Annotated in this window: 51 protein-coding genes and 1 pseudogene (1 of these 52 running past the window's edge); 33 read left to right on the top strand and 19 right to left on the bottom strand. The window is 68.0% G+C overall.

Translation table 11 applies throughout. From position 1 onward, the window contains the following. From DIE02_RS26825 to DIE02_RS26805, 5 genes are all read left to right on the top strand, one after another. Positions 1-774, top strand: the 3' portion of a protein-coding gene (locus DIE02_RS26825; RefSeq protein WP_124488860.1) for an ABC transporter permease. 102 nt of this gene lie to the left of the window's left edge; only the last 774 of its 876 coding nucleotides appear in the window; its start codon lies off the left edge, out of view; the stop codon is at positions 772-774. A gap of 20 nt (positions 775-794) precedes the next feature. After that, a complete protein-coding gene (locus DIE02_RS26820; protein WP_124488859.1) occupies positions 795-1,589 on the top strand; it encodes an ABC transporter permease in 795 nt (264 codons plus the stop codon). 41 nt (positions 1,590-1,630) lie between these two features. Beyond that, positions 1,631-2,359 (top strand): NAD(P)H-dependent oxidoreductase, encoded by a 729-nt coding sequence (locus DIE02_RS26815; RefSeq protein ID WP_124488858.1) that lies wholly within the window; start codon positions 1,631-1,633, stop codon positions 2,357-2,359. A gap of 61 nt (positions 2,360-2,420) precedes the next feature. After that, complete coding sequence (locus DIE02_RS26810; RefSeq protein WP_124488857.1) at positions 2,421-3,059, top strand: MarC family protein; 639 nt, start codon at positions 2,421-2,423, stop codon at positions 3,057-3,059. Positions 3,060-3,114: 55 nt separating this feature from the next. Next, a complete protein-coding gene (locus DIE02_RS26805; RefSeq protein ID WP_124488856.1) occupies positions 3,115-4,719 on the top strand; it encodes a 5-guanidino-2-oxopentanoate decarboxylase in 1,605 nt (534 codons plus the stop codon). Between the two features lie 85 nt (positions 4,720-4,804). Here the strand turns inward: DIE02_RS26805 and DIE02_RS26800 are convergent, their stop codons facing one another. Continuing rightward, on the bottom strand, positions 4,805-5,461 hold the full coding sequence (locus tag DIE02_RS26800) for a TetR family transcriptional regulator C-terminal domain-containing protein (RefSeq protein ID WP_260426299.1): 657 nt from the start codon (positions 5,459-5,461) through the stop codon (positions 4,805-4,807). A 248-nt stretch (positions 5,462-5,709) separates the two neighbouring features. Here DIE02_RS26800 and DIE02_RS26795 point away from each other — a divergent pair, with 248 nt between their 5' ends. The 12 genes from DIE02_RS26795 (at position 5,710) to DIE02_RS26740 (ending at position 17,901) form a co-directional block, all read left to right on the top strand. Beyond that, complete coding sequence (locus tag DIE02_RS26795; protein WP_409333460.1) at positions 5,710-6,495, top strand: ABC transporter ATP-binding protein; 786 nt, start codon at positions 5,710-5,712, stop codon at positions 6,493-6,495. Positions 6,496-6,604: 109 nt separating this feature from the next. After that, positions 6,605-7,402: a transporter substrate-binding domain-containing protein gene (locus tag DIE02_RS26790; RefSeq protein WP_124488854.1), complete on the top strand. Its 798-nt coding sequence runs from the start codon at positions 6,605-6,607 to the stop codon at positions 7,400-7,402. Between the two features lie 49 nt (positions 7,403-7,451). Further along, positions 7,452-8,168, top strand: coding sequence for an ABC transporter permease (locus DIE02_RS26785; RefSeq protein WP_044843934.1), 717 nt, complete (start codon positions 7,452-7,454; stop codon positions 8,166-8,168). 49 nt (positions 8,169-8,217) lie between these two features. After that, on the top strand, positions 8,218-8,913 hold the full coding sequence (locus tag DIE02_RS26780) for an ABC transporter permease (RefSeq protein ID WP_044843935.1): 696 nt from the start codon (positions 8,218-8,220) through the stop codon (positions 8,911-8,913). Positions 8,914-8,965: 52 nt separating this feature from the next. After that, positions 8,966-10,159 carry a pyridoxal phosphate-dependent aminotransferase gene (locus DIE02_RS26775; protein WP_124488853.1) on the top strand — a complete coding sequence of 398 codons (1,194 nt, stop codon included), beginning with the start codon at positions 8,966-8,968 and terminating at the stop codon, positions 10,157-10,159. Between the two features lie 31 nt (positions 10,160-10,190). Continuing rightward, complete coding sequence (locus DIE02_RS26770; protein ID WP_124488852.1) at positions 10,191-11,201, top strand: succinylglutamate desuccinylase/aspartoacylase family protein; 1,011 nt, start codon at positions 10,191-10,193, stop codon at positions 11,199-11,201. 398 nt (positions 11,202-11,599) lie between these two features. Further along, positions 11,600-14,008, top strand: a complete 2,409-nt coding sequence (locus tag DIE02_RS26765; RefSeq protein WP_124488851.1) for an ATP-binding protein — start codon at positions 11,600-11,602, stop codon at positions 14,006-14,008. A 2-nt stretch (positions 14,009-14,010) separates the two neighbouring features. Next, on the top strand, positions 14,011-14,751 hold the full coding sequence (locus DIE02_RS26760) for a methyl-accepting chemotaxis protein (protein WP_124488850.1): 741 nt from the start codon (positions 14,011-14,013) through the stop codon (positions 14,749-14,751). After that, positions 14,748-15,332, top strand: a complete 585-nt coding sequence (locus tag DIE02_RS26755; protein ID WP_124488849.1) for a hypothetical protein — start codon at positions 14,748-14,750, stop codon at positions 15,330-15,332. The genes DIE02_RS26760 and DIE02_RS26755 overlap by 4 nt, the downstream gene beginning before the upstream one ends. Before the next feature lie 22 nt (positions 15,333-15,354). Further along, complete coding sequence (locus tag DIE02_RS26750) at positions 15,355-16,323, top strand: chemotaxis protein CheX (RefSeq protein ID WP_044843940.1); 969 nt, start codon at positions 15,355-15,357, stop codon at positions 16,321-16,323. Between the two features lie 36 nt (positions 16,324-16,359). Further along, positions 16,360-16,725, top strand: coding sequence for a response regulator (locus tag DIE02_RS26745; RefSeq protein WP_006765703.1), 366 nt, complete (start codon positions 16,360-16,362; stop codon positions 16,723-16,725). Positions 16,726-17,106: 381 nt separating this feature from the next. Continuing rightward, positions 17,107-17,901 carry an enoyl-CoA hydratase gene (locus DIE02_RS26740; RefSeq protein ID WP_124488848.1) on the top strand — a complete coding sequence of 265 codons (795 nt, stop codon included), beginning with the start codon at positions 17,107-17,109 and terminating at the stop codon, positions 17,899-17,901. Positions 17,902-18,103: 202 nt separating this feature from the next. Here DIE02_RS26740 and alr read toward each other — a convergent pair whose 3' ends face one another. Together alr and DIE02_RS26730 are read right to left on the bottom strand one after the other, a co-directional pair. Continuing rightward, on the bottom strand, positions 18,104-19,225 hold the full coding sequence (gene alr / locus DIE02_RS26735; protein WP_124488847.1) for an alanine racemase: 1,122 nt from the start codon (positions 19,223-19,225) through the stop codon (positions 18,104-18,106). Between the two features lie 347 nt (positions 19,226-19,572). Next, positions 19,573-20,526, bottom strand: a complete 954-nt coding sequence (locus DIE02_RS26730; RefSeq protein WP_124488846.1) for a LysR family transcriptional regulator — start codon at positions 20,524-20,526, stop codon at positions 19,573-19,575. A gap of 119 nt (positions 20,527-20,645) precedes the next feature. On the opposite strand from DIE02_RS26730, the gene DIE02_RS26725 reads away from it, so the two are divergent. The 9 genes from DIE02_RS26725 (at position 20,646) to DIE02_RS26685 (ending at position 31,864) form a co-directional block, all read left to right on the top strand. Next, the gene (locus DIE02_RS26725; RefSeq protein ID WP_124488845.1) at positions 20,646-24,188 is read left to right on the top strand and encodes an ABC transporter ATP-binding protein; all 3,543 of its coding nucleotides are present in this window, start codon (positions 20,646-20,648) and stop codon (positions 24,186-24,188) included. 355 nt (positions 24,189-24,543) lie between these two features. After that, positions 24,544-25,296: a glutamine ABC transporter substrate-binding protein GlnH gene (glnH, locus tag DIE02_RS26720; protein WP_044843946.1), complete on the top strand. Its 753-nt coding sequence runs from the start codon at positions 24,544-24,546 to the stop codon at positions 25,294-25,296. A gap of 66 nt (positions 25,297-25,362) precedes the next feature. Further along, positions 25,363-26,019 carry a glutamine ABC transporter permease GlnP gene (gene glnP / locus DIE02_RS26715; RefSeq protein WP_044843947.1) on the top strand — a complete coding sequence of 219 codons (657 nt, stop codon included), beginning with the start codon at positions 25,363-25,365 and terminating at the stop codon, positions 26,017-26,019. Then, positions 26,016-26,744: a glutamine ABC transporter ATP-binding protein GlnQ gene (glnQ, locus tag DIE02_RS26710; protein WP_014899691.1), complete on the top strand. Its 729-nt coding sequence runs from the start codon at positions 26,016-26,018 to the stop codon at positions 26,742-26,744. The genes glnP and glnQ overlap by 4 nt, the downstream gene beginning before the upstream one ends. Positions 26,745-26,764: 20 nt before the next feature. Continuing rightward, positions 26,765-27,814, top strand: coding sequence for a C45 family peptidase (locus DIE02_RS26705; RefSeq protein WP_124488843.1), 1,050 nt, complete (start codon positions 26,765-26,767; stop codon positions 27,812-27,814). A gap of 14 nt (positions 27,815-27,828) precedes the next feature. Beyond that, complete coding sequence (locus DIE02_RS26700; RefSeq protein ID WP_124488842.1) at positions 27,829-29,163, top strand: aspartate aminotransferase family protein; 1,335 nt, start codon at positions 27,829-27,831, stop codon at positions 29,161-29,163. Between the two features lie 25 nt (positions 29,164-29,188). Continuing rightward, a complete protein-coding gene (locus DIE02_RS26695; RefSeq protein ID WP_124488841.1) occupies positions 29,189-29,743 on the top strand; it encodes a carboxymuconolactone decarboxylase family protein in 555 nt (184 codons plus the stop codon). A gap of 209 nt (positions 29,744-29,952) precedes the next feature. Continuing rightward, the gene (gene lpxO / locus DIE02_RS26690; protein WP_124488840.1) at positions 29,953-30,852 is read left to right on the top strand and encodes a lipid A hydroxylase LpxO; all 900 of its coding nucleotides are present in this window, start codon (positions 29,953-29,955) and stop codon (positions 30,850-30,852) included. A gap of 169 nt (positions 30,853-31,021) precedes the next feature. Then, positions 31,022-31,864 carry an extensin gene (locus DIE02_RS26685; protein ID WP_124488839.1) on the top strand — a complete coding sequence of 281 codons (843 nt, stop codon included), beginning with the start codon at positions 31,022-31,024 and terminating at the stop codon, positions 31,862-31,864. A gap of 114 nt (positions 31,865-31,978) precedes the next feature. Here DIE02_RS26685 and ahpF read toward each other — a convergent pair whose 3' ends face one another. Further along, positions 31,979-33,577 (bottom strand): alkyl hydroperoxide reductase subunit F, encoded by a 1,599-nt coding sequence (gene ahpF, locus DIE02_RS26680; RefSeq protein WP_124488838.1) that lies wholly within the window; start codon positions 33,575-33,577, stop codon positions 31,979-31,981. Positions 33,578-33,705: 128 nt separating this feature from the next. Then, positions 33,706-34,269 (bottom strand): alkyl hydroperoxide reductase subunit C, encoded by a 564-nt coding sequence (ahpC, locus tag DIE02_RS26675; protein ID WP_006750178.1) that lies wholly within the window; start codon positions 34,267-34,269, stop codon positions 33,706-33,708. A gap of 320 nt (positions 34,270-34,589) precedes the next feature. On the opposite strand from ahpC, the gene DIE02_RS26670 reads away from it, so the two are divergent. Genes DIE02_RS26670 through DIE02_RS26660 form a run of 3 tightly spaced genes read left to right on the top strand, consistent with a single transcriptional unit; the run spans position 34,590 to position 37,573 of the window. Then, positions 34,590-35,555, top strand: coding sequence for an ABC transporter substrate-binding protein (locus tag DIE02_RS26670; protein ID WP_124488837.1), 966 nt, complete (start codon positions 34,590-34,592; stop codon positions 35,553-35,555). Position 35,556: 1 nt separating this feature from the next. Further along, on the top strand, positions 35,557-36,861 hold the full coding sequence (locus DIE02_RS26665) for a dicarboxylate/amino acid:cation symporter (protein ID WP_124488836.1): 1,305 nt from the start codon (positions 35,557-35,559) through the stop codon (positions 36,859-36,861). A 10-nt stretch (positions 36,862-36,871) separates the two neighbouring features. Next, on the top strand, positions 36,872-37,573 hold the full coding sequence (locus tag DIE02_RS26660) for an aspartate/glutamate racemase family protein (protein WP_124488835.1): 702 nt from the start codon (positions 36,872-36,874) through the stop codon (positions 37,571-37,573). 39 nt (positions 37,574-37,612) lie between these two features. On the opposite strand, the gene DIE02_RS26655 is transcribed toward DIE02_RS26660, so the two are convergent. The 4 genes from DIE02_RS26655 to DIE02_RS26640 form a co-directional block, all read right to left on the bottom strand. Further along, entirely contained in the window at positions 37,613-37,978 is a 366-nt protein-coding gene (locus DIE02_RS26655) for a type II toxin-antitoxin system VapC family toxin (protein ID WP_124488834.1), read from the bottom strand. Further along, positions 37,972-38,154 (bottom strand): hypothetical protein, encoded by a 183-nt coding sequence (locus tag DIE02_RS26650; protein WP_124488833.1) that lies wholly within the window; start codon positions 38,152-38,154, stop codon positions 37,972-37,974. Before DIE02_RS26650 ends, DIE02_RS26655 begins: the two co-directional genes overlap by 7 nt. Beyond that, positions 38,148-38,366: a ribbon-helix-helix protein, CopG family gene (locus DIE02_RS26645; RefSeq protein ID WP_044843958.1), complete on the bottom strand. Its 219-nt coding sequence runs from the start codon at positions 38,364-38,366 to the stop codon at positions 38,148-38,150. Before DIE02_RS26645 ends, DIE02_RS26650 begins: the two co-directional genes overlap by 7 nt. 111 nt (positions 38,367-38,477) lie before the next feature. Continuing rightward, entirely contained in the window at positions 38,478-39,371 is an 894-nt protein-coding gene (locus tag DIE02_RS26640) for a LysR substrate-binding domain-containing protein (protein WP_124488832.1), read from the bottom strand. A gap of 177 nt (positions 39,372-39,548) precedes the next feature. On the opposite strand from DIE02_RS26640, the gene DIE02_RS26635 reads away from it, so the two are divergent. The 3 genes from DIE02_RS26635 to DIE02_RS26625 are packed head-to-tail and all read left to right on the top strand — an operon-like array spanning position 39,549 to position 42,521. Next, complete coding sequence (locus DIE02_RS26635; RefSeq protein ID WP_124488831.1) at positions 39,549-40,715, top strand: branched-chain amino acid ABC transporter substrate-binding protein; 1,167 nt, start codon at positions 39,549-39,551, stop codon at positions 40,713-40,715. Positions 40,716-40,732: 17 nt separating this feature from the next. Beyond that, positions 40,733-41,272 carry an L-2-amino-thiazoline-4-carboxylic acid hydrolase gene (locus DIE02_RS26630; protein WP_044843961.1) on the top strand — a complete coding sequence of 180 codons (540 nt, stop codon included), beginning with the start codon at positions 40,733-40,735 and terminating at the stop codon, positions 41,270-41,272. Then, positions 41,265-42,521: a Zn-dependent hydrolase gene (locus tag DIE02_RS26625; RefSeq protein WP_124488830.1), complete on the top strand. Its 1,257-nt coding sequence runs from the start codon at positions 41,265-41,267 to the stop codon at positions 42,519-42,521. The genes DIE02_RS26630 and DIE02_RS26625 overlap by 8 nt, the downstream gene beginning before the upstream one ends. Before the next feature lie 21 nt (positions 42,522-42,542). Here DIE02_RS26625 and DIE02_RS26620 read toward each other — a convergent pair whose 3' ends face one another. The 10 genes from DIE02_RS26620 to DIE02_RS26575 all read right to left on the bottom strand — a co-directional run bounded on the left by DIE02_RS26620 (position 42,543) and on the right by DIE02_RS26575 (position 56,745). Beyond that, entirely contained in the window at positions 42,543-43,379 is an 837-nt protein-coding gene (locus tag DIE02_RS26620) for a cytochrome c (protein ID WP_124488829.1), read from the bottom strand. Positions 43,380-43,659: 280 nt separating this feature from the next. Next, positions 43,660-44,967 (bottom strand): hypothetical protein, encoded by a 1,308-nt coding sequence (locus DIE02_RS26615; RefSeq protein ID WP_124488880.1) that lies wholly within the window; start codon positions 44,965-44,967, stop codon positions 43,660-43,662. After that, positions 44,967-46,790, bottom strand: a complete 1,824-nt coding sequence (gene glmS / locus DIE02_RS26610) for a glutamine--fructose-6-phosphate transaminase (isomerizing) (RefSeq protein WP_124488828.1) — start codon at positions 46,788-46,790, stop codon at positions 44,967-44,969. Before glmS ends, DIE02_RS26615 begins: the two co-directional genes overlap by 1 nt. Before the next feature lie 129 nt (positions 46,791-46,919). Next, positions 46,920-47,408 carry a hypothetical protein gene (locus DIE02_RS26605; RefSeq protein ID WP_044843966.1) on the bottom strand — a complete coding sequence of 163 codons (489 nt, stop codon included), beginning with the start codon at positions 47,406-47,408 and terminating at the stop codon, positions 46,920-46,922. Next, entirely contained in the window at positions 47,386-48,657 is a 1,272-nt protein-coding gene (gene pgaC, locus DIE02_RS26600; RefSeq protein ID WP_124488827.1) for a poly-beta-1,6-N-acetyl-D-glucosamine synthase, read from the bottom strand. Before pgaC ends, DIE02_RS26605 begins: the two co-directional genes overlap by 23 nt. Beyond that, entirely contained in the window at positions 48,654-50,747 is a 2,094-nt protein-coding gene (gene pgaB / locus DIE02_RS26595) for a poly-beta-1,6-N-acetyl-D-glucosamine N-deacetylase PgaB (protein ID WP_124488826.1), read from the bottom strand. Before pgaB ends, pgaC begins: the two co-directional genes overlap by 4 nt. 15 nt (positions 50,748-50,762) lie before the next feature. Then, complete coding sequence (pgaA, locus tag DIE02_RS26590) at positions 50,763-53,696, bottom strand: poly-beta-1,6 N-acetyl-D-glucosamine export porin PgaA (RefSeq protein WP_124488825.1); 2,934 nt, start codon at positions 53,694-53,696, stop codon at positions 50,763-50,765. A 104-nt stretch (positions 53,697-53,800) separates the two neighbouring features. After that, positions 53,801-54,559 (bottom strand): hypothetical protein, encoded by a 759-nt coding sequence (locus DIE02_RS26585; protein ID WP_124488824.1) that lies wholly within the window; start codon positions 54,557-54,559, stop codon positions 53,801-53,803. 72 nt (positions 54,560-54,631) lie between these two features. Then, entirely contained in the window at positions 54,632-55,060 is a 429-nt protein-coding gene (locus DIE02_RS26580; protein WP_044843971.1) for a hypothetical protein, read from the bottom strand. A 689-nt stretch (positions 55,061-55,749) separates the two neighbouring features. Then, a complete protein-coding gene (locus tag DIE02_RS26575) occupies positions 55,750-56,745 on the bottom strand; it encodes a LysR substrate-binding domain-containing protein (RefSeq protein ID WP_044843972.1) in 996 nt (331 codons plus the stop codon). Positions 56,746-57,483: 738 nt separating this feature from the next. Here DIE02_RS26575 and DIE02_RS26570 point away from each other — a divergent pair. Next, a pseudogene (locus DIE02_RS26570) lies at positions 57,484-57,671 on the top strand (circularly permuted type 2 ATP-grasp protein); the annotation flags it as partial.

Here is a 57,671-nt window from a genome sequence, read left to right as displayed (position 1 = left end):
GTGCTGTACGTGTATCCGCTCGTACGCGTGCTGTGGCTCGGCTTCACGGTGCCGGAGCCGGGCCTGCACAACTATGCGCGGCTGCTCGGCAATCATGGCGTGCATCGCGTGCTGTGGACCACGCTGCGCGTGTGCGCGGTCACCACTGTGTGTTCGGTCGCGCTCGGCTATGCGATTGCGTATGCGATGGCGCACGTCGGCCCGCGGCAACGGATGGCGCTGATGTTCGGGCTGCTCGTGCCGTTCTGGGCGTCGGTGCTGGTGCGCGCGTTCTCGTGGCTGTTCCTGCTCGGCGAGCAGGGGCTCGTTAACACGCTGCTGCTGCGCATCGGGCTGATCGACGCGCCGCTGCCGCTGATGCGCAACGAGGTCGGCGTCGTGATCGGGATGATCCACTTCATGATTCCGTACGCGGTGCTGCCGCTGTACGCGAACATGAAGGGCATCGATCCGCAGCTCGCACGTGCCTCGCAGGGGCTCGGCGCGGGCGCGTTCGTCACGTTCCGCAAGGTGTATTTCCCGCAGACGCGACCGGGCATCGTCGGCGCGGCGATCCTCGTGTTCATCTTCTCGCTCGGCTTCTACGTGACGCCGGTGATACTCGGCGGCGGCCGCACCGTGATGATCGCCGAATACATCAGCACGCAGATCCTGCAGCTCGTGAACTGGGGCAGCGGGGCGGCGCTGGCGTCGCTGCTGCTGGCGTCGATCCTGGCCGCGCTCGCGCTGCTCGCGCGTTTCGTCGACCTGCGCGAGCTGTTCGGCGCGCGCTGACCTGAACGGAGGAGGTTCCGATGAACACCCGAATGACCGCAGGACGCGCGCTCGTGGTCGGTATCGCGTGGGCCGCGATCCTGTTCCTGATGCTGCCGCTGCTCGTGTCGGTGCCCGTCTCGCTGACGCCGAGCGACTACCTGTCGATGCCGGACGGCGCGCTGTCGCTGCGGCACTACCGCGTGCTGCTCGACGACGACGGCTGGGTGTCGAGCTTTCTGCAAAGCGGGCTGATCGCGCTGGTGTCGTCGGCGATCTCGGTCGCGCTCGGCACGCTGTGCGCGATCGGGCTGTGGAAAGTCGCGTCGCGGCGCGGCGAGTTCGTGCGCGGCGTGATCCTGTTCCCGCTGATCGTGCCGCCGATCGTGTCGGCGCTCGCGTTCTACCGGCTGTGGGGCGAACTCGGGATGCTCGACAGCTATCCCGCCGCGATCCTGTCGCACGTCGTGCTGTCGGTGCCTTACGTCGTGGTGGCGGTTTCGGCATCGCTCGCGACCGTCGGGCTGCGCATCGAGCAGGCATCGCGCAGCCTCGGTGCGAACGTCGCGCAGACGCTGCGCTACGTGATCCTGCCGTCGATCCGGCCGGGCGTGCTGTCGGCCGCGGTGTTCGCGTTCATCCTGTCGTGGGACGAGCTCGTCGTCACGCTGTTCATCTCGAGCCGGAACGTCTATACGCTGCCGCGCCGCATGTGGGACGGGATGCGCGAGAACGTCGATCCGGCGATCGCGTCGGTATCCACGCTTTTGCTCGTCGCGACCTGCGTCGCGATCGGCCTGTCGCTGCTGCGCAAGCGTGCGGCCGGATCCGTCTGAATCCAGCAGTTCAACGTTACGTCGCGGAGAAAACTCGCACCATGAAAGTCCTGATCGTTCACGCCCATCCCGAACCTCAGTCGTTCACGACGTCGATGCTGCACCGCGCGGTGAGCACGCTCGAAGCGCAGGGGCATACCGTGACAGTGTCCGACCTGTACGCGATGCAGTGGAATCCGGTCGCGAGCGCGGCCGATTTCGGCGTGCGCAAGAACCCCGACTATCTCGTCTACGCGCTGGAGCAGCGCGAGAACGTCGCCGCGCACGCGATCGCGCCCGACATTGCCGCGGAACTCGACAAGCTAACGGCGTGCGACCTGCTGATCCTGAGCTTTCCGCTGTTCTGGTGCTCGGTGCCGGCGATCATGAAAGGCTGGATCGACCGCGTGCTCGTGTCAGGCAAGGTGTACGGCGGCGTGCGCTTCTACGATCGCGGCGGGATGCGCGGCAAGCGCGCGCTGCTCGCCTATACGTGCGGCGGCCGCGACTACATGTTCGGTGCGGACGGCGTGCACGGCGAAATGGACCTGATGCTGCGCCACGTGTTGCGCGGCACGCTCGGCTACGCGGGCTTCGACGTGCTGCCGTCGTTCGTCGGCTATCACGTGCCGTACATCGGCGACGCGGAGCGCGCGGCCGTGCTCGAACGCTACGACGCCTATCTCGCAGAACTCGACCGGCACGAACCGATGGCGTTTCCGACGCTCGACGATTTCGACGGCGACATGCGGCCGCGCGAACGCGCGCCGCAGGACGCCACGCAGGATTGATCACGCCCGGCCGCGTCGCCACCGCGCCGCTTATCCACCCGACCGCATGTGAGTTCGAGCGATGACCCTGACGTCGAGCGACGTGCTGCTGTTCCTGACCGGGCTCCTGACGCTGTTCTGTCCGCCCGTCGCGATCCCGATGTATGCGGCCGTCACCGGGCATTTTCCCGACGTGACACAGCGGCAGATCGCGCTCAGGCTGTTCGCGTGGATCGCGGCGCTGATGATCGGCGCGGTGTGGGGCGGCCAGTTCCTGTTGCGCATGCTCGGCCTCACGCTCGGTGCGCTGACGCTGACGGGCGGCCTCGTGCTGTGCCTGTGGTCGATCCCGATGATGCGCGGCACGGCGAACGACGAGCGCAGCGGCGGCGACACGCGGCTCGAATATGCGCAATGGCGCAGCTACATCGCGGTGCCGCTGATCTTCCCGCTGTCGGTCGGCAGCGCGGTGATGTCGCTCGTGATCACGACCGCGACGCGCTTTCATACGCCGGCCGACCTGCTGGCGCTGAGCGCGGCGTGCGTGCTGCACGCGGGCGTGATCGGGCTCACGTATGCGTGCTCGGCGTCGTGGTGCCGGCGGCTCGGCGAGATCGGCAGGACGCTGGTCGAGCGGCTGTCGGGCATCGTGCTGACCGCGATCGCGTTCCAGATGCTCGCGCAGGGCGTGCGCGAACTGTTGCCGGGGCTCGCGCATTGACGGCCTCACGGGGCCGCGCGCGATCCACCTCCTTACCCTGAACGATGGAAATCACATGAAAACAGTAGGCATGTACCTGGTCGACCTGCTCGCCGCCTACGGCGTCGACACGGTGTTCGGCATTCCCGGCGTGCATACGATCGAGCTGTACCGCGGGCTCGCCGGCAGCGCGCTGCGCCACGTGAGTGCGCGCCACGAGCAGGGCCTCGGCTTCATGGCGGACGGCTATGCGCGCGCGACCGGCAAGCCCGGCGTGTGTTTCGTGATCACCGGCCCCGGCATGACGAACATCGCGACGTCGATGGCGCAGGCGTATGCGGATTCGATTCCGATGCTGGTGATTTCGAGCGTCAACGCGTCCGGCGACATCGGCTCCGGCAACGGCCATCTGCACGAACTGCCGGACCAGCATGCGTTCGCGCAGAACATCGCCGCGTTCAGCTACACGGTGCCGCGCGCCGACGCGCTGCCGCAGGCGATCGCGCGCGCGTTCGCGGTGTTCTCGGGCGGCCGGCCGCGCCCCGTGCATCTGCAGATTCCGCTCGACGTGCTCGCGGCGCCGGCCGATGCATTGCCGCCGGTGCCGGCCGCGCCGCCGCGCATCGCGCCCGGCCCCGCATCGGCCGACGGGATTGACGCATTGCGTGCGAAGGCTGCCGCCGCGCGCGCGCCGCTGATTCTCGCGGGCGGCGGCGCGCTCGACGCGGCCGCCGACGTGCGCTGGCTCGCGGAGACGCTCGACGCGCCGGTCGTGATGACGATCAACGGGCGCGGCGTGTTGCCGAGCGCGCATCCGCTCGGCGTGTCGTGGTCGGCGTCGAGCGACGCGGTGCGCGCGCTGATGCGCGACAGCGACCTGATCGTCGCGCTCGGCACCGAGCTCGGCCCGACCGATTACGACCTGTATGCGACGCGCAGCTTCTCGATGCCCGCGCCGCTCGTGCGGATCGACATCGATCCGCAGCAGCTGTGCCGCAACGCGGTGCCCGCGCTGCCGCTGCTCGGCGACGTCGGCGAAACGCTGCGCGCGCTGCGGCGCGTGTGGCCGGCCGATGCGCGGGCGCGTAGCGACGGCGGCGATGGCGTCGAGCGCGCGGCGGTGTGCCGTGCGGCCGCGCGGCAGGAACTCAACGACGAAATGCGGCGCGATCTCGCGCTGCTCGACAGTGTGCGCGACGCGCTGCCCGATGCGGCGCTCGTCGGCGATTCGACGCGGATCGTCTATGCGGGCAACGTCGGCTTCGCGGCGTCGCGTCCGCGCAGCTGGTTCAACGCGTCGGTCGGCTTCGGCTCGCTGGGCTACGGGCTGCCGGCCGCGGTCGGCGCGAGCCTCGGCGATGCGTCGCGGCCGGTGGTCTGCCTCGCCGGCGACGGCGGGTTCCAGTACACGCTCGCCGAACTCGGCACCGCGGTGCAGCATCGCGCGCGCGTGATCGTCGTACTGCTGAACAACGGCGGTTACGGAGAGATCAAGCGTGCGATGGTCGACGGCGGCGTCGAGCCGGTCGGCGTGGATCTGCATACGCCCGATTTCGTCGCGCTCGCGCGCGCGTATGGATGGGGTGCGCAGCGAGTCGAAGAGGGTGCGTCGCTGGCCGGTGCGCTCGGCGAAGCGGCCGCGCACGACGCGCCGTACCTGATCGAGATTCGCGCGGCCTGAAAATGCGAACGGCCTCGCGATGCGAGGCCGTCGTGCCGGTTGCGGCGCGAGTGCGGCGGCTTGCCGGCGACGCGCGTTGCGTGCGTTACGCGCGCTTGCGCGCCGTCTTCGGCGGCGGCAGGAACGAATCGACGACGCGCAGGCAGCTCGTCAGCGCGTCTTCCGCGGTGAACGACGTGGGGTCGCGCGCGAGTTCGAGCCAGAAGCCGTCGATCACCGCTGTCACCGTCAGCGCGGCGAGCTCGCTGTCGACGGTGCCGCCGCGCACTTCCGCGATCTGGTCGAACAGCTTCTTCAACGCCTGCCGGTAGCCGGCATACAGCTCCTTGTGCGCCTTGCGGATCACCGGATCACTGTGCGCGACGCTCCAGAAGCCGAGCCAGACCTTCACGTTCTTCGGCGCGAACACCGGCGCGGCGAAACACACCTTGATGATCGCGTCGAGCTTGTCCTCGGGGCCCGTCGCGTTCGCGGCGGCCGCGCGCGACACGTCGAGCAGGTCGGCCGCGAGCCGCTTGTAGGTCTGCGCCATCAGCTCGTCTTTCGACTGGAAGTGATGGTTGATCAGCCCGCGCGACACCTTCGCTTCCGCGCAGATGCGGTCGATCGTGGTTTCCGAATAGCTGTAGCGCGCGATGCAGCGCATCGTCGCGTCGATGATCGATTGCTGCCGCACCGCGGGTGTTTCTCGGATGCCGCGGCTGCGGGTCTGAACCGGTGCGCTGCCAGAAGTCTTTTTCACGGGGTGACCTTACGGAATCGTCATGGCACCGATTATAGGGGAGTGTCGGACGCTTGTTCAATTACAGCGATGGAACCCGCGAAAACCCTTGCTTCCGGATTATTGAAATCTGTTGAACCCTTGTTCAACAGAGCCTATACTCGACTCCACATGAGGTTGGTCGGCCATTCAACAAGACGCCGCGATCCCGCGCGGGACGGGCGTGAGAATTCGACACAGGAGACAGCATGTTGGCGCGGGCGGAGAGCGTGAAGACGGCGGTCGAGGAGCGCGTGCAGGTGACGGACCTGCACAAGCGGTTCGGCGAGCTGGAGGTGTTGAAGGGCGTGTCGCTGAGCGCGCGCGAGGGCGAAGTGATCTCGCTGATCGGCGCGAGCGGCTCGGGCAAGAGCACGCTGCTTCGCTGCATCAACCTGCTCGAGACGCCGACCCGCGGGCGCATCGTCGTCGACGGCGAGGAGATCGGGCTGAAGCTCGACCGCAAGGGCCGCACCGTGCCGACCGATCCGCGCCAGGTCGAACGCATTCGCACGCGGCTCGGCATGGTGTTCCAGAGCTTCAATCTGTGGGCGCACCGCACGGTGCTCGAGAACGTGATCGAGATGCCCGTGCACGTGCTGCGCGAACCGCGCGCCGAAGCGCTCGCGCGCGCCGAGCAGCTGCTCGAACGCGTCGGCCTCGCCGACAAGCGCAACGTCTATCCGGCGTTCCTGTCCGGCGGCCAGCAGCAGCGTGTCGCGATCGCGCGCGCGCTCGCGATGCGGCCGAAAGTGATGCTGTTCGACGAGCCGACTTCCGCGCTCGATCCCGAACGCGTCGGCGAAGTGCTGAAGGTGATCCGCGATCTCGCGTGCGAAGGCCGCACGATGATCCTCGTCACGCACGAGATGGCATTCGCGCGCGACGTGTCGAACAAGGTGCTGTTCCTGCACGAGGGACGCGTCGAGGAGAGCGGCGCGCCGGCCGAGATCTTCGATGCGCCGCAGAGCGAACGCTGCCGCCAGTTCGTCAACGCGCACCGGCAACGTCACTGAACCGATGGCACGGCCCGCGCGTGCCTGCCTGCGCGGCCGGCCGCACCGATGCCGGCCACGCCGATACCGGCCGTACCGATTTCGTATCTTTCCAGCCAGGAGTCCGACCATGAAGCGTGTCGTTCGCAGTCTGCTGTGCCTGTTGAGTCTCGTTCTCGCGGCGCTTGCGCCGTTCGGTTCCGCGCATGCGTCGCCGGGCGTGCTGCGCTTCGGCGTCGCCGCCGAGCCGTATCCGCCGTTCCTGATGAAAAGCCCGACCGGGCAGTGGAGCGGCTTCGAAGCCGACCTGATCCGCGCGGTGTGCGAGCAGATGAAGGCGAAGTGCGAGATCAAGGAAGTCGCGTGGGACGGCATCATCCCGGCGCTGCTCAGCGACAAGATCGACGTGATCTTCAACTCGATGTCGATCACGCCGGAACGCCAGAAGGTGATCGCGTTCTCGCGGCCGTACTACGAGACGCCGGGCACCTTCGTCGGCGCGAAGAACCAGAAGCTCACGCTGACGCCGGACGGCCTGAAGGGCAAGGTGATCGGCGTGCAGGGTTCGACCGCGAACGCCGAGTTCATCAAGATGGCGTACGGCAAGACGGCGACGGTGCGGCTCTACAACACGCAGGACGATTGCAACTCGGACCTCGTCGCGGGCCGCATCGACACGATGTATCTCGACCAGCTCGGCATTCTCGACTTCCTGAAGTCGAAGGACGGTGCGACGTTCGAGCTGAAAGGCCCCGGCAGCGTGAAGATGGATCCGGCGATCTTCGGCTACGGCGTCGGCGCGGGAATGCGCAAGGCCGATGCGCCGCTCAAGCAGCAGATGGACCAGGCGCTCGAGCAGCTGCATGCGTCGGGCAAGTACGCGCAGATCGCGAAGAAGTATTTCCCGATCGACCTCTGGCCGCACTGATCGCACGATTTCGCGCCGACGGGCGCCACGCACGGACGGAGGAGGCGGCATGGACGGTTGGGGATGGGTGAGCTACCTGGGCATGGACCCGGACGGCTGGGGCGTCGCGCTGCTGCAGGGCGCGGGCGTGACGCTCGAGATTTCGCTCGGCGCGTTCGTCGTCGGCATCGTGCTCGGGCTCCTGGGCGCGGTCGCGAAGCTGTCCGGCGTGCGCGCGTTCGAGCGGCTCGCACAGGGCTACACGACGCTGTGCCGCGCGGTGCCCGAGCTGCTGCTGATCCTGCTGCTCTACTACGCGGGCACCGACGCGATCAACCTGCTGATGACGGCGATCGGCGTCGGGCCGGTCGCGGTCAACGGCTTCGCGGCCGCGGTGATCGTGCTCGGCATCGTGCAGGGCGCGTATGCGGCCGAGATCATCCGCGGTGCGATCCTCGCGATCCCGTACGGGCAGATCGAAGCCGCGCGCGCGTTCGGCGCGCCGCCGGCGCTCGTGTTCCGCCGCGTGACGCTGCCCGCGATGGCACCGTATGCACTGGCCGGCTTCACGAACCTGTGGCTGATCCTCGTGAAGGACAGCGCGCTGATCAGCGTGGTCGGCTACAGCGAGCTGCTCTACACCGCGAAGCAGGCGGCCGGTTCGACGCGCGAGTACCTGCACTACTACCTGATGGTCGCGGCCGTGTATTTCGCGATCACGTCGCTGTCGGGCATGCTGTTTCGCGAGATCGAGCGGCGCTTCGGCCGCTGGATGCCGGCATCGTGACCCACGTCCCGCCTTTCCACGCATCTTTCGACCGAACCGGATCAATGTCATGGATCTGAGCGTACTGTCTTCCTACGGGTCGCTGCTGCTGCTCGGCGTGCTGACCACCGTCAAGCTGCTCGTCGTGTCGGCCGTATTCGGCTTCGGACTCGCGATCGCCGTCGCGTTCGCGCGGCTGTCGGGCAATGCAGTCGTCGCGCGCGTGAGCAAGGCGTTCACCGAAGTGATCCGCGGCACGCCGCTGCTCGTGCAGATCTACCTGATCTACTATGGCGTCGGCTCGCTGTTCGCCGGCTGGCCCGCGCTGCGCGACAGCGTGCTGTGGCCGTTCCTGCGCGACGGCTTCTGGTATGTCGCGTTCGCGCTGGTGATCAGCGTCGGCGCGTACGTCGGCGAAGTGCTGCGCGCCGGGCTGCGCGGTGTGCCGAAGGGCGAGATCGAGGCCGCGCGCGCGATGGGGATGCGCCCGTCGATGATCGCGCGGCGCGTGTGGCTGCCGCGCGCGATCCAGATCCTGCTGCCGACGCTCGCGGGCGAAACGGTGATGCTGCTGAAATCGACCGCGCTCGCGTCGACGGTCGCGGTGATGGACGTGCTCGGCGCCGCGAACTACATCCGCGCGCAGACCTTGCGGACCTACGAGCCGCTGCTGGCGATCGCGGTGATCTACGTCGTGCTCGCGTTCGCGATCGAGCGCGCGTTCGGCCGGCTCGAGCGGCGTGTGCCGGTGCGCATGCCGCGTTGAACGAACCCTTGATGGCGCGGCGGCCGGGCGGGCGCCGCGCGACGGAGAACACATGAACTATTCGAAGCTGGTCGAGCGCCTGCAGGGCAAGCGCACGACCGCCTGGGACATTCATTACGCGGCGCAGGCGGCCGTCGCGGCGGGCGAGCCGGCGATCGTGCTGAGCGTCGGCGATCCGGATTTCCCGACCCCCGACGTGATCGTCGAACGCGCGGTGACCGCGCTGCGCGGCGGCGATACGCACTACAGCGAAGTGCGTGGGCGCGCCGAGCTGCGCGCGGCGATCGCGCGCGAGCATGCGAAGGCGTGCGGGCAGGCGGTCGGCGCCGAGCACGTGATCGTGACGGCCGGCGCGCAGAACGCGCTGTTCGCGATGGCGCTGTGCCTGTGCGAGGCCGGCGACGAGGTGCTCGTGCCGGAGCCGATGTACCTCACGTACGAAGCCAGCGTGCGCGCGTCGGGCGCGACGCTCGTGCCGGTGCCGGTCGATGCGGCTCGCGGTTTTCATCTCGACGTCGACGCGCTCGCAGCGGCCGTGACGCCGCGTACGAAGGCGATCTTCTTCGCGACGCCGTGCAATCCGACCGGCGTCGTGATGCCGCGCGCCGATCTCGAACGGATCGCGCGGCTCGCATGCGAGCGCGACCTGTGGGTCGTGTCCGACGAGGTCTACGCGGAGCTGACGTTCGAGCGCGACATGGTCAGCATCGCGTCGCTCCCGGGGATGGCCGAGCGCACGGTGACGATCGGCAGCCTGTCGAAATCGCATGCGATGCCGGGCTGGCGGGTCGGCTGGGCGATCGGCCCGACCGAACTGATCGAGCATGCGGAACGGCTCGCGCTGTGCATGCTGTACGGACTGCCCGGCTTCGTCCAGCAGGCGGCCGTCACCGCGCTCGACAACAAGGCCGCGATCGTCGCCGACATGCGCGAGCTGTATCGGCGCCGCCGTGACCTCGCGTACGCGCGCCTGCGCGACGTGCCGGGGCTGCGCTGCCTGCTGCCGGAAGCCGGGATGTTCATGATGGTCGACGTGCGCGGCACGGGGCTGGATGCGCACGCTTTCACGTGGGGGCTGTTCCGCGCAAAGCAGGTCGCGCTGCTCGATGCGAGCGCGTTCGGCGAAACGGCGTCGGGTTTCGTGCGCTTCGGCTTCGTCGTCGACGATGCGAAGCTCACCGACGCGTGCGAGCGCATCGCGGCATTTGTCGCGAGCCTCGGCGGGAACGCGCGCGCGGCGTCGTGATGCATATCCGGAACCGGAAGGAGGAACGACGATGGTCGAAACGCTGACGTGGCAGGTGCCGGGCGACGGCGGCCAGCCGCTCGCGATCCGCGCGTGGCGGCTGTCGGGCGGCGACGGGCCGCGCGTACACCTGCAGGCCGGCGTGCATGCGGACGAGATCGCCGGCATGCTCGTGCTGCACCGGTTGCTGCCGCAACTTTGTGCGGCCCACGATCGCGGCGCGCTGCGCGGCACGGTGACGGTCGTGCCGCAGGCGAATCCGCTCGGGCTCGCGCAGTTCCGGCAAGGGCGGCTGCTCGGCCGCTTCCACGACGCGACGCACCGCAATTTCAACCGGCACTTTCACGAATCGGCTGCGGCGCGCCGGCCCGCGACGACGTTCGCCGCGTGGCAGCGCACGGTGTTCGACGCCGCGTGCGACGCCGACATCGTGCTCGATCTGCACACCGATTCCGAGGCGCTGCCGTACGTATACCTGCATCGCGATCTGTGGCCGGCCGGCCGCGATCTCGCGGCCGCGCTCGGCGTGGACGTCGCGATCCTGTGGGACGAGGACGACGACGGCGCGTTCGAAGGCGCGATTGCCGCGCACTGGGCGCGCAACGGCGGTTTGCGCGAGCGACTCGTCGCGACGATCGAACTACGCGGCCAATCCGACGTGTCCGACACGCTCGCCGAACGCGATGCCGACGGCATCCTTGCGTTCCTGCGCGGCCGCGGCGTGATCGCGGAACCGGCCGGCGTGCGCGACTGGCATGGCGACGCCGTGCCGATCGCGCACATGGAAACCGTGCTCGCGCCGGTGTCGGGCGTGCTCGTGTACGAACGCGAACTCGGCGCGACGGTCGAGGCCGGCGAGCGCATCGCGCGGATCGTCGCGCTGCCGGGCGTGCCCGGCAGCGAGCACGTGCTGGTGGCGCCGCAAGCCGGGCGCATCGTCACGCGCAATCGCGAGCGGCTGGTCGCGCAGGGCGACGTCGCGTTGAAGCTGACCGGGTCGCGGCCGTCGGCAGGCTGGTCGGGCGGTGCGCTCGATCCGTGAGCGGCAATGATGCGGTCGGCCGGTCCGGCTCGCGCATGATCTCCGTTATCGCGCGTGAATGACTGCGCGAGCGATTCGATTCACGGATAATGCGCAAACGTTTCACCGGTATTCGACCGGATTGAATTGCCGAATCGATAATCGAAGAATAAATTTCCGGATGTGATCATTCCGGGCTGCACGGCAAGCGTGCCAGAGCCTCGAGGCGCCGGGGTTAACGGCCCATTCACGGAAAACTTTAGGATTTTCCCGTCGCAATTAATCATTGCGATTTCCTCAACGGCCGATTGATTTTTAGTCATCGGACGGTCATACACCATCCCCGATAATTCGCCGCTCACATTCTTTCAATAGGCCAGAGCGCGATCGAAGCCGGATCGCTGCGGGGAGCTGTACTCATGACCATCCGTCATCGCATTACGCTGCTAGTCGTCCTGACGTTTTTCGCGTTGTCCGCGATCGGCGTGTACGCCGTGTACCAGACGCGCAAGAGCGCGTCCGAGGTGCGTCAGGTTACCCAGGGAATCGTGCCGAGCGCGCTCGCGTCGGCGGATCTCGTCGCCGACGTGAAGAACATCCAGATCGCGACGATGACGCTGGTGTACGCGCCCGACGCGAACACCGCCGCGCAGGCGCGCGACGAACTGAAGGCGAAGCAGGGTGCGCTGCGCGCCGCGCTCGACGCCCAGGCGAAATCGGCGGTCGGCCGCGCGCAGGAAGGCCTCGTCGCGCAGGCGAAGGACAGCGCCGCGAACTACTTCGCCGCGATCGACGACACCGTGAAGATGAAGACCGACGGCAAGCCCGAGATGGCGCAGGCGTACCTGTTCGCGAACGTCGCGCAGTATCGCGACGAACTCGAAAGCATCGTCGACACGCTGCGCGTCGAGAAGAACCGCCAGAAGGACGATGCGATCCGTGCGCTGAACGGCATGCTCGCGACGACGGCCACCGCGATCGCGGGGGTGGCGGGCACGGTGGTCGTGCTGCTGACCGCGCTCGGCTTCGTGCTGTATCGCCAGATCACGCGTCCGCTGATCGGGATGCAGACGGCGATGAGCGAGATCGCGACGAGCCAGGACTTCACGCGCCGCGTGCCGGTGGGCCGGATGGACGAGATCGGCCATTCGATCGTCGCGTTCAACGGGATGATCGAGAAGATCCAGGAGAACGCCGCGCAACTGAAGCAGAAGACGGCCGACATCCAGGCGATGCTGCAGAACATGCAGCAGGGGATCCTGACCGTCGTCGAAGGCGGGGTCGTGCATGCGGAGTATTCGGCTTACCTCGAAACCATCTTCGAAACGCACGACATCGCCGGCCGCGACCTGATGGCACTCGTATTCGACGATTCGGGCATCGGTTCCGACGCGCGCTCGCAGGTCGACGCGGCCGTGCATGCGTGCCTCGGCGAGGACAGCATGAACTTCGAGTTCAACGAGCACCTGCTCGTCAACGAAGTCGCGAAGCGGATGCGGGACGGCCGCGAGAAATGGCTCGACCTGAGCTGGTCGGCGATCACCGACGAGACCGACACGGTCGTGCGGCTGATGCTGTGCGTGCGCGACGTGACGGAGATCCGCGAGCTGACCGCGCAGGCCGGCGAGCAGCAGCGCCGCCTCGAGATGATCGGCGAGATCCTGTCGATCAGCCAGGACAAGTTCCACGACTTCGTGCACAGCGCGAAGGGTTTCCTCAGCGAGAACGAGCGGATGATCCGCCAGCACGAACGCGCGGATCACTCGATCGTCGCGGCGCTGTTTCGCAACATGCACACGATCAAGGGCAATGCGCGCACGTACAGCCTGCAGCACCTGACCAACATCGTGCACGAAGCGGAGCAGGCGTACGAATCGCTGCGCCGCGCCGACGGCGGCCCCGAGTGGAACCGCGATGCGCTGATGGACGACCTCGCCCGCGTGCGCGAGGCGGTCGACCGCTACGCGACGATCAACGCGGTCACGCTCGGCCGCCACGGCGAGGCGGCGCAGCATGGCGGCGCCGACTACCTGATGGTCGAGCGCGCGCATATCAGCGAGAGCCTGCGCATGCTCGACGGCGCCGACCCGGCGAACGCGGGCGACTGGCACGCGGCGCGCGATTCGGTGCGCCGCCTGTTGAGCCAGTTCGGCACGCAGGGCATTGGCGATGCGCTGGGCGGCGTGATCGAATCGCTGCCGTCGCTCGCGGCCGAACTCGGCAAGCCGGCGCCCGTCGTGCATATCGACAGCAACTGCCATCGCGTGCGCAGCGAGATCGGCGCGACGCTGACGAACGTGTTCATGCACCTGCTGCGCAACGCGATCGACCACGGCATCGAAACGTCCGACGAGCGTCGCGCGGCCGGCAAGGCGCCGGCCGGCAAGATCGACATCGCGGTCGACGTCGACGGCGAGGCACTGCGCTTCGTGCTCGCCGACGACGGCCGTGGCCTCGCGCTCGACCGGATTCGCGGGATCGCGCGCGAGCGCGGCTGGATCGACGCCGGCAACGAAGCCGGGTTGACCGACGAAGCCGTGGCCGAACTGATCTTCCGCCCGGGCTTCTCGACCGCGCGCGCGGTGACCGAGGTATCGGGGCGCGGCGTCGGGATGGACGCGGTGCGCAACTTCCTGAAGCGCGACGGCGGCGATATCGCGCTGCGCTTTACCGACGATCGCGTCGGCGCGTCGTATCGCGCGTTCGAGACGATCGTGTCGCTGCCGGCGCGTTTCGCGGCGGACGGTGCGGTCAACGGCGTGGCCAACGCTGCGGTGCGCGAAATCGGGCAGCCGGTGCACGCCGTGAACGTCGACGCAACGGAGTGATCGTGCAAGCGTGGATGATCCCGATCGGTGCCGCGCTGGCGGGCGGCCTCGTGGTCGCGGCGATCGCCGCGTTCGCGTGGCGCATCGCACGCGCGCGGCACGTTGCCGCGCTGACGCGCGAAGCGGACGCGTTGCGCGCCGCGCTCGGCGCGGCCGATGCGCGGGCCGACGAAGCCGCGGCCGCACATGCGGAAGCCGCACAGGCATGGACGCGCCGCGAAACGGAACTCGAGGAAACGCGGGCGCGCGAGGCGGCCGGCACCGGCGAGCAGCGCGACGCGCTGCAGGCGCTCGCGGCCGAGCGCGCCGCGCTGTCGCAGCACGCGGCGAAGCTCGCCGAAGAGGCCGCGCGCCTGCGCGGGCTGGCCGGCACGTTCGAGCGCTGGCACGAGCAGATGATCTCGCTGACCACGCAGAACCAGGACATGCGCACGAAGAACCAGGAGCTGTCGGCGATCGTCGCACATGTGTCGATCGTCTCGCTTAACGCATCGATCGAGGCCGCGCGCGCGGGCGCCGCGGGACGCGGCTTCTCGATCGTCGCGAGCGAGGTGCGCGGGCTTGCCGCGCGCTCGCAGCAACTGTCGAACAGCTATCGCGACAGCCTGAACCGCAACGATCTCGTGACGGCCGCGACGTTCCAGGACATCCAGGCCGGCGGCAAGATGATCACGGCGGCGCTCGCGACGGTCGAGACGCTGGCGGGGCAGCTGCATGCGCGGCTCGAAGGAGCGGCGGCGTGATCAGCGCGCAGGCCCGCGCCGGTTTCGAGCGGATCTTCTTCGATGCGGCGCGCACGCGGCTCGCGTCCGGCGGCGCGTGCGAGATCCGGCCGGCTGCCGACGACGCACATGGTGCGTCACATGACCCATCCCGCACGAATTCGCGCGCGATGCCGAAGATCGCGGAACACGTCGCAGTGCTGACGATCTCGGCGCTGCATTTCCGGCTGCTGCTCGCGCTGCGTTTTCGGGACGACGAACCGACGCGCCGCCATTTCGCTGCGGCGGCGCCCGGCGCGAGCGCGCAGCGGCCGCTGCCCGAAGCGTTCATGGAAGTCGCGAACCTGTGCTGCGGCGCGATCAACCAGGCGCTGACCGTGCCGTTCCCCGATCTCGGGATGTCGACGCCTTACCTGCTGAGCGGCGCGAGCATCGACTACCTGCAGGCGCTGAATCCCGGCCACGTGGCCGCGTACGACGTGACGCTCGACGGCGACGTGCGGATCGGCGCGACGCTGTGCGTGTGCGCGAACGCGCCGGTCGATTTCCACGTGTCGGAAGCGGCGAGCGTGGACACGGGCGGCGAGCTCGAACTGTTTTGACCGATTGCGAGGACTCCGCGACATGACCGTAGACCAACCCGTCAGCAAGGTGCTCGTGCTCGACGACAGCCGCGCGCATGCGGCGACGCTCAAGCGCTTCTGCGACGAGCACAACCTGGTCGGCCTGACCGTGCGGCGCAACCGGCTGCTGAAGGTGCTGCGCTCGAACATCGATCTCGGCGCGATCCTGCTCGCCGAGGACTACGGCGGCTCGCCGGACGAAAGCGCGATCGTCGCGACGCAGATCGATGCGCTGCGCCCCGAGCTGCCGATCATCCTGCGCCGCATGTCGAATGCAGGGGACGCGTCGCGCGACGGGCTGCCCGATGCGCTCGCACGCGTCGCGTGCGCGGCCTACGTCGCCGACGACCTGACGCCGCTCAAGCGCGCGATCGACGAGTACCTGTTCGGCCGCGACTACCCGAACGCACTGGTGCGCGGCATCGCGGAGATCACCGAGGCGCGGCTCGACAGCCTGTTCCCGGGCATGACGATCGAGCGCGACACGCCGTGCATCGTGCGCGACCAGATCATCTTCGGCGAGGTGTTCAGCCTGATCGCGCTGGAAAGCGCATGGTGCCGCGGCTACATGCTGCTGCAGACGAGCGAGCAGCCGCTGCTCGACATGATCGGCGGCACGCGCGACGACGGCCGGGCACCCGATTTCCGCGACGTGAACAGCGTGCTCGGCGAGCTGACCAACCTCGTGTGGGGCGCGTTCAAGAACCGCTATCTCGGCGACGCGGAGGCCCTTGCGCGCCATCCGGTGCAGGTGCCGCTCGTCGTCAATCACAAGCAGAAGTTCATTTCGTTCGGCGGCGACTGTCCGCAGCTCTGTTTCAAGTACCGGATGACCGACCCCGCATCGGGGCGGTCGGTGCGGCTCGACCAGCGTTTCGTGTTCAGCCTGAGCTGGTCGCCGGAGGATTTCCGCGAATCCGTGCAGGACGTGGGGCCAATGGTGGAAGCGGGCGAACTCGAACTGTTTTGAATGTTGAAGTCGGCAACGACGAAAGGGGAAGACGGCATGGCAAAGATTCTGGTGGTCGACGATTCGGGCACGGTGCGCGACGAAGTCGCGGGTTTCCTGCGCAATCACGGGCTCGACGTCGCGACGGCGGTGGACGGCAAGGACGGGCTCGCGAAGCTCAAGGCGACACCCGGCGTGCGTCTCGTGATCAGCGACGTGAACATGCCGAACATGGATGGCCTGACGATGGTCGAGAAGATCCGCGGCGAGCTGGCGAACACGTCGGTCAACGTGGTGATGCTGACGACCGAAAGCAGCCCGGCGATGAAGGAGCGCGGCAAGGCCGCCGGCGTGAAGGGCTGGATCGTGAAGCCGTTCAAGGGCGATGCGGTGCTCGACGCGCTGAAGAAGCTCGCGGGCTGAGCCGATATTCGGCGGGAGCGGGCCCGATACCGCTCGAGCGTTCAACGTTGCGGTCCGGAACGCGCGACCGCTGCGTCGCCGGTTGCAACGGGACGTTCGCAGGCGAGCATGCCGGGTACGCGCAGGGCGGAGCGATCTGCATTCCGGGCGGCGCGACGGGCGAAATTCGCGATGTGCGCTCCTGCACGCGGCCCTGACCACGCACGCGAGTGGCGCGCCGCCCGATTCCCGCGAACGTCTGCTGCGCCGGTGGTTCGTCCGCTTCGCTGGACGTCGCGCGCAAACTGGAGGACGATTCGTGATCATGTCGATCGCGAATCCGGACGCGTGTTGCCCGTGCCGCCGGTTCGCGTCCGATCGAACCCCATCGAGCGGAGCATCATGGAACCCATTCACGAGACAGCCGAGCCGATCCTGCTGCGCGAGGCCCACGACGGCGTCGTCACGCTGCGGCTGAACCGGCCGCAACAGTTCAACGCGTTGTCGGAGGCGATGCTGGCGAGCCTGCAGGACGCGTTCGATTCGCTGGCCGCCGATCCGCACGTGCGCTGTGTCGTGCTCGCCGCGCAGGGCAAGGCATTCTGCGCGGGCCACGACCTGCGGCAGATGCGCGGCAAGCCCGAACTCGATTATTACCGCACACTGTTCGCGCAATGCAGCCGCGTGATGCTCGCGATGCGCGCGCTGCGGGTGCCGGTGATCGCGCGCGTGCAGGGCATCGCGACGGCGGCCGGCTGCCAGCTCGTCGCCGCGTGCGACCTCGCCGTGGCGGCCGACACCGCGCGCTTCGCGGTGTCGGGCATCAATGTCGGGCTGTTCTGTTCGACGCCCGCCGTTGCGTTGAGCCGCAACGTGTCGGCGAAGCGCGCGTTCGACATGCTCGTCACCGGGCGTTTCATCGATGCGGCGACGGCCGCCGCGTGGGGGCTCGTCAACGAGGCCGTGCCCGAGGATGCGCTCGACGCGGCCGTCGCGCGCAAGGTCGCGGAGATAGTCGCGAAGAGCCCGGCGGCGGTGCGCTACGGCAAGCAGATGTTCTACCGGCAGCGAGAACTGCCGCTCGACGACGCATACGCTTTTGCGGGCGACGTGATGGCACGCAACATGATGGAAGAGGACGCCGGCGAGGGGATCGATGCGTTCCTGGAGAAGCGCAAGCCGACGTGGCGTGAGTAGTTCGTAGTTCGTAGTGTGTGGCGCCCGTGGACCGGTTGCGCGCTGCGTCCCGCCTGTGCTTCGCCGTCGTTACATGCGGCAAAAGCAGACCGCAAAAGCAGACCGCACAAAACAAGCGGACCGCCCGACGCGGCCCGCAAGCGGATTCCGAGCGTCCGGATGCGCAGCGACCCGCGAGCGTGCCGCCGCATCCGCGCCCCGGTTATCGCCCGTAGCTGCCCGTGCGCGGCGCCGGCTGCACCGTCGACGCGTCGGACGGCACGACCACGACCGGCACGCGGCGCGCGAGCGCGCACATCAGCTCGTAGCCGATCGTGCCGCTGGCTTCCGCGACGTCGTCGACCTTCACCTGATCGCCCCACAGCTCGACGCTCGAGCCGATGCCCGCGTCCGGGCACGGCGTCAGATCGACGGTCAGCATGTCCATCGACACGCGGCCGACGACGCGCGTCATCACGCCGTCCACCGCGATCGGCGTGCCGGTCGGCGCGTGGCGCGGATAGCCGTCCGCATAGCCGCACGCGACGACGCCGATCCGCATCGGCTGGTCGGCGGTGAAGCGGCGGCCGTAGCCGACCGTTTCTTCCGGCGCGAGCGTCTGCACGCCGATGATCTTGCTGGTCAGCGTCATCGCGGCCATCAGCGGCGTGTCGGCGATGTGCCGCGACGCGCCGGTCGGCGACGCGCCATACAGGATCGTGCCAGGCCGAACCCAGTCGCGATGCGCGCGCGGATGCCACAGCACGGCCGCCGAATTCGATGTCGAGCGCTCGCCCGGAATCCCGGCGGTGGCCGCATCGAACTGCTCGAGCTGCCAGTCGACTTCGCCTTCGTCGGCGTTTGCGAAATGCATCATCAGCGTGATCTTGCCGATCGACGGCGCGGCCGCGGCGCGCTCCCACGCGGCACGGAATGCGTGGGGCCGGTAGCCGAGCCGGTTCATCCCGGAGTTCATCTTCAGCTGGATGTCGATCGGTTGCCGAGGCTTCGCGGCGATCAGCAGGTCGAGCTGCGCGTCGCAGTGCACGGCCACCGTCAGCCGGTAACGATCGGCCAGTTCGACGTCGGCCGGCTCGAAGATGCCTTCGAGCAGCAGCACCGGCTTGTCCCAGCCGAGTTCCCGCACACGCACGGCTTCGTCGAGATCGAGCAGCGCGATGCCGTCGGCGGCCGCGAGGCCCGGGTAGATCCGCTCGATCCCGTGACCGTAGGCGTTGGCCTTGATCACGGCCCATACGCGCGATTGCGCGGCGGTGCGGCGGATGAAGTCGAGGTTGTGGCGGACGGCGTCGGGACGGATATGGGCGACGATGGGACGGGGCATGGACGGGCTCGGGTCGAAAGTCGTTCGGTACGCGCGCGGGGGCGCGGGTCAGCGGCCGGTGCGTTGCGCACCCAGCCAGTGTTGAGCGCTATCTTATTGGTGTTCGACCAGTTTTAATTAACGTATTTGTCGGCGATTTGGTGGAATTTTTTGTGCCGGACCCATGTCGACACGGCCTTCGCCAGCCTGCCTTGCCGAGTCTCCCCTCCAGAAAACCGGTGCGCGAACGGCGCGGCGCAGTGCCAAGCGCTGCGTGCCCCTGTCATTGATCGATGTGCTGTTCTTCGCGAAGCCGTGACGCCGCAACGGACTGCCGACACGCGCGCCAGCATCCGGATGCGGGCGCGCTACGCACCGCCCGCGTCGCGCGCGTGACTGTCGTTGGATGCGGGTGCAACGATCTTCGCGCGCTGGAGCGGCGGGGCATCGGCTTCGCGGCGCAGGAACGCGATCAACGGATCGAGCAGCCGGTGCCGTGCCGACGGATTGCGGCGCAGCACGAAGCGCCACGACGCATCGCGCTCGAGGCCCGGCACCAGCGGCACCAGGCGGCCGCTGCGCAGTTCGGGCTCGATCAGCGGCACACGGCCGAGCGCGATGCCCGCGCCGCCCACCGCCGCGCCGATCACCTGGCTGAAACTGCTGTAACGGACGATCTTCGTCTCGAAGTCGTCCGGCAGGCCGAAGTGCACGGCCCAGTTGCGCCAGTCGATCTCGGGGCTGTCCTCGTGCATCTCCTGCAGCAGCCGCGAGCGGCACACGTACCCGGATGCGTACGGGAACAGCTCGGGGCTGCACACCGGAAACACGGTTTCCCGCATCAGGATGTCGTCGTCGGCGCGCAGCCGGTGCGCGGGCACGTGCACGATCGCGAGATCGACGCCGCTGCGCGCGAAATCCGGTTCGTCGTCGACCACGATGGCATGCAGCGGCGTGTCGGGATGAAGCGACGAAAATTCCGCGAGACGGCGCGCGAGCCACATCGACGAAAACGGCGCGTTGGCGGACACCGTCAGCCGTTGCGCGGTGGTGCCGCGAATCTCGGCGCACGCGTCGGTCAGCTTCGACAGCGCATCGCTGACGGCCGGCAGCAGGCGGGCGCCCGCTTGCGTGAGGCCGATGCCGCCGAGCCCCGTGCTGCGTTCGAGCAGGCGGGTACCCAGCGATTCCTCGAGCGCGCGGATCTGGTGACTGATCGCGCTCGTCGACACGTTCAGCTCGGCCGCCGCGCGCGCGAACCCGCCGAGGCGGACGGCCGCCTCGAAAGCACGCAGCGCGCTGAGGGGAGGGAGGTGCGACATGCGGGGTATTGTAGTTGACTCAACACCCGTTGAAAAATCATCTTTTGCCGCGCGTCGGGGGTGCGGGTAGCCTTGGTCCGGTCAATCGAATCGCAACGAAAAACCGACCGGAGGGCTTCATGTATTTCGACCGACGACTATGGGCGATGATGGCGGGATTGCGCTGGCGGGTCGCCGCCGCGGTCGCGCTCGGGCTGCTCGCGATGGGTGTCGGCATCCTGCGGTTCGTGTTTCTCGGCCGTGTGCTCGCGCTCGTCTTTGCCGGCGCGCCGGCGCGCGATATCGCCGAAACCGTCGTTGCAACCGCGGCCTGCGTGCTGCTGCGCGCATGGCTCGACCATCGTCGCGCGGTGCTCGCGCAGCACACGGCCGGGCGCGTACAGTCCACGCTGCGCGCGCGGCTGTTCGACCGGATCGCGGCGCTCGGCCCCGCATGGTTCAGCGGCGAGCGCACGGGCGGCGTGATGCTGGCCGTCGTCGACGGCGTCGAACAGCTGCAGACCTTCTTCGGCGTCTACCTGCCGCAGCTCGTGATCGCCGCGTGCGCGCCGGTGATGATCTTCGCGGTGCTCGCATGGTGGGACGTGCCGACGGCCGCGATCCTGCTGGTTGCGGCGCTCGTCACGCTCGCGCTGCCGCAACTCGTGCATCGCGCCGACCGGCGCGCGGCGCTCGCCCGCTCGGCCGCGTTCAAGGCGTTCGGCGAGGAGTTTCTCGACGCGGTGCAGGGCCTGCCGACGCTGAAGGCGTTCGGGCAGAGCGGCGCGTTCGGCGCGAAGCTGGCGGCGAAGGCGCGCGCATTGTCCGACAGCACGTTCTGGGTGCTCGCGCTCGGGCTGCTGACGCGGCTCTTCACCGATCTCGGCACCGGCCTCGGCGCGGCGGCGGCGATCGCGGTCGGCGCATGGCGCGTGCGCCACGGCGACATGAGCCTCGAGGCGCTGCTGATCGTGCTGATGGCCGGCAGCGAAATCTTCCGGCCGCTGCGCGACCTGCGCGGCGTGCTGCACCAGGGGATGATCGGCCAGTCGGCGGCGAACGCGATTCACGCGCTGCTCGATGCGGGCAGCGACACGCCGGCCGCCGCGGCGCCGCGCGTGCCGCACCTGCGGCCGGAGATCGTGTTCGACGGCGTCAGCTTCGCGTATCCGGGGCGTCGCGCGGATGCGCATGCGGCGCTGGGCTTCACGGTGCGCGAAGGCGAGACGGTCGCGATCGTCGGCCCGAGCGGCGCGGGCAAGTCGACCATCGTGCGCCTGCTGCTGCGCCAGCACGATGCGCAGGGCGGCACGATCCGCATCGGCGGGCACGACGTGCGCACGCTCGACGCCGATCAGGTGCGCGAGATGATCGCGGTGGTCGCGCAGGACGCGACGCTGTTCGACGGCAGCGTCGCCGACAACCTGCGGCTCGGCCGTCCCGACGCGAGCGACGCGGACATGATCGCGGCCGCGCGAGCCGCCAACGCGCACGATTTCATCTCGGCGCTGCCCGACGGCTATGCGACGCGCATCGGCGAACGCGGGCTGATGCTGTCGGGCGGCCAGCGCCAGCGGATCGCGATCGCGCGCGCACTGTTGCGCGATGCGCCGATCCTGCTGCTCGACGAGGCGCTGTCGTCGGTCGATGCGGAGAACGAAGCGCTGATCCAGCAAGCGCTCGACCGGCTCACGCGCGGGCGCACGACGCTCGTGCTCGCGCACCGGCTGTCCAGCGTGATCGGCGCCGATCGCATCCTGGTGCTCGACCAGGGGCGGGTGGTCGACGCGGGCACGCACGCGGAACTGATCGCGCGCGACGGCCCGTATCGCCAGCTGATGGGGCCGCAGCTGGAGGCAGCCGCCGAAGCCGTCGGCACGGCCGCGATGGCCGGCGGCGCGGGCGCGCGTGCTGCATCGGGCCCGCAGGTCAGGCCGCTGAACGACGACGCGGCGACGATCGGCTGGCCCGAAACGTTGCGCGCGCTGCTGCGCTTCGTCGGTCCGTGGAAGGGCAAGGTCGTGTTGACCGTGCTGTTCGGGATCGGCCGCGTGCTCGCGTTCATCGGCGTCGGCGTGATCGGTGCGCGGGTGGTCGGCGGCGTGTCGGACGGACACGCGAACGGCGCGCTCGTCGCGGCGCTGCTGGTCGTCGCGCCGGTCGCGGCGGTGCTGCACTGGCTCGAATCGTGGCTCGCGCACGACATCGCGTACCGGCTGCTCGCCGAGATGCGCATCGCGCTGTTCGCGACGCTCGAACGGCTCGCGCCGGCCGGTTTGCTGCGGCGCCGTTCCGGCGATCTGGTCGCGCTCGCGACGCAGGACGTCGAGACCGTCGAATACTTCTATGCGCATACGCTCGCGCCGGCGTTCGTCGCGGTGCTGGTGCCGGCCGGCGTGCTGGTGCTGCTCGCGTCGGTCGCATGGCCGCTCGCGCTGGTGTTGCTGCCGTTCCTGCTGTGGGCCGGGCTGGCGCCCGTGCTGGCGCGGCGCGACGTCGACCGGCTCGGCACCGGCGCACGCGAGGCGCTCGGCCTGCTCGGCGCGCACCTGACCGAAACGATCCAGGGGCTCGCGGAACTGACCGCGTTCCAGGCACTCGCGCGCCGGCGTGCCGCGTTCGTCGCGCAAGCCGACGCGTACCGGCAGCAGCGCGCGAAGCTGCTCGACGATCTGTCGGCGCAGAGCGCCGCGCTCGAAGTCGCGAGCGGGCTCGGCGGGCTGGCCGTCGCGGCGCTCGGTGCGCTGCTGTGCGCGCGCGGCTGGTTCGCGCACGAAGCGTTGCCGCTGCTGGTGCTGGTCGCGGTGGCCGCGTTCATGCCGGTGGCCGAGATCGGCCAGGTCGCGCGGCAGCTGGCCGACACGATTGCATCGACGCGGCGCTTGCGCGCGCTCGAGAAGGAGCCGGTGACGGTCGTCGACGGCGCGCATGCGCTGTCCGGCGACGCGACCGTGCGGTTCGAGGACGCGGGCTTCACGTACCCGGGCCGCGGCGTGCCGGCGATCGATCGCGTGAGTTTCGAGGTGCCGCCCGGCAGCACGGTCGCGCTGGTGGGCGCATCGGGCGCCGGCAAGTCGACCGTCGCGAGCCTGCTGCTGCGCTTCTGGGATCCGCAGCACGGGCGCGTGACGCTCGGCGGCGTCGACCTGCGCGATCTGCGGCTCGACGATCTGCGCCGGCACATCGCGCTGGTTGCGCAGGATACCTATCTGTTCAACGACACGCTCGAGGCGAACATCCGCCTCGCAGCGCACGATGCATCGGACGAGGACGTCCGGCGCGCGATCGACCACGCGGCGCTGGGCGCATTCGTAGCGCGGCTGCCCGACGGGCTCGAGACGCGGGTCGGCGAGCGCGGCGTGCAGCTGTCCGGCGGACAGCGCCAGCGCGTCGCGATCGCCCGTGCGTTCCTGAAGGATGCGCCGGTGCTGATCCTCGACGAAGCGACGTCCCACCTCGACACGATCAGCGAGCAGCAGATCCGCGCGGCGCTGGAGGATCTGATGGCACAGCGGACGTCGATCATCATCGCGCACCGGCTGTCGACCGTGCGCAACGCGGACACGATCCTCGTGCTCGAGCACGGCAGGATCATCGAGGCGGGAACGCATGCGGCGCTGATCGCGCGGCAGGGTGCGTATGCGCGGCTGGTTTCGCATCAGGCGAGCGGGGTGGCGGCGTAACGGATGTCGCATTGAAGTCATGCCGGGCGGCGTTGCCGCTCGCGATTCATTCCGTTCGTTGAGCGGCGGCGGTTGCCGGCAAATACCGCTCGCCCGCCTCATCCCCGAGTCCAGGGCCCGCCGCGCGCTCCCGCCGTCATTCCCCCGCCTTTTCCTCTGACCAATCCCGCCCGTTCCGCGCGGGTTTGTCTCGATGCAATTACTTGTTGCGCGTTTTTTTGTTGTCGTAGTATCCGTGTTGACAACACTTGTTGCACTAAGGTCTAATTCAACATCGCATGTTGCGGTGCGGCTTGATGTCGTCGTTCCCCGGCCAGCCGGCCGGTTACATCGCTCAACCATGCGGAGAAAAGCCATGAGTCGCCGTTCCTTCCTGAAAGCCGTCGCGGTGGTCGCCGCGCTCGGCGCCAGCATCGCGCACGCGGATACCAAGACGCTCGTCGTCGGGACCGATACGTCGTTCATGCCGTTCGAGTTCAAGCAGGGCGACAAGTACGTCGGCTTCGATCTCGACCTGTGGGCGGAGATCGCGAAGGACCAGGGCTGGAAATACACGATCCAGCCGATGGATTTCGCGGGCCTGATCCCGGCGCTGCAGACGCAGAACATCGACGTCGCGCTGTCGGGGATGACCATCAAGGAAGAGCGCAAGAAGGCGATCGACTTCTCCGCGCCGTACTACGACAGCGGGCTCGCGGCGATGGTGCAGGCCGACAACACGTCGATCAAGTCGATCGACGACCTGAACGGCAAGGTGATCGCAGCGAAGACGGGCACCGCGACGATCGACTGGATCAAGGCGCACCTGAAGCCGAAGGAGATCCGCCAGTTCCCGAACATCGACCAGGCGTACCTCGCGCTCGAGGCCGGCCGCGTCGACGCGGCGATGCACGACACGCCGAACGTGCTGTTCTTCGTGAACAACGAAGGCAAGGGCAAGGTGAAGGTCGCGGGCCAGCCGGTGAGCGGCGACAAGTACGGGATCGGCTTCCCGAAGGGCAGCCCGCTCGTGCCGAAGGTCAACGCGTCGCTCGTGAAGATCAAGTCCGACGGCCGCTACGCGCAGATCTACAAGAAGTGGTTCGGCGCCGAGCCGCCGAAGCTGTGAGCGTGACGGCGCAACAGGGCGCGGCCGGGCGGCCGCGCCGGTCTTGAATCGAACGGGGAGCGACACGTGAATTTCGATTGGTCGGCGATCTGGGCGGCGTTGCCGGACCTGATGGACGGGGTCCGGTTGACGGTGTTCATCGCATTTTTCGGGCTGGTGGGCGGGTTCGTCGTCGGGATGATCGCGGGCATGTTCCGCGCATACGGACCGAAGGCGATGAACGTGCTCGCACAGGTTTATATTGAACTGATCCGCGGTACGCCGATCGTCGTGCAGGTGATGTTCCTGTACTTCGCGCTGCCGCTGCTCGCGCATATCCGCATCGACGGCCTGACGGCCGCGATCATCGCGATCACGGTGAATTCCGGCGCGTATCTCGCGGAAGTGGTGCGCGGCGCGCTGCTGTCGATCCCGAAGGGGCTGACGGAAGCGGGGCTCGCGATGGGCCTGTCGATGCCGCGCGTGCTGCTGAAGGTGGTCGGGCCGCTCGCGTTCCGCCGGCTGATTCCGCCGCTCGGCAACCAGTGCATCGTGAGCCTGAAGGACACGTCGCTGTTCATCGTGATCGGCGTCGGCGAACTGACGCGCAAGGGACAGGAAATCATTGCCGGCAATTTCCAGGCCGTCGAAATCTGGACCGCGGTGGCCATCATCTACCTGATGCTGACCGGCGCGATGACGCTGACGCTGCGGCTCGTCGAAAAGCGCATGAGGATCCTATGAGCATGATCGAATTCCAGAACGTGTCGAAGAGCTTCGGCCATGTGCCGGTGCTCAAGCATATCGACCTGAAGATCGACGCGGGCGAAGTCGTGGTCGTGATCGGTCCGTCGGGCTCGGGCAAGTCGACGATGTTGCGCTGTATCAACGCGCTCGAGAAAATCACCGGCGGCGAGCTGCTGGTCGACGGCCAGAGCGTGCGCGGCAACGCGTCGACGATTCGCAACATCCGGCTCGAGGCCGGCATGGTGTTCCAGCAGTTCAACCTGTTTCCGCAGATGACCGCGCTCGAGAACGTGATGTTCGGGCCGATCCAGGTGCGCGGCGCGTCGCGCGCCGACGCGCGCGACCAGGCGATGGCGCTGCTCGACAAGGTGGGCCTCGAATCGCGCGCGAATCATTACCCGTCGGAGCTGTCGGGCGGCCAGCAGCAGCGTGTCGCGATCGCGCGTGCGCTCGCGATCCGGCCGCGGCTGATGCTGTTCGACGAGCCGACGTCGGCGCTCGATCCGGAATTGCGCCACGAAGTGCTGAAAGTGATGCAGGATCTCGCAACCGAAGGGATGACGATGATCGTCGTCACGCACGAGATCGGCTTCGCGAAGCGGGTCGGCACGCGGCTCCTGTTCATGGATCAGGGCGGCATCGCCGAGGACGGCCATCCGGTCGACCTGATCGACCGGCCGCCGACACCGCGCCTGAAGGAATTCCTGAAACACGTGTCCTGAACGAAACCGAATTGCCCGACATGCCGCTTTCCCTTTCCCCCGTCATCGCCGGCACGCCATTCGACATCGGCGTGCGTCTCGGCGAGCTTGCCCGCCCCGTGTTCGATGCGTACATGCAGCAGAGCAGCGCATGGCAGGCCGTGCGCCGCTGGCGCGGCCATCCGTTCGTCGCCGCGCTGCGGCAGGCCGCGCTGGCCGCGTACCCCGACCTCGTCGCGGAACTGGACGGGATCGCGGCGGGCGTCGGCTGGCCGGCGGAGGACATCTTCCTGTGGAACTGCCGCGGCGAACTGATCCACAACGCGCCGGACGGCTGCACGACGCTCGCCGGGCGCGACGCGCACGGCACGCGCTGGATCGCGCACAACGAGGACGGCGATCCGTACCTGCGCGAGCGTTGCCTGCTGGTCGACGTGCAGCCGCAGGGCAAGCCGGGCTTCATCAGCTTCTATTACCCGGGCTCGCTTCCGGGCCACACGTTCGCCGCGAACCGCGCGGGCATCGCGCAGGCGATCAACAACCTGCGGATCCGCACGCCCGCGGCCGGCGTGCCGCGGATGATCCTCGCGCGTGCGGTGCTCGATGCGACGTCGCTCGACGCAGCCGCCGACGTGCTGCGCACCCATGCGCGCGCGAGCGGCTTTCACCACACGCTCGGCGCGACCGGCGATACGCGGCTCTTGAGCATCGAGGCGAGCGTCGCGCGCTGTTCGGTCGTCGACGTTTCGCAACTCAGCGGCCACGCGAATCATCTCGTGCATCCGGGCTGCGAGGCAGAAGCGCAGATCGTCACGCAATCGTCCGGCGATCGCCAGCGGCGCGTCGATGCGCTGACGCCGGCCATCGATGCGATCGACGAAGCCGCGCTGCTGCGCGTGCTCGGCGATCGCGCACCGGAAGGGCTGCCGATCTATCGCGACGATCCGGCCGATCCCGACGACGAAAACACGCTGGCGACCGCCGTGTTCGCGATTCGCGACACCGCGATCGACTTCACCGTTCATCAACACGGCACGCAGCGCTTCGCGACGCGCATCGTGCCGTCCGCGCACGCGCCCCGCGCGTCCTGACCATGAGGCAACGCATGACGACCGTTTTCCATCGCGCTCCGCGCGCCACCTTGCCCGTCGCCGTCGCAGGCGACGGCATCGAGATCATCGATTCGACCGGCAAACGCTATATCGACGCATGCGGCGGCGCGGCCGTGTCGTGCCTCGGGCACAGCAACCAGCGCGTGATCGATGCGATCAAGCGGCAGGCGCAGCAACTGCCGTATGCGCATACGTCGTTCTTCACGACCGAGGTGGCCGAGGAGCTGGCCGACCGGCTCGTCGAGGCCGCGCCGGCCGGCCTCGAACACGTGTATTTCGTGTCGGGCGGATCGGAGGCGGTCGAAGCCGCATTGAAGCTTGCGCGCCAGTATTTCGTCGAAAAGGGCGAGCCGCAACGCCGCCATTTCATCGCACGCCGCCAGAGCTATCACGGCAACACGCTCGGCGCACTCGCGATCGGCGGCAACGCATGGCGGCGCGAGCCGTTCCTGCCGCTGCTGATCGAAGCGCACCACGTGAGCCCGTGCTATGCGTATCGCGACCAGCAGGCGGGAGAAACCGACGAAGCGTATGCGCAGCGCCTGGCCGACGAACTGGAGCAGAAGATCGTCGAACTCGGCGCGGAAAACGTCGCGGCGTTCGTCGCGGAGACGGTGGTCGGCGCGACGGCCGGCGCGGTGCCGCCGGTGCGTACCTACCTGAAGAAGATCCGCGCGGTGTGCGACAAGTACGGCGTGCTGCTGATTCTCGATGAAATCATGTCGGGGATGGGGCGTACCGGTTACCTGTTCGCATGCGACGAAGACGGAGTCGCGCCCGACCTGCTGACGATCGCGAAAGGGCTCGGCGCGGGTTACCAGCCGATCGGCGCGACACTGGTGAGCGATCGCATCTACCGGACGATCGTCGACGGCTCGGGCTTTTTCCAGCACGGCCATACGTATCTCGGCCACGCAACCGCCTGTGCGGCCGCGCTCGAAGTGCAGCGCGTGATCGCCGAAGAGAAGCTGCTCGACAACGTGCAGGCGCGCGGCGAGCAACTGCGGGCGTCGCTGCGCGAGCAGTACGGTGCGCATCCGCATGTCGGCGACGTGCGCGGCCGCGGGCTGTTCGTCGGCGTCGAGCTCGTGCGCGATCGCGACAGCAAGGCGACGTTCGATCCCGCGCTGAAGCTGCATGCGGCGGTCAAGCGCGAGGCGATGCAGCGCGGCCTGATGGTGTATCCGATGGGCGGCACGATCGACGGCGTGCACGGCGATCACATCCTGGTCGCACCGCCGTTCGTCTGCACCGCGCAGCAGATCGACACGATCGTCGAGCGGCTGTCCGGCGCGATCGACGCGGCGCTCGCGTCGGCCGGCGCGTGAATCACGACCTCACCGAACCCTCGCCATGACTGACAGACTGCCTCCCTTCGATCCCGCATCGGCCACCGACGAGCAGAAGGCCGTGCTCGCGGACATTCTCAGCGGCCCGCGCGGCAACCTGAACGGGCCGTTCCTCGGCTGGATCGCGAGCCCTGAGCTTGCGCAGCACGCGCAGCGGCTCGGCGCGTTCTGCCGCTATCGCACGGGTTTGCCGCTGCGGCTGTCGGAACTCGCGATTCTCGTGACGGCCGCGCGCTGGCGCTCGCAGGCCGAGTGGCACATCCACCATCCGATCGCGCTCGATGCCGGCGTGCCGGCCGCGACGGCCGAAGCGATCCGCCGTGGCGTCGAGCCGGCATTCGAATCGGACGACGATGCGCTGATCCATGCGTTCGCGACCGAGCTGTACGACACGCGGCGCGTGAGCGACGCGACGTTCGCGCGCGCGCAGGCGCGATTCGGCCACGAGACCGTGGTGAACCTCGTCGCGCTGCTCGGCTATTACGCGCTCGTGGCGATGACGCTCAACACGTTCGGTATGCGCGCTGACGGACAAACTGAGTTACCGTTTCCGGAATAATCGCCGCATGCGCGCGGGTCGGCAGCATGCCGCGCGCGCATTCCGGTTGCGCCGAAAAGCCCGTCGGCACGGGCTTTTCGGCGTGCCGGGATGATTCGATCAGCATCCTCTGCGCGTCTTGCCGACGCACCTCGCACCGCCTGCGCTTCAGCGCAGGAAATTTTCCCCGTACCTAGAATTCCGTAAAACAACTTACGGGGGAAATATCGATGCGCTGGGTCCTGTTGATCGTGTTCATTGCGTGTGTCGTCCATACGCACCGGCGCGGCAAGGTTCGGCACAGGTTGTTCAGGCAACTATCCGATCACTCGACCTTCACCGCGCCGCTGAACTGCTTTTCCTACGCGTTCTCGTCGGTGCCGACCACGCCGTTTCTCGACACGCGGCACTTTCCGGAACTCGCCGTGCTGCAGCGCGAATGGCGGACCTTCCGCGAGGAGGCGCTCGCGTTGCGCGATGCCAGCCGGATCAAGGCGTCGGGCGAGTACAACGACATCGGCTTCAATTCGTTCTTTCGCAACGGCTGGAAGCGCTTCTATCTGAAGTGGTACGACGCGCCGCATCCGTCCGCGCAGGCGCTGTGTCCGCGCACGGTCGAGATTCTGTCGCGGATTCCGTCGATCAAGGCCGCGATGTTCGCGCAGTTGCCGCCGGGCGGCAAGCTCGGCCTGCATCGCGATCCATATGCGGGCTCGCTGCGCTACCACCTCGGGCTGGACACGCCGAACGACGACGCGTGCCGGATCGTCGTCGACGGCGAGTCGTATGCATGGCGCGACGGCGAGGCCGTGATGTTCGACGAGACCTATCTGCACTGGGCCGAGAATCGCACCGCGCACGATCGCGTGATCCTGTTCTGCGACATCGACCGCCCGATGAAATATCGTTGGGCGCAGCGCATCAACGATGCGTTCGGGCAACTGCTGATGCCCGCGGCCGCGTCGCCGAACGAAACGGGCGACCGCACGGGCGGGCTCAATCATGCATTCAAGTACCTGTATGCGATTCGCCGCGCCGGCAAGCGGCTGAAGGCGTGGAATCGCACCGTGTACTACGTCGTCAAGTGGGCGCTGTTCGGCGGGATCGCGGTCGCGATCTTCTGCATCTGATGGCGAAAGGCAGACGGTGCCGAACCGTCAGACGATAGGGCGCGCAGCATCATACGGCCTCCGCGCTCTTGGGGTCGACGTCAATGCAACCAATTGTATTCGTGCGGGATCATGCGCGAACGCACGCGTATCATGGCTTGTTCACGTCGATTTGGATCGGTGAGCAAGCATGACTCGTACCCGTAAGACATTGATGATCGCCGGCGGTCTGCTGGTTGCCGCGGCAGGCAGCGGCTACGTGATGCTCCTGCGTGCGGACCACCGCGCGATCGCGGAAGCCGGCATCGGCGATGCCGCAGCACCTGCCACCGCCGTGACCGCGGCGAACGACGGTCACACCGCACAAGGCACGATCGCGCCGCCCGCGCCCGTCGCCGTCCCGTCCGCGCATGTGGACCAGGCGGTGCCGCAACCAGCGGCGGTAGCGCCGCCTGCCGCGGCCGCTGCGCGTACGAATGCGGCACCGGCTTCCGCCGCCGTCGCGCCGGTCATCGCCGCACCGGCGAAACCGGCAAAACCGGCGAAACCCAGTGCGCCGCCACCGACCGTTCACGTCGTGACGGTCGAGCCGGAGGATGCGACCCCGTCGAAGGCCAAGCCCGCGCAACCGGTACAAGCGCCGGTACAAGCAGCGCAATCGGCCCAGCCGGCGCAATCGACGCAATCGGCGCCGCCGGCCCAGGCCGCGCAGGCAGCCCGGCCGAGCCAGCAGGCGGCGTATCAGCCTCCGCAGCACGCCGCGCGCAAGCGCGACGGGCTCGAGCGGCACGCGGCAGCACCGTCCGCCAGGAAATCCGAAACCCCGGAAACCGCTGCGCTCGTGCGTGAATCGGCGAAGCTTGATCCGTCGTTGCCGGCGCCGCAATACGTGGCGACGCCGAGCGGCGATCGGCAGCACACGTCGGCGGGGGCGAATTCGGTCGCTGCCGCGATGACCGACCAGCTGGTCAGGCAGTCGAGCAATATCAAGGCGCCTGCACCGGCGAACGCCGGGCCCGGCGCGACCCAGTGAGCAGGGCGCCGCAGCGCGCGCGCCGTGCTGCTCCGCACCGGATGAAAAAGAGCCCCGCACGCCGACCAGGGCATGCGGGGCCAAGAGAGACGAACCTGTGCGGTGCGTCGCGCGTTACGCGGCGATCGCTTCTTCGACCTGCTGCGCGTCGGCCGTAGCCGGCGTCGCGTCCTGCCGGATAAGGTGATCGAACGCGCCGAGCGATGCCTTCGCGCCTTCGCCCACCGCGATCACGATCTGCTTGAACGGCACCGTCGTCACGTCGCCGGCGGCAAACACGCCCGGCACCGACGTCGCACCGCGCGCATCGACGACGATCTCGCCGTGCTTCGACAGTTCGACCGTGCCCTTCAGCCATTCGGTGTTCGGCACGAGGCCGATCTGGACGAACACCCCTTCGAGATCGACGCGCTTCGTTTCGCCCGAACGCAGATCCTTGTAGACGAGCCCGTTCAGCTTGCTGCCGTCGCCGGTCAGCTCGGTCGTCTGCGCCTGCGTGACGATCGTCACGTTCGGCAGGCTGCGCAGCTTGCGCTGCAGCACTTCGTCCGCGCGCAGTTGCGCACCGAATTCGATCAGCGTGACGGCTTTCACGATGCCGGCCAGGTCGATCGCGGCCTCGACGCCCGAGTTGCCGCCGCCGACCACCGCGACGCGCTTGCCCTTGAACAGCGGGCCGTCGCAGTGCGGGCAGTACGCGACTCCGCGGTTGCGGTATTCGCGCTCGCCCGGCACGTTGATTTCGCGCCAGCGCGCGCCGGTCGCGAGGACGATCGTCTTCGCCTTCAGCACCGCGCCGTTCGCCAGGCGGATCTGATGCACGTCGCCCGGAATCAGCGCGTCGGCGCGCTGCACGTCCATGATGTCGACGTCGTACTGCTTCACGTGCTGCTCGAGCGCCGCGGCGAACTTCGGCCCTTCGGTTTCCTGCACCGACACGAAGTTCTCGATCGCCATCGTGTCGAGCACCTGGCCGCCGAAACGCTCGGCGACGACGCCCGTCGCGATGCCCTTGCGCGCCGAGTAGATTGCCGCGGCCGCACCGGCCGGGCCGCCGCCGACGATCAGCGTGTCGAATACCGGCTTGTTCTCGAGCGACTTCGCGGCGCGCTCGCCCGCGCCCGTGTCGAGCTTCGCGAGGATTTCCTTCACGCTGCTGCGGCCCTGGCCGAACGATTCGCCGTTCAGGAACATCGTGGGCACGGCCATGATCTGGCGTGCGTCGACTTCGTTCTGGAACAGCGCGCCGTCGATCGCGACGTGGCGGATGCGCGGGTTGATCAGCGACATCACGTTCAGCGCCTGCACGACCTCCGGGCAGTTCTGGCACGACAGCGAGAAATACGTCTCGAACGCGTAGTCGCCGTCGAGCGCGCGGATCTGTTCGATCACGTCGTCGTCGAGCTTGACCGGATGGCCGCCCGTCTGCAGCAGCGCGAGCACGAGCGACGTGAATTCATGGCCCATCGGGATGCCGGCGAAGCGGATGCCGGCCGGTTTGCCGGGTTCGCCGATCGAGAACGACGGCTTGCGCTCGGCATCGTCGCGGCGTTCGGTCACGGTCACGCGCGACGTCAGCGACGCAATCTCGTTCAGCAGCGCAAGCAGTTCCTGCGATTTCGCGCTGTCGTCGAGCGATGCGACGAGTTCGATCGGGCGCGTGATCTTTTCGAGGTACGCTTTCAGTTGGTTCTTGAGATTGGCGTCGAGCATGGCGTTTCGGATTCCGTATTGATTTGGCTGCTCGGGCACGTCGTGCCGGAGGAGGGTGCGGGCCGCGCAAGGCGGCGGCCCGGCTGGGTGCTCGTTGGGCGCCTCGAGCGAGGCGCGCCGGGCGACCCTTAGATCTTGCCGATCAGGTCGAGCGACGGGGTCAGCGTTTCCGCACCCGGCGTCCACTTGGCTGGGCACACTTCACCCGGGTGTGCCGCGATGTATTGCGCAGCCTGCACCTTGCGCAGCAGTTCGCCGGCGTCGCGGCCGATGCCGTTGTCGTGGATTTCGCACAGCTTGATCTCGCCTTCCGGATTGATCACGAACGTGCCGCGCAGCGCCATCCCTTCTTCCTCGATCAGCACGTCGAAGTTGCGCGACAGCGTGAGCGTCGGGTCGCCGATCATCGGGTACTTGATCTTGCCGATCGTGTCCGACGTGTCGTGCCAGGCCTTGTGCGTGAAGTGCGTATCGGTCGACACGCCGTAGATTTCGACACCCAGCTTCTGGAATTCCGCGTAGCGGTCGGCGAGGTCGCCCAGCTCGGTCGGGCAGACGAACGTGAAGTCGGCCGGGTAGAACACGACGACGGACCACTTGCCCTTGAAGTTCTCTTCGGTCACGGGCACGAAATCGCCGTTGTGGTATGCGGTTGCCTTGAACGGTTTGATTTGGGTGTTGATGATCGGCATCTTGCGGTTTCCTTTGCTTGGGTGTTGATGAAGTGTTGCCAGTATCCGGGTTCACCCTTGGATTGTGAAATTGCTTGTTTCAATCCGCGGCATCGGGAATTTCTATCTGCATCCGGCCCCGTCGCGGCGGCCCGTCCGGGCGTCCCGTGCCATTCGGGCCGGGCCTTCCGGCGGATTTCGGCCGGCCGGCGCTTCTGACACATTGGGCGTGCGGGAGGGCGCGGCGCCGGGAAAGGGTGCCGCGCCCCGCGCCAGGGTCCGGCGCCCGTTCTGCACGAACGGCCGCGCGGTCGTTCGATACTCCCCGTCCCACTGCCGCCATGAACCTCTTTTCCGGACGCGCCGCGTGCGCGCTGCTTGCCTGGTTCCGCGAGTTCGTCCCCGAGCGGCGATGCCTGCATCGGCTCTTGCGCCGTGCGGCCTGCGTACTCGTGACCGTGTCGTGCGCCACGCCGGCGCTGGCCCTCGATGAGTCCGCGCCGGCGGCGCCCGCAGCGGTGACGGCACCCGCCACCACGGCGACCGGGCTCGTGCAGATGCCCGACGGCCGGCTGCTCGCGCCGGAGTTCGCCCGCATCGTCACGCGCGGGACGCTCGTCGTCGCGGTACTCGGCGTCGATCAGCCGCCGTTCTTCATGTCGCGCAACGGCGCATTGGCGGGCGTCGACATCGACCTCGCCGACGAGCTCGCCAAAAAGCTCGGCGTGCCGGTGCAGTTCGACCGCGATGCGCGCACGTTCGACGACGTCGTGCATCTGCTCGCGACCGGGCAGGCCGACGTCGCGATCAGCAAGCTGTCGCGTACGTTGCCGCGGGCGCAGGTGGTGCGCTTCAGCACGCCGTACATCAGCCTGCGGCGCGCGCTGCTGATCAACCGCGTCGGCTTCGCCGAACTCGCGAAAGGGCGGCCGCTGCCCGAAGTCGTGCGCGACTATCGCGGCACGATCGGCGTCGTCGCGGGGTCGGCCTACGCCGAATACGCGCGCAACGATTTCCCGGCCGCGCGGGTGCGCACCTATCCGAGCTGGCCGGCGACGCTCGACGCGCTGAACGCCGGCGCGGTCACGGCCGTGTATCGCGACGAGCTCGCGATCAAGCTCGTGATGCAGGACGACCCGACCGCGCCGATCCGGCTGCGCGTCGCGACCTTCGACGACCTCACCGACGCGCTTGCCGTCGGCGTGCCGGTGTCCATGCCGACGCTGCTTGCGTTCGTCAATCAGTTCCTGGCCGAGCGCAACAAGCGGCTCGACGTGAAATCCCTGCTCGATGCGATGTGTCACTGACATGAACATGAACGAGAACATCAGGATCACACCGCGCATCGAGCGGCTGCATGCGCTCGCGATCCATCCGTTGACGGTCTTCGGCAGCCTCGCGCTCGGAATCGTGGCGGGCGTGTTGTGGCCGGCGGCCGCGCCGCAATTCGACTACGTGGGCCAGGTGTACGTCGGCCTGCTCAAGATGACGGCGCTGCCGTTCATGACGGCCGCGGTGATCTTCAGCCTGCAGCGGCTGCTGCGCGACGGCAACGCGTCGGATCTCGTGCTGCGCGTGATCACGATCTTCAGCTGCGTGTCTGTGTTCGTCGTCGCCGTCGGCGCGGTCGTGCTGGTCGCAATGCGGCCGGGCGAGCACCTGTCGACCGCGACGCTGAAGGCGTTCGGTGCGCTGGTCGGCAGCGACGGCGCGGCGAGCGATACCGTGATGACGCTGTACGGCAGCGATCCCGCGGAGAAGTCGTCGGGCCTCGCCGACATGCTGATCGCGCTGGTGCCCGGCAACTTCTTCGCGGCGCTCGCGAGCGGCGACACGCTGAAGGCGCTGGTGTTCTCGCTGTTCTTCGGGTTCGCGTCGGGGCGCGTGCCGGCCAGCATCTCGGCGGCGCTGAGCCAGACGCTGGAGACCGTCTATTGCACGTGCCAGAAGATCATGCACTGGCTCGCGTATCCGACGCCGATCGTGCTGTTCTGCGGCGGCGCCGCGCAGATCGGCACGTCGGGGTTCGGGCCGCTCGAGGCGATGGTCCGCTTCGTCGCCGCGTTCGCCGTCGTCGCGCTCGTGCTGATCGCGGCGGCGCTCGTCGTGATCTGGAAGCGCTCGGGCGCGACGCTGGGCGGGACGCTCGCCGGCTTGCGCACGCCGTTCGCGATGGCACTCGCCACGCGCAGCAGCGTGGCCTGCATGCCGAGCATGATCGAGTGTCTGGCCGACGGCTTCGGCTTTGCCCGCGCGCGCGTCGAGCTGGTCGTGCCGCTCGCCGTGTCGCTGCTGCGCGTCGGGCCGATGGTCTATTACGCGAGTGCGACGCTGTTCGTCGCGCAACTCTACGAACGGTCGCTCGGCCCCGGCGAGCTGTGCGTCGTGCTGGTCGCGTCGGTGCTGGCCGGGTTCGCGTCGACGGGCACGTCGGGCGTCGTGACGGTGTCGCTCGCCGGCATGGTGTGCGCGGCGCTGCACCTGCCGTTCGAGGCCGCGTTCGTGCTGTTCGTGGCGGTCGATCCGTTCTGCGAGATATTGCGGACGCTGTTGCTGGTGATCGGCAACTCGGCCGTCGTATCCGCGATCTGCGCGCGGCCGCCGCGCGCGTGAAGGAGACGTCATGGCACTCGTCGGCGTACTGGGCGGAATGGGGCCGCTGGCCACGGTCGACTTCATGCATCGCGTGATGCGCCTGACGCGCGCGCGTTGCGACCAGGAGCACCTGCCGATGGTCGTCGCGAACCTGACGCAGACGCCCGATCGTTCGCGCGCGATCATCGACGGCGGGCCCGATCCGCTGCCGGCGCTGCTCGATGGCGTCGCGCTGCTGAACCGCTGCGGTGTCGACGTGATTGCGATCCCGTGCAATTCGGCGCATCACTGGTATGCGCCGCTGCGCGAACGCAGCGCGGCGCCGATCCTGCATATCGTCGATGCGTCGGTGGCCGCGTTGCCGGCCGGCGTGCGGCGCGTCGCCGTGCTCGCCACGGGCGGCACGCTGGTGTCGGGCTTCTACCAGGCGGCGCTGCGTGCGCGCGGCTTCGAGCCCGTGATGCCGGACGCGGCCGCGCAGCGCGACATCGCCGCGTGCATCGCGGCGGTCAAGGCGGGCAAGATCGATGCGTCGGTGCGGTGCCTGTCGCGCGCGCTCGCGACGCTGGCGCGACGGGACGTGGGCGTCGCGGTGATGGGCTGCACGGAAATCCCGATCGCCGCGCGGGCGGTGCGCGATGCGCCGTTTGCATTGGTCGACAGCACGAACGAGCTGGCGCGCGCGACGGTCGCCTATTCGGCCGAGCGCGGATGGGGGCGGGCGGTGTGACGCGCGGATGTCCGCCACGCATGACGGACGCCGCTCGCGCTAGATCTGATACGGCGCGCGGACGCCCGGTTCGGTGACCGGAAAATCCTTCGTGTTGCGCGATACGAGCAACAGGCCGTTCACTTGCGCCGATGCCCAGACGATCGCATCGGGCAGACGAATGCGACGTTCCTTGCGAATCGTTACGGCGCGGTTCGCCACCATGCTGTCGAGCGGGATGATGTCGAACGACGAAAGCCATGCGCGAATTGCCGCATCGTCGCGGGCCGTCGCGCCGACCATGACCTCCATCCAGGTCACGATGCTGATCGCCCGGTAGTCGTAGCGGGCCAGCTCCGCGCGCGCGGACTCCGCGCCGCCGAGATAGTCGATCAGGATGTTGGTATCGAAGAGGGCTCTTACCATTCCGCGCGCAATGCCTCCTGCCAGGCGAGCCCGTCGAGCGCACGCGCTTTCCAGAGACCGAACACGGTGTGGGCATGGGGCAGCCGTTGCTGCACCTGCACGAGGCAGGCGTCGGCCGGAAGCGCGCGGCCCGCATACCCGGCCGCGCTTTGAGTGTCGATGTGTGCTTTTACCATTCCGAACGCAGTGCCTCCTGATAGGTGAGCCCGTCGACCGCGCGATCCTTCCACAGGCCGAATACGTGATCGGCATGCGCGCGCTTGTGTTGCGCGATATACGCGTCGATCGCGTCGCGAATGATCGCGGCGCGAGGGCGTTGCTCAGTCTCGACGATGGCGGCCAGTTCGTCGAGCTGGCCATTCGACAGATCGATCAGGATACGGCTCATCGCAACCTCCGATATATGATATGCATATCATATATATGCATGCGGACGTCCGCAAGTCACCGGCTTGCCCGGCAAGCGCGCCGTTGCGCCGGCAGGCGGCGCAACGGCGGCTCAGGCGGCGATCTTCCTCAGCCAGTCGGCGAGCCGTCTCGCCCCGTCCGGCATGTCCGCATCCTCGCGCGTGCACAGGTAGTAGTCGCGCCCGTCGTCGAGCGCGTGGTCGAACAGCTTCACGAGTTCGCCGCTGGCCAGTTCGCGCTCGACCAGCGGCGCGCGCAGCAGCGCCGCGCCGAGATCCGCGCGCGCCGCGCTCAGCGTCAGTTGCCCGTCCTCGAACATCGGACCTACCGCATGCGACACGTGCCGCACGCCGGCGCCCTGCAGCCAGTTGACCCAGGTGCTGCGATCCTCGTCGTGCACGAGCGGCGCCTGCGCGAGATCGGCCGGCGTGCGGAACGGCCCGTGGCGTTTCAGGAACGACGGGCTGCACATCGGCACCATCGCGCCCGGCAGCAGCCGCTCGCAGCGGTAGCTGGGCCAGTCGCCGGTGCCGAAGCGGATCGACAGGTCGGACGCGTCGCTTCGATAGTTGCGGTGATGCGCGTACAGCACGGTCACGTCGACGTCGGTGTTCTCGGCGAGGAACGCGTGCAGCCGCGGGATGAACCAGCCGATGCCGAGCAGCGGAATCAGGCTGATCGTGATCTGCCGCAGCGACGACCGGTCGCGCACGAAGCGCGTCGCGCTGCGCAGCACCGAGAACGCGGCGCTGATCGAGCGGTAGTAGTCGCGCCCCTCGTCGGTGAGCGCGAGCAGCCGGCCTTCGCGCACGGTCAGCGGCGTCTGGATGAACGCCTCGAGCAGCTGCAACTGGTGGCTGACCGCGGACGGCGTGATGTCGAGCTCGTGCGCGGCAGCGGTGACCGACCCGAGGCGCGCGAATGCCTCGAACGCGCGGACGGCGCGTAACGGCGGATCGTGCGGCAATTGTTCGATATTTTTCATGTGTCGAATTTTATAGAAAAATCAGGGTAAGCGACAACGTAAAAATATCCTTTATTTACAGTAGATTGCGCTATTGTGTCGGGAATGGCATAAGCATCCAACAATTGAATATTTGGGGTTAGAGTGTCGAATATTTAATATTTTTCATGTTTTGATTCGAGTCTCCGAGCCCCGCACATGAAAATCGCCTTTCTTCCCGCCAGCTTCGCATTCTCCGCGGCCGCGCTGATCGCCGCCGTTCCCGCCTTCGCGCAGTCCGCGCCGCAGACGATCCTGATCGGTCTCGCCGCGCCGCTCACCGGCCCGTCCGCTCGGATCGGCAAGGATCTGCAAAACGGCGCGCAACTCGCGATCGACGACGCGAACGCGAAACATCCGAGCATCGGCGGCAAGCCGGTCGTCTACAAGCTCGTCGCGGCCGACGATCAATCCGACCCGCGCACGGCCGTCGCGGTCGCGCAGCAGCTCGTCGACCAGCACGTGATCGGCGTCGTCGGCCACTGGAACACGGGTTGCAGCGTGCCGGCGTCGCGCGTCTACCGCGATGCGGGCATTGCGCAGATCGCGCCGGCGTCCACCGGTCACCAATACACGCAGCAGGGCTACGCGACGGCGTTCCGCATCATGGGTCACGACGATGCGGGCGGCAATTTCACCGGCGCCTACGCGGTGAAGACGCTGAAGGCGAAGCGCATCGCGGTGATCGACGATCGCACGTCGTTCGGTGCAGGCCTCGCCGACCAGTTCATCAAGGGCGTGCAGGCGAACGGCGGCACGATCGTCGATCGCCAGTACGTGAACGACAAGACGACCGACTTCAGCGGCGTGCTGACCGCGGTCAAGGGCAAGCGCGCGGATCTCGTGTTCTTCGGCGGGCTCGACGCGCAGGCTGCGCCGATCGCGCGCCGGATGCGCCAGCTCGGTGTGAACGCGCCGCTGCTCGGCGCCGGCGGCTTCGTGAGCCAGACCTTCCTGTCGCTCGCGGGCAAGGACGGCGACGGCGTGACGGCGCTCGAACCGGGCCTGCCGCTCGACCGGATGCCGGGCGGCAAGGCGTTCGACGCCCAGTACCGCGCACGCTTCAACGCGCCGATCGAGCTGCATGCGCCGTTCGCGTACGACGCGGCGGCCACGCTGATCGCGGCCGCGCAAAAGGCCGGCACGACGCAGCCGGCGAAGCTGGTCGCGGCCGTGCGCGCGATCGACCGGCCCGGCGTGACCGGCCGGGTCGCGTTCGACGGCGAAGGCAACCTGAAGGACCCGGCATTCACGATCTACCAGGTGCGCGGCGGCAAGTGGACCGTCGTCGACGTGCTCGGCGGCGCGCACCCGGCAACGAAATGACGACGGAGACGAACCCCATGACCGACACCACCCACGCATCCGCGGCGGCACCCGAGGACACGCGCCTCGGCATCCTCGCGCGGCGCCGCATCGAAGCGGAAATCATCAAGCCGATCTACGAGATCATGAAGCGCGAATTCGGCACCGAGCGCGCGCAGGCCGTGATCGCGGAGGCCGTGCGCGGCGCGGCCGTCGACGCGGGCCGCACGTTCGCCGCGCAGGAGCCCGACGGCACGAGCGTGCAGTCGTTCATCGCGCTGCAGGTGCTGTGGGAGAAGGACGATGCGCTCGACGTCGAGGTGCGCCGCGCGGACGACACGCACTACGACTACGACGTGCATCGCTGCAGCTACGCGGAGATGTATCACGCGATGGGGCTCGGCGAGATCGGCCACCTGCTGAGCTGCGCGCGCGACAGCTACTTCATCGAGGGTTACGACCCGCGCATCGCGCTGACGCGCACGAGCACGATCATGCAGGGCGGCAAGCGCTGCGATTTCCGCTATGCGCTGCAGGCGGCGCCGCGCGACGACACCCCGGAGGCCGGCAATGCGTGACGACCTCGCGACCGCACCGCGCGTCGACGGCGCGCGCCTGTGGGCATCGCTCGAACGCATGGCGCAGATCGGCGCGACGCCGAAGGGCGGCGTCTGCCGTCTCGCGCTGACCGACCTCGACCGCGAGTCGCGCGACCTGTTCGTGCAGTGGGCGCGCGATGCCGGCTGCACGGTGCGGGTGGACCGGATGGGCAACGTGTTCGCGCGCCGCGCGGGCCGCAATCCCGACGCCGCGCCGGTGATGACCGGCTCGCACGCCGATTCGCAGCCGACTGGCGGCCGTTACGACGGCATCTACGGCGTGCTCGGCGGCCTCGAGGTCGTGCGCGCGCTGAACGACGCGGGCATCGAGACCGAGCGCCCGATCGACGTCGTGATCTGGACCAACGAGGAAGGTTCGCGCTTCGCGCCGGCGATGATCTCGGCCGGCGTGTTCTCGGGCGTCTATTCGCTCGAATACGGGCTGTCGCGCACCGACGGCGCGGGCAGGACGATCGGCGAGGAACTCGCGCGGATCGGCTACGCGGGCGCCGAACCCGTCGGCGGCTATCCGGTGCATGCCGCGTACGAACTGCATATCGAGCAGGGTGCGATTCTCGAACGCGCGGGCAGGACGATCGGCGTCGTGACGGCCGGGCAGGGGCAGCGCTGGTACGAGGTGACGCTCACGGGCGTCGACGCGCACGCGGGCACGACGCCGATGGAATTCCGGCGCGACACGCTGGTGGGTGCCGCGCGAATGATCGAATTCGTCGATGCGCTCGGCCGCCGCCATGCGCCGCACGCGCGCGCGACGGTCGGGATGATCGAGGCGCGGCCGAATTCGCGCAACACGGTGCCGGGCGGCTGTTTCTTCACGGTCGAGTTTCGCCATCCGGACGATGCGGTGCTCGACGAACTCGACGCGGCGCTGCGTGCGGAACTGGCGCGCGTCGCGGCCGACGCCGGGCTCGGCGCGCAGATCGAGCAGATCTTCACGTACCCGCCGGTGCCGTTCGCGCCGCGCTGCATCGACGCGGTGCGCGATGCGGCGCAGGCGCTCGGGCTGTCGCACATGGACATCGTGTCCGGCGCGGGCCACGACGCGTGCTACGTCGCACGCGTCGCGCCGACCGGCATGATCTTCGTGCCGTGCGTCGACGGGCTGAGCCACAACGAAGCCGAGGCGATCACGCCGGAATGGTCGGCGGCGGGCGCCGACGTGCTGCTGCGCGCGGTGCTGCAAAGCGCGCAGGAACCGGGCGCGTGACGCGCACCTGACGGGCGCGGCTTACTTGCCGGCCTTGCGCCGCGCCATGTACGCGAGGTAGGCGACGATCTGGTCGAGTTCCCGGTCGCTCAACTGATCGGGCGGGAACGCCGGCATCGCGCGGCCCGGCCAGTCGCGCACCGCCGCCGGGTTGCGGATGTAGCGGCGCAGCGCGGCCGGCTGGAAGTAGTCGACCGGATTCATCGGTGCGTTCAGGTCGGGGCCGGCCTGGCTGCTGCCCGCGCCGTCGAGGCGGTGGCACGCGAGGCATTGCGTGGCGAACAGCCGCTGGCCCGCCCGGGCCGCATCGTTCGCCGGCAACGCCGGATCGACGGCGAGCGACGGCCAGCGCGCGAGCGGCGACGATTGGATCGTGATGCGCACGATCTGATATGGCCACTGCTCGCCGCGCACCGACGACGCGTCCGGCCCCAGCCACACGAGATAGAACGGCCCCGCGCTGACCTGTTTGCCCGGCAGCTTCGGCCACGGGTGCGCGGGGTCCTCGATCGCGAGCCACGCGACGGCGCCGGCCGGCGCACGGCGGCGCGCGAGATCCAGCGGCAGTTGCGCGGCGAAACCGTCGGCCGCGCGCGTTTCGAGCACGCCGTCCGCCGGCAGCGGCGTGTCGCCGAGCAGGGTGGCGAACGGTACCGCGCGGAACGTCATCGGCCGGCCGTACGCGATGTCGCGCGGCACGCGGATGTCCGTCGCGTCGGCGCGCGCGAGCAGCGCCTGGCGCGTCAGGACGCGAGGCGTGCCGTCGGTTTCGAGTTCGAGCGAGCCCTGGGCGGACGCGCGCGTCGCGATCAGGCACACCGTCACCAGCAACAGCGAAAACCACCGGCGCTTCAGCATTCGTTCTCCGTGGGGGCGTTCCGGCGGCGGCAGAAAGGCGAGCGCCGCGGCCGAGGGATGGAATCGGGCGACAGTCTATCCGGTACGGGCGGCGCTGGCGACTTCGGCGCGGGAGCGGGGGCGGCACGAGGAAGCGGGCCCGGCTGCCGCTGCAAGTCCGACTACCGGGCGACTACCGGGTGCGGCCGATACGCGCGGAGGGATCGCACTGCGCGATTGGGGTAAAGGCGCGAACGCCTCGATCGAGCGCGTCGGGCCGGATCGACGTGCCGGGTTGCCGTCAATGCGTCGAACACTGCGCGTCGCCCTTCGGCAACGGCGTTTCCCGCGTCGTGTCGAAATCCGCCTCGCGTGTCCCGGACGGCGTCAGCGACACGAAATGCATCGTCCCGCCGCGTGCCTGGAACCCGGCGACGCCGGTCGAGCCCCACGGAATCGGCGAACGCTGCACGCCGCTCACCGACATGCCCGTCGGCGAAAGCGCCAGGGTCAGCAGCCGCCCGTCGCGGGTCGGTACATAGGCATGCGTGCCGTCGACACCGATCCCGGCCTCGCGCACCGACGCCGGCAGGCAGTCGAGCGTGGCCAGACGACGGCCGTCCGGGTCGATCAGCATCGCGACGCCGCGATTGTCCGCCGTCGTCGTGACGACGACAAAGCGGTCGACCGCCGGCACATACGCGGACGAATAGACGTAGTACTGGATCGTGCCGTTCAGCGGCCCGAGCATGTCGAGTTTCGCCGTGACCGGATCGAACATCGCGTATTCGAGCGTCGCGTCCGTGCTGCCCTCGATGTATTTTTGCCAGACCAGCAGCGCGCGCCGCGGCGAACCCGCGACCACGGGCCACCATTCGCGGCGGTGCGGCGCGACCGGCACATGGTTCACCACGCGTCCTTCGGCATCGTAGGTTTTCACGTAGACGCCGTTGCCGGTGCCGAGGTTGTCGACGCCGCCGCCGTCGATCCAGTCGGCGGAATAGAACACGACGAAGCGTTCGCCCACCGCGGCGACGTGGCCCGAGTGGCCGCCTGCTTCGACGTCGTTCGGGTAGGGCTTGACCGGCTTCAGGTCGCGCCGATAGACGCCGTATCGCTGGCTGACCACCTGCGGCGTGTTCCAGCCGTCCTCGAACGTGACGAAGATGTCGCCGCGAGGGTTCTGCGCGATCGACACGGGCTCCTGCGCTTCCGGGCGGCTGATGAACGTATGGACGCGCAGCAGGCGCGGCTTGCCCGGCAGCCATTCGCCGACGTACACGTCATGCGGCCAGTCGCCGTTGCGCAGCGCGCCGCGCGGCACGATGCCCGAGCTGCTGAAGAACACCCAGCGCCGGCCGTCGCCGGCGTCGGCCACGCCGATCCCGTGCATGAAGCGCCGCGGGTCGCCGCGCTCCTGCGGCGACTGAGGTGACGCCGGCGCCTCCACGGTGACGGTGTGCACGACCGGCGCGCCGGCAAACGCGTGCGACGGCGCGGCGAACGCGCAGCACGCGCCGCAGAGCACGGTCGCGACGCGCCACGCGGCGGCGCGCCCGAACGCATGCGGGCGCGCGGTGGCGACTTGGGCCGCGACCGGCCGCCGCATCATTCGACGGTGACCGATTTCGCGAGATTGCGCGGCTTGTCGACGTCGGCGCCGCGCGCGCAGCCGACGTGATACGCGAGCAGCTGCAACGGGATCACGTTGACGATCGGCGACAGCGCGTCGCCCGATTCGCGCACGCGGATCAGGTGCGTGTCGCGGTCGGCGTCGATCTCGAGATGATGGCCGGCGAGCACGTACAGCCGTCCGCCGCGCGCGCGCACCTCGGCCATGTTGGACTTCAGCTTCTGGAACAGGCGGTCGTCCGGCGCGATCGTGACGACCGGCATCGCGCTCGTGACGAGCGCGAGCGGGCCATGCTTCAGTTCGCCGGCCGGATAGCCTTCCGCATGGATGTACGACACTTCCTTGAGCTTCAGCGCGCCTTCGAGCGCGATCGGATAGTGAATGCCGCGCCCGAGGAACAGCGCGTTCTCGGTGCGCGCGAACTTCGCGGCCCAGCCCATGATCTGCGTTTCCAGCGCGAGTGCGTGACCGATGCGCTCCGGCAGTTCGTGCAGCTGCTTCAGGTGCGTCGCGACCTGCGCGGCGTCGAGCCGGCCGCGCTGCTGCGCGAGCGCGAGCGTCAGCAGGAACAGCGCGACGAGCTGGGTCGTGAACGCCTTGGTCGACGCGACGCCGAGCTCGATGCCGGCGCGTGTCAGGAAGCTGAGCGGCGCGCTGCGCGCGATCGAACTCGTCGCCACGTTGCAGATTGCCATCGACATGTCCTGGCCCATCGCGCGCGCGCGCTCGATCGCGCCGATCGTGTCGGCGGTCTCGCCGGACTGCGAAATGCCGACGACGAGCGTGCGCGGATCGGGCACGGTATCGCGATAGCGGTATTCGCTCGCGATCTCGACCTGCGCCGGGATGCCCGCGATGCCCTCGAGCCAGTATTTCGCGGTCAGGCCCGCGTAGTAGCTGGTGCCGCAGCCGAGCAGCAGCACGCTTCGGGTCTTCGACAGCAGCGCACGCGTGCTGTCGCTGCCGCCGAACAGCGCGGGCGAGACCGTGTCGATGCCGTCGATCGTGGCGGCGATCGCCTTCGGCTGTTCGAAGATCTCCTTCTGCATGAAGTGCTGGTACGGGCCGAGGGCGGCGTCGTCGTCGCGCGCCTTGACGAGGCACAGCGGACGCTGTGCCTCGCTCCCGACCGAGTCGACCACGGCGATCCGCTCCGGCGTGATCAGCGCGACGTCACCGTCTTCCAGGTAGACGAAACGGTCGGTCAGGTCGCCGAGTGCCGCGCAATCGGACGCGAGATAGTTCTGGTCCGCGCCGATGCCGATCACGAGCGGCGAGCCCGCGCGCGCGGCGACGAGCCGCTGCGGCTCGCGCGCGCTCAGCACGGCGATCGCGTACGCGCCGTGCAGCCGCTTGACCGCGCGAATCACCGCGTCGAACAGGTCGTCGCGATACATGCTGTGGATCAGGTGGGCGATCACCTCGGTGTCGGTCTCGCCGCGAAACGTATAGCCGCGCTCCCGCAGTTCGGCGCGCAGCGCATCGTGGTTTTCGATGATGCCGTTGTGCACGACCGCGATCGTGTCGCCCGACATGATCGGGTGCGCGTTCATTTCCGACGGTGCGCCGTGCGTCGCCCAGCGCGTGTGCGCGATGCACGTCTGCGCTTCGAGACCGAGCGTCAGCACGCGGTCCTGCAAGTCTGCCACGCGCCGCAACGTGCGTTCGCTGCGCAGGCAGCCGTCACGCAGCACGGCGATGCCGCACGAATCGTAGCCGCGATATTCGAGCCGGCTCAGTGCATTGACCAGTTGCGGGACCTGATTGTTCAGGCCGCTTGCTCCGACGATTCCGCACATGATTCACCTCGTCTACAGGAAGTTTTCCGGCCGGCGCGCGACGCGCGCCAGGACGATTTCAGGAGCGCCGTCGCGTCATGCGGCGTGCGTGGCGCAGTGCGCAGTGCGTTGCGGCACGGCGCGGGTGACCTACTCGCGGGGCTGCGGTCCCGCATGCGCGATCCATTCGATGCCCGAGATCGAGCCGTTCGCGTCGTGCGACGCGACGAGAATGCGCGTCGTGCGCCGCGCGCCGCGCCGGCGGGCGCCCGCGAGCGCGGTCGGCGGCACCGAGCGCATCTTCACGCTGGCCGAGCGCCGCAGCATCTTCGACACGCGCAACCGGTACGCGAGCGGATGCACGACGCGTCCCGCGATCAGCCACGTGACGATCGTGCCGGCGATCAGCGCGATGCTCGTCACGTAGAACACGATCTGCTCGATCGGCATCTCGGCCTCGTTGAACGGCAGCAGGTAGCGGTACGTGTAGATGCAGATCGATGCCCATACTCCTCCGACCAGCGCGGGCCGCACGAGGCGGAACCATGCGACGAGCACGGGCCCGACGACGACGCCGCGCTCGGCGATCATTTCGCGCGGCGCGCGCAGGGAAAGGTCAATAATCGGCGCGTTCTTCATGTTGAATGCCTCGGTCGGGACTGACCCAGACGGCGCGCTTGCCGCGGCCCCGCAGTACGACGGCGGGCAGGGCGACGACGGTGGTGATCATGCTGATCAGCCAGAACGCGACGGGGTACCAGACGGTGTCAAGGAAATACATCAGGAGTTTTTCGTCGTAACGACGATCGATCATGCTGCCGATGATCAGCTGCAGGATGCAGGTCGCGACCAGCAGCATCCCGTGCCAGTGCGGCACCACGGACACATGCCAGTCGGGCGGAAGCGGGTAGACGACGTCGACGAGCGCGAGCAGCAGGATGAACGACATCGAGTAGGCCCACGTGATGCCGATCAGGTACTCGACGAACAGCGGCCACATCATCATCTGGGTCGGCCGCGCGAGCGTGCCCGCGTACTTGATCAGCACCTGGATGCCGCCTTTCGCCCAGCGCAATCGCTGCCGGTAGAGACCCTTCAGCGTCTCGGGCATCAGGATCCAGCTGAGCGCGTGCGGCTCGTACACGACGCGCCAGTCGCGGCACTGCAGCTTCCAGCTGATGTCGATGTCCTCGGTCAGCATGTCCGAGCTCCAGTAGCCGACGTCGGCGAGCGCGGTCTTGCGGAACATCGTGATCACGCCCGACACCGTGAAGATGCGGCCGTACACTTGCTGCGTGCGCTTGATCAGGCCGACGATCGACGAGAATTCGCCGACCTGCATGCGTCCCAGCAGCGACGTGCGCGTGCGGATGCGCGGGTTGCCGGTGACCGCGCCGACGCCCGGGTCGGTCAGGAAGTGCTCGAGCATCCAGCCGATCGCGTCATGCGCGAGCAGCGCATCGCCGTCGATGCAGAGCAGGTATTCCGCGTTCGATACCGCCGCCGCGGTGGTGAGCCCGACCGCCTTGCCTTCGTTGCGCGCGTGATGGATGACGAGCAGCCGCGGGATCTCGACGGCCAGCTCGTTGAGGATGTCGCCCGTGCGGTCCCGGCTGCCGTCGTTGACCGCGATGATGTCGTAGTTCGGGTAGTCCATCGCGTTGAGGTGGCGGATCACGCTGCGTGCGTTGGCGGCCTCGTTGTAGCACGGCACGACGATCGAGATCTTCGGGATGCCGCTCGCGGCGATCGTGCGCGTCGACAGCTCGCGGCCTTCCTCGAGCAGGAAATAATGGACGACGCCGCCGATCATCCACAGATACGACATGAAGAACGGATAGTAGAAGACGAAGTCCTGCAGGCGCTGGATGATGCCGTGGGTGGTCATGGCGTCTTGGTCCCCTGTGCATGCTGCATCTGCATCAGCGCGTTGATGGAGGTCGGATCGAGGCGCGACTTCAGCGACATCACGTCGCGCATCGCGTCGAGTTCCGGCTGGCCGTTCAGGAAGTTGTCCGGGTAGTAGCCGAAATTCACGGCGCCCTCGCTGCGCAGTCGTCGCATCTGCGCAAGCAGCGTGCCGGCCGGCACCTGCTTCTGCGCGCGCCAGTCGTACGACTGCAGTTCGAACACGGTACGCTGCAGCCCGCGCTGCTTGGCGCGGACGGCCCGCACGAGCTGATCCAGCCAGCCCTCGGGATCCTTCGCCTGCTCCATGTACGGCATCGCCATCAGCGCCACGTAGTCGTAGGTGGCGAGGAAATCGTCGTAGTTCTGCGCGTACCACGCTTCCGATTCGGGCTTGAGCACCGGCAGCGCGTAGATGTTGCGCGCGGTCAGCACGTCGCCCACGTTCTGATGGGCCAGCACGATCTGTTCGAGCTGGCGGGTCAGGTCGATCAGGTAGCGCGACTTCTGGCGCGTCCAGCGTTTCAACAGGTCGGGATTTTCGCGGATCTTGCCGACGTCGGCCGGCAGCCCCCACTGCGAATAGGTGCGCAGCGCATGCCGGCCCGCATCCTCGTAGTCGTCGAGCACGGCGTCGTCGCTGAACAGGATGCCGCTGAACGACGCGTGCTTGCTGAGATCCTCGTAGATCTGCTGGATCATCAGCCGCGCCTCCGGATCGAACGGGCTCAGCCGGAACACGCGCGTGCCGTTCTCGCGGGCCGGTGCGCCGCCGAATGCGCTGACGGCCTCGAGCCCGCGCTGCTTGTCCGGCGGCGGCCGGAACGCGAGCACCGGCATCCACGCGTACACCTGCACGTTGGAGCGCGTGTTGAGCTGCCACGCGGCGCGCGAGAACAGGTCGGCGCGCATCGGCAGGTGCCGGTTCGGGAAATACACCGCTTCGGCCACGCCCGTGCCTTTCGGATCGGCATACGCCTGCAGGTACACCGATTTCGGCTGCATCCGGTAGATGCGTTCGATCAGCTTGCCGAGATTCGCTTCCTGCCGCGCGGGATCCGGATCGTAGACCTGGTCGAGATCGACCTGCACGGTGCGCTCGGGCACGTCGACGTCGCCGCGGTTGGAGGCCGGCTCGCGCATCGAGCGTTCGAACCCGCCGATGTCGACGTCGTACATCATCAGGATCCGTCTCAGCCGGTCCAGCGGCACGTCCGGCGTATTCGGGCCGGCATCGAGGCTGAACTGGATGTCCATGCCGAGCGACGTCGATATCTGGCGCACGGGCTGGTTTTCCGCGCCGTATGGCCACACCATCGAGCGAGCAACGATGCCCGTGTGTTCGCGGATCTGGCGCACGCACGTCTGCAGGTCGTCGTGCACGCGTGCGTGGAATTCGGCGTCGGTTTCATAGCGTTTCTGGTCTTGCAGGTAGAGGTGCGACGTGGTCGCCGGCAACTCGTTGCCTTGCGGATTCGCGATCGCGCCGTGATGGAGGTTGTGGGTATGGCAGCCGAGCTCGACGAGGTCCGACTGGCCGAGCTTCTTCACCTCGTCCCACGACAGGAAGTAGTCGCGCGGCACCTGGACCTTGTCGCTGATGCGGATCGGCACATTCGGCGGTGCATCGATCCACGCGGTGACGATGCCCATCACGGCCGGATACTTGAAGCGCTCGAGCAGCGGCAGCACTTTCGTGTAGTGGCTGCGAAAGCCGTCGTCGAACGTGAGCAGCACGGAACGCGGCGGCAGCGGCTTGCCGCCGTGCCGGGACGCCTCGATCTGCTTGACCGTGATGGTGTGGTAGTTGTTGGTCTGCAGCCACGAGAAGATCGCGGTCAGCGTGCCGGTATCGACCGCGAACGGATCGACCAGCGCCGACGGGGGCTTGAACGACTCCATCAGGTTGTCGCGCACGTCATGCAGGCAGATGACGCGAAACGTCTTGCCGTCGGCCGGATCGGATGGCGGCAGCAGGTCGATCATCTTGGCGTTCGTCACGCCCGGGAACAGCGAACAGGCGGTGAACGTGCCGAGGCATCCGCACATGAAGGTCCGTCTGGTTTGCATTGCGCGATCTCCTTGCTAGAACGGCAGATTGAGCGACAGGAAGCCGGTTTCGGAGCGCTCGCGCTGGCCGTCGTACGCGTGGCTGCTGACCTCGACGCCATAGCTCAGCGTGATGTCGTGCTTGAACGTCCACGCGTGCTCGAGACGCGCGCTCCACAGCGGGCTGCTGCCGAAGCCGCGCTCGTTGTACACGCCGCCCGACGCCGAGACGCGCTGCTGCAGCGACATGTCGCCCTTCTTCCACAGCGTCAGCTGGTGCATGACGGTCGCCGCGGCCGCATAGTCGCGGCGCGGACTGAAGTAGGGCGCGTCGTTGCGCGTGTTGCTGTCGGTGCCGAGATCCAGCGAGACGTTGACGAGCTGCCTGGCGGACGTGTACACACGCTGCGTGGCGGTTGCCGTGATTTCCTGGTGCAGGTTCGAATCGCTGTAGCGGCTCACGCCGTAGCTCAGCTTCACCTCGCGGCGGTCGTTCTGGCGATACACGACCGACGCGTTCGCGGAGCGGCCCCAGATATGCGCGGCATACGCCTTCCACGGCAGCGAGTTGTCGTTGCTGTCGAGGCCGGCGCTGACCGTCCAGTAGTCGTTCAGCGCGTACGCGATCGATCCGCGGCCGCCGGTTCGGCCGTCCGAGCCGAACGAGCGCGTGACTTCGCCCTGCACGGTGAGCGGCCCGTGCCGGTAGTCGCCGCCGACGCCTGTGCGCGTGCGGCTGACGCTGCCGGAATCGGTTTGCGCGTGGCCGAAGAACGTATGCGAGAAGACGCGCCAGTTGTCGCCGAACGGTTGCGAATACACATAGCTGTCCGACGTGAAGCTGTTGTCGGCCAGTGCACTGTTGCCGTGCTCGAAGCTCAGGTCGGTCGTGAACACGGGGCTGCGGTATGCCTTGTAGTCGCGCTTGAAGCTGCGCACGGCGCCGCTGTCCGGGAACGTGTTGTCGAGGGTCTGGTCGACGTTCTTCGCGGTTGCGTAGTCGTCTGCCGTCAGCGCCGCGCGGCCGAGGCCGGCGAGCATCTCGACGCTGTCCGGGTGGTCGGTCAGCGATGCGCGATACATCGCGATCGCCTGGCGGGGATGCGACTGGCCGGATACCGCGTCGGCGTGCGCGGCACGGACTTCCGCGTTGAACGGCACCTCCTTCTCGAGCTGTTCCAGCGCGGCGATCCCCTCGTCGGTGTGACCCGTGAAGATCAGGTATTGCGCGCGCAGCCGGTAGTAGCGCAGATAGTCGCTTTCTTCCGGACCGACGTTGCGCACTTCGTTGACCGGCGGCAGGGACTTGCCCATGTCGTCGAGCACCTGCTTCGCGTCCGCCGCGCGTGCCTGGTCGACATACGACCAGAACAGCCCTTCGCGAAGTTCGATCGGACGCGTGCGTGCGCCGTACTGGAAGCCGCGGGTCGCACGGTCCGTAGGCGACGCGGTCGCCTGGTTCAGCGCACGCTGGTACACGCCGTTCGCCTTGGCCGGTTCGCTCAGGTACAGGTAGGCGTCGCCAACCGCCGCCAGCGCGTCGATCGAGATCTCCGCATTGGACGGGATCGTCTCGAACGTCGCGACGGCCGGCTTCATGTCGCCGCGTGCCGCGAGGGCGACCGTGCGGTCGCCCGCGAGCGCCGTCCTGACCGGCGCATAGTCGGGCGTGGCCGGCATCCGCTTGTCGAGGTCGTCGGCCGCGCGCAGCGCGTTGTCGATCCCGTCGAAGCGGTCCGGACTCGTCATCGAGCGCGACTTGTCGCGTCCGCCGCGCACCTGCTGGCGTATCGACAGCTCTTCCAGCTGCGCGACGTCGACGGCCGAGAACGCATCGGGCCGTGCCTTCGCTTCCTCGAGCGCCTGGATCGCGCCGCCGCTCGCCGCGAGGCCGAACACGTCGTTGCGCACGGTCGCGACATCGGCGGTACGGAGATTCGGTATCTGGGCATTCGGTGTCTGGACGTCGGGGCCTTGCGATCGCTGGATCGACTCGCCGGGTAGCTGGGCGCCGGGCGTCTGCGAATTCGGTGCCTGCGAGGACGGCGGCTGAGCGCCGGGCGTCTGGGTCACCGGCGCAGGCGAGGTCGGCATGGGGGTGCCGGATGCCTGCGCGGTTTGCGTCGGTGTCGTCGCTGTCGTCGCAGCATTCGGCGATGCGGCGGCAGCGGCCGGTGCGGGCTGGGTCGGCGCGTCCGATGCATGCGCGACCGGAGCCGATGTATTCGGCGGCGCGGTGTCGGGTGCCTGGGCAAGCGGGATTGAAGCATCCGACGATTGCGCGGCTGGAGCCGATGTGTTCGGCGGCGCGGTGTCGGGTGCCTGGGCAAGCGGGATTGAAGCATCCGACGATTGCGCGGCCGGAGCCGATGTGTTCGGCGGCACGGTGTCGGGTGCCTGGGCAAGCTGGATTGAAGCGTCCGACGATTGCGCGGCTGGCGCCGATGTGTTCGGCGGCGCGGTGTCGGGTGCCTGGGCAAGCGGGATTGAAGCGTCCGACGATTGCGCGGCTGGCGCTGACATATTCGGCGACGCGATGTCGGGCGCCTGGGCAAGCTGCTGCGTCTGCGCATCCGACGATCGCGCGTCCGGCGCCGGTTCACTCGGCTGCGCCGCGTCCGGCTCCACCACGACCGTGGTCGGCATCGCCTGCGGCTGCGGGTTCGCCGCCTGCGCGATCTGCATCGATGCGTCCGATGCCTGCGCGATCGGCGTCGGCGCATGCGGGGGCAGGGCGTCCGGGCCCTGGGCGAGCCGCATCGACGCCTCCGTCGGCTGCATGCCGGGCGGCAGCGCATCCGGCGCGCCGTGGGTGCCTGCGACTTCCCTCGCGCTGCCCGGTTCCGCGTCGCCTTCGGCGGCAAGACAGGAGCCGGACGCGATGAGCAGCAACAGCAAGGGCGCGTGCAGGAGGATCCGCCGGTTGGGCGGAGCGACGGTGGTGCATTGTTGTTGACGATTGTTAGCCACGATGTCTCCTCACTCTGAAACGATCACATCGGTTGCACGCCCGACGACGCGCGTCGCCGGTCGTCGTGCTGCCGGGCAGTGAGGCCCGGCAGCGTCCGGCCGCTTCACAGGCGGTTGCGGATCGCTTGTCCAAGCAGCGCGCGCGATTCGCTGTTCTTCGGGTCGATGGCGAGGGCCCGGCTCGCGTTGTGCTCGACGCAGGTCCATTCGTCGATCCGTGCGCACCAGCGCGCCCTGGCGAGGGCGCGGGCGCCTTCCATCTCGTCGCGCGTGACGCTGGTGGTCTGCATGTGCGTCGTGTCGGCGATATCCGATTGCGGTTGCCGTGTCGGCGTGGGCTCGGGGTGTTGTCTCGTGCGTGCCAGCGCCTGCGAACGCGACGTCCGGTGCGTGTCAGCGGGGCGTGCCGCGCGAGCGCTCGCCGATGCGGCGTGTGCACCGGCCGCGAGCGTCGTGGTCGGCACATGCGCGGGGCGCGGGTGTTTCGCGGCGGGGCGGGCGGTCGGTGGTGGCGGCACGGCCGGGGCGGTCGCGGCCGATCCTGCAGGCATCGCCGACGCAAACGGCGTACCCGGTGCGGAAGGCGTCACCGGCTCGGCCTGCCCGGCCGTCGACGCCGCGCGGGAGGCGTCGGCCGTCGCGGCCACGATGGCCTGGCGATACTTCCCGACGGTGGTGCCGATCAAGCCGGCGATGTCGTGCGTCACGGTTGCATGGCTGCCCCCCACGTCTCGCTCGACGTAGGCGAAGGCGCCGAAGATCGCGGCAAATGCAACGATGCTGAGCGCCGCATTCTTTCCCGGTCCCCAGGAGGGCTTCGGCTGACGGACGGGCGCGCCGTCCGGTCGCTCTGCACGAGTCATTCGATTCTCCTGTCGATGGATTGCAGTGCATGACGCGGGTGCGCGCCCTTGGCGCGCGGATTCGACTGACGTTCACCACCGCAACTGCGTGGTGAGTGCGCCGGTTTCGACCACCGCGAACTGGGTCGCTCCCTGATAGGTCCCTTCGACCCGGTAACTTGCATCGGGCACGCTGAACAGACAGCGCGAACCCGTCGCGTTGAATTCGACGAGGACGCGTCCATGCCGTCGCAGCCGCACCTGCACGTTCGACAGCGGTTGCCCGGTGGCGCCCGATACGAACGACACACCGAGGTTGTACGGCCGGCCATCGGGGGGAAGCGGCGCCGTACCGTCGATTCGCGCGTCGCCGCAGACGTACGAAATCACGTATCGCCCGGAGCCGGTATCGGACGAGGGTGTCGGGGCCTGGTTCGGAGTTTGGGCCGCGGCATGAATGCAGAGCGCGGATACGACAATGCCGAGGAGCCGGCGACCATGCTGTTCAAACGAGGAAGACATTGCAACCTCCATCCGGAATCGCTGGCAATGCACTTATTCCGATTTGAAAATTAGCGACGCTATTTCGTTTTGCGACAACGCTATTGATACACGATGGGTTTCGAACAAACAATCATGTGTGGCCCGAATGGGACAAGCTTTAAATGTCTTATTTAAATAGGATTGGCAATAATTCGACGAAATGGATCAGCTCTGAACAAAGGCGATATTGCCGAATATGAAATTTGCTCATCGGTAGCGATGACCATTTTGCAAATTTCCGACGTAAGTGGTACCGACGTTTGTACCGAAAAGTAACGACTGATAAAAGGAAGACTTTCCTCTTTCATCGAAGCATCACGGCGAATTTCGGAGTGCAGGTCAGGAAATCGAAAGAGGGGATATGGCCTTATCGATGAAAAATGCCATTGCATGAAAAGAGAAACTTTTAATTTGTTCTGTAACAGGTTATTTCTGTCGTATGAATCGGAAATTTATTCGGGGTCGATGTTTTCGATGTAAATTAAATGCGATTCGGCTCGCAAACGTTTGCCTGTTTTTGCGGGTTTAATCGAGGTACGGAACGCATATCGAAGACGGAGCAGGAGCGGAAAATGCTCCGCGATTGCGCACGTCGAATAACCGCGCGCCGGGCGGATTGCATCCGCGCGGCGCGCTGGCGAGTCGGGTGACGAGGGGCGGTGAGGGCGCTACCGGCTGCCGCCGGCGCTGCGGCGCGCGATGCGCATGGCCGGCGCGATCGACTCCTCGGCCGCCCGCGCGCCGTCGGCCGCGGTGCGCGGCCGGTTCATGATGTAGGTCCACAGCTGCTCGGCCGCGAGCCCGCGCTTGCGCGCGGACCGGTACAGGCGAATCTCGAGTTCGGTGATCCAGTCCGCCGAGCCCGCGCGGACGAGCGAGCCCTCCGCGAGCTCCTTCGCCACGCAGCTTTCGGGCAGCCAGCCGATCCCGTGCCCGGCCACGACCATCCCCTTCAGCGCCTCGGACATGTGCGTCTCGAAGCACCGGTGCAGCGCGTACGGTTCGGCCGCGTTCAGCAGCAGCATTTCGACCACGTTCCCGAGGAACGCGCCCGACGAATACGCGAGCAGCGGCAGCGGCGCGTCCGGCGTGCCCGGCAGTTCGAATACCGGTTTGCCGCGCGCGTCGGGCGTCGATACCGGCAGGATCCGTTCGACGCCGAGCGTGACGAACGGGAAGTGGTTCGGATCGAGCACGATCGGCAGTTGCGGATGGTGATAGCCGAGCAGCAGGTCGCATTCACCTTCGACGAGCTGCTGCACGCCTTCGGGCACGTTCACCGCGTTGACGCGTGCGGTCACGTGGCCGACTTCGCCGTTCAGCTGCTTGAGCCATTCGGGGAACAGCGTGAACACGAGCGTATGCGCGACCGCGAAGCGCACCACCTGGTCGCTTGCCGCGAACTGGTCATAGCCGTTCACGAGGTTGCGTGCCGCATACATGCTGCGCAGGATGTCCGCGGCCAGCCCGCGGAACATCTGCCCGGCCGGCGTCAGCGCGATCGGGTTGATGCTGCGGTCGACCAGCTTCGCGTCCATCCACGTTTCGAGCGCGGCGATGCGCCGGCTGAACGCCGACTGCGTGAGGTGCCGATGACGCGCGGCCCGGGAAAAGCTCTTGGTATCCGCAAGGCTCAGGAAATCTTCCAGCCACTTTGCTTCCATGTTGATCTTCGCTGTTTATAGTCGGCGCCGGGAGGAGCGGCACCATTTCACTGAACCGGTTTGGTAGCGTACCGCGCCTCGCGCATGGGGGCCGATGTTTTTTTTCGATCGGTGTCAGTCGAAATATGCATGGGCGTTGTCGGCGGGATTACGGCTGCATAAGTTCGAGGTGCCGGACCCGGCTAACCGGTTAGTTCACCGCGTCGAACTGCCCGACCTGCCGCAGACGGTACTTCCCCCAGGGCCGGCCTCGTGCCGGCCCGCCTTTCCGTCATTCCGCCCGGTAACCGAAGGATGCGGCGCCATTCCCGTCCGCGGTGCAGGACGGGCCGCCGCGACGGGCCGCCGCCGCCGCCGCGCGGTTCGCTGCGATGCGGCAAGACCGGCCGAGGAGGTGGCGGGACGCGGTCGAGTGCACGGCGGCGGGAAGCCGTGCCGGTACGGGCTCGGAGCTGCTGCCGGCGGGCAGCGCGGCAACGGGCAGGCGTGCGGGCAGGGGGAGGTATTGGTGCAGTGCAGCTTGCACAGTCGTGACACGCAGGGGAACTATGTTTCACAGACGCGGCGCAGCAGCGGCCGTGCACGGGCACGGCACGCCGCTGGCGCGTCCCGCTCCGTGCGTCGCACCATCATGGTGCGGCATGCTGCGGGGGCGTGCCGGCCGCGCGACAAAAAGGGGGACCTGAGGGGTTATCGCAAGGCACGTTCCTTGCAAGGCAGTTAGTACGCCGGTCCGGCATGCGCAATGCCGGGGAAAACGATCGATGGAGAAAAAGATCGATGAAGCCATTCGATGAAATGCTGCAATCCGGCGATATGGTGAGGGCGCCCTACGCGCGCCTCAAGCAGTGGCTCGACACGCAGAACCCTGCAAGCCTCGCCCAGAAAGCCCACGACGCGGAAGGCGTGTTCCGCAGGACGGGCAT

Source organism: Burkholderia sp. Bp8991, assembly GCF_003853795.1.
GTDB lineage: Bacteria > Pseudomonadota > Gammaproteobacteria > Burkholderiales > Burkholderiaceae > Burkholderia.
The sequence above is the reverse complement of the archived record's forward strand: the minus strand, read 5'-3'. Positions and strand labels throughout refer to the sequence as shown.

Coding starts and splice junctions, on each gene's coding strand:
- DIE02_RS26820 (WP_124488859.1), top strand. CDS start 795: ATGAACACCCGAATGACCGCAGGACGCGCGCTCGTGGTCGGTATCGCG.
- DIE02_RS26815 (WP_124488858.1), top strand. CDS start 1,631: ATGAAAGTCCTGATCGTTCACGCCCATCCCGAACCTCAGTCGTTCACG.
- DIE02_RS26810 (WP_124488857.1), top strand. CDS start 2,421: ATGACCCTGACGTCGAGCGACGTGCTGCTGTTCCTGACCGGGCTCCTG.
- DIE02_RS26805 (WP_124488856.1), top strand. CDS start 3,115: ATGAAAACAGTAGGCATGTACCTGGTCGACCTGCTCGCCGCCTACGGC.
- DIE02_RS26790 (WP_124488854.1), top strand. CDS start 6,605: ATGAAGCGTGTCGTTCGCAGTCTGCTGTGCCTGTTGAGTCTCGTTCTC.
- DIE02_RS26785 (WP_044843934.1), top strand. CDS start 7,452: ATGGACGGTTGGGGATGGGTGAGCTACCTGGGCATGGACCCGGACGGC.
- DIE02_RS26780 (WP_044843935.1), top strand. CDS start 8,218: ATGGATCTGAGCGTACTGTCTTCCTACGGGTCGCTGCTGCTGCTCGGC.
- DIE02_RS26775 (WP_124488853.1), top strand. CDS start 8,966: ATGAACTATTCGAAGCTGGTCGAGCGCCTGCAGGGCAAGCGCACGACC.
- DIE02_RS26770 (WP_124488852.1), top strand. CDS start 10,191: ATGGTCGAAACGCTGACGTGGCAGGTGCCGGGCGACGGCGGCCAGCCG.
- DIE02_RS26765 (WP_124488851.1), top strand. CDS start 11,600: ATGACCATCCGTCATCGCATTACGCTGCTAGTCGTCCTGACGTTTTTC.
- DIE02_RS26750 (WP_044843940.1), top strand. CDS start 15,355: ATGACCGTAGACCAACCCGTCAGCAAGGTGCTCGTGCTCGACGACAGC.
- DIE02_RS26745 (WP_006765703.1), top strand. CDS start 16,360: ATGGCAAAGATTCTGGTGGTCGACGATTCGGGCACGGTGCGCGACGAA.
- DIE02_RS26740 (WP_124488848.1), top strand. CDS start 17,107: ATGGAACCCATTCACGAGACAGCCGAGCCGATCCTGCTGCGCGAGGCC.
- alr (WP_124488847.1), bottom strand. CDS start 19,225: ATGCCCCGTCCCATCGTCGCCCATATCCGTCCCGACGCCGTCCGCCAC.
- DIE02_RS26730 (WP_124488846.1), bottom strand. CDS start 20,526: ATGTCGCACCTCCCTCCCCTCAGCGCGCTGCGTGCTTTCGAGGCGGCC.
- DIE02_RS26725 (WP_124488845.1), top strand. CDS start 20,646: ATGTATTTCGACCGACGACTATGGGCGATGATGGCGGGATTGCGCTGG.
- glnH (WP_044843946.1), top strand. CDS start 24,544: ATGAGTCGCCGTTCCTTCCTGAAAGCCGTCGCGGTGGTCGCCGCGCTC.
- glnQ (WP_014899691.1), top strand. CDS start 26,016: ATGAGCATGATCGAATTCCAGAACGTGTCGAAGAGCTTCGGCCATGTG.
- DIE02_RS26705 (WP_124488843.1), top strand. CDS start 26,765: ATGCCGCTTTCCCTTTCCCCCGTCATCGCCGGCACGCCATTCGACATC.
- DIE02_RS26700 (WP_124488842.1), top strand. CDS start 27,829: ATGACGACCGTTTTCCATCGCGCTCCGCGCGCCACCTTGCCCGTCGCC.
- DIE02_RS26695 (WP_124488841.1), top strand. CDS start 29,189: ATGACTGACAGACTGCCTCCCTTCGATCCCGCATCGGCCACCGACGAG.
- lpxO (WP_124488840.1), top strand. CDS start 29,953: ATGCGCTGGGTCCTGTTGATCGTGTTCATTGCGTGTGTCGTCCATACG.
- DIE02_RS26685 (WP_124488839.1), top strand. CDS start 31,022: ATGACTCGTACCCGTAAGACATTGATGATCGCCGGCGGTCTGCTGGTT.
- ahpF (WP_124488838.1), bottom strand. CDS start 33,577: ATGCTCGACGCCAATCTCAAGAACCAACTGAAAGCGTACCTCGAAAAG.
- ahpC (WP_006750178.1), bottom strand. CDS start 34,269: ATGCCGATCATCAACACCCAAATCAAACCGTTCAAGGCAACCGCATAC.
- DIE02_RS26670 (WP_124488837.1), top strand. CDS start 34,590: ATGAACCTCTTTTCCGGACGCGCCGCGTGCGCGCTGCTTGCCTGGTTC.
- DIE02_RS26665 (WP_124488836.1), top strand. CDS start 35,557: ATGAACATGAACGAGAACATCAGGATCACACCGCGCATCGAGCGGCTG.
- DIE02_RS26660 (WP_124488835.1), top strand. CDS start 36,872: ATGGCACTCGTCGGCGTACTGGGCGGAATGGGGCCGCTGGCCACGGTC.
- DIE02_RS26655 (WP_124488834.1), bottom strand. CDS start 37,978: ATGGTAAGAGCCCTCTTCGATACCAACATCCTGATCGACTATCTCGGC.
- DIE02_RS26650 (WP_124488833.1), bottom strand. CDS start 38,154: ATGGTAAAAGCACACATCGACACTCAAAGCGCGGCCGGGTATGCGGGC.
- DIE02_RS26645 (WP_044843958.1), bottom strand. CDS start 38,366: ATGAGCCGTATCCTGATCGATCTGTCGAATGGCCAGCTCGACGAACTG.
- DIE02_RS26640 (WP_124488832.1), bottom strand. CDS start 39,371: ATGAAAAATATCGAACAATTGCCGCACGATCCGCCGTTACGCGCCGTC.
- DIE02_RS26635 (WP_124488831.1), top strand. CDS start 39,549: ATGAAAATCGCCTTTCTTCCCGCCAGCTTCGCATTCTCCGCGGCCGCG.
- DIE02_RS26630 (WP_044843961.1), top strand. CDS start 40,733: ATGACCGACACCACCCACGCATCCGCGGCGGCACCCGAGGACACGCGC.
- DIE02_RS26625 (WP_124488830.1), top strand. CDS start 41,265: ATGCGTGACGACCTCGCGACCGCACCGCGCGTCGACGGCGCGCGCCTG.
- DIE02_RS26620 (WP_124488829.1), bottom strand. CDS start 43,379: ATGCTGAAGCGCCGGTGGTTTTCGCTGTTGCTGGTGACGGTGTGCCTG.
- DIE02_RS26615 (WP_124488880.1), bottom strand. CDS start 44,967: ATGCGGCGGCCGGTCGCGGCCCAAGTCGCCACCGCGCGCCCGCATGCG.
- glmS (WP_124488828.1), bottom strand. CDS start 46,790: ATGTGCGGAATCGTCGGAGCAAGCGGCCTGAACAATCAGGTCCCGCAA.
- DIE02_RS26605 (WP_044843966.1), bottom strand. CDS start 47,408: ATGAAGAACGCGCCGATTATTGACCTTTCCCTGCGCGCGCCGCGCGAA.
- pgaC (WP_124488827.1), bottom strand. CDS start 48,657: ATGACCACCCACGGCATCATCCAGCGCCTGCAGGACTTCGTCTTCTAC.
- pgaB (WP_124488826.1), bottom strand. CDS start 50,747: ATGCAAACCAGACGGACCTTCATGTGCGGATGCCTCGGCACGTTCACC.
- DIE02_RS26585 (WP_124488824.1), bottom strand. CDS start 54,559: ATGACTCGTGCAGAGCGACCGGACGGCGCGCCCGTCCGTCAGCCGAAG.
- DIE02_RS26580 (WP_044843971.1), bottom strand. CDS start 55,060: ATGTCTTCCTCGTTTGAACAGCATGGTCGCCGGCTCCTCGGCATTGTC.
- DIE02_RS26575 (WP_044843972.1), bottom strand. CDS start 56,745: ATGGAAGCAAAGTGGCTGGAAGATTTCCTGAGCCTTGCGGATACCAAG.